Annotated in this window: 49 protein-coding genes and 1 pseudogene; 30 read left to right on the forward strand and 20 right to left on the reverse strand. The window is 36.3% G+C overall.

Annotated features, from left to right (window positions below; genetic code table 11):
- Positions 1-80: 80 nt before the first annotated feature.
- Positions 81-1343 (forward strand): annotated as a pseudogene (locus tag Q4503_RS16110) (cystathionine gamma-synthase family protein); the annotation flags it as partial.
- 401 nt (positions 1344-1744) lie between these two features.
- On the opposite strand, the gene Q4503_RS16115 reads toward Q4503_RS16110, so the two are convergent.
- Positions 1745-2230 carry a PEP-CTERM sorting domain-containing protein gene (locus tag Q4503_RS16115; RefSeq protein WP_303602865.1) on the reverse strand — a complete coding sequence of 162 codons (486 nt, stop codon included), beginning with the start codon at positions 2228-2230 and terminating at the stop codon, positions 1745-1747.
- A gap of 629 nt (positions 2231-2859) precedes the next feature.
- Between Q4503_RS16115 and Q4503_RS16120 the strand changes: the two genes are divergently transcribed.
- From Q4503_RS16120 to rimO, 9 genes are all read left to right on the forward strand, one after another.
- Positions 2860-3075 carry a hypothetical protein gene (locus tag Q4503_RS16120; protein WP_303602866.1) on the forward strand — a complete coding sequence of 72 codons (216 nt, stop codon included), beginning with the start codon at positions 2860-2862 and terminating at the stop codon, positions 3073-3075.
- Positions 3076-3209: 134 nt separating this feature from the next.
- Complete coding sequence (locus tag Q4503_RS16125; RefSeq protein WP_303602867.1) at positions 3210-3497, forward strand: hypothetical protein; 288 nt, start codon at positions 3210-3212, stop codon at positions 3495-3497.
- 157 nt (positions 3498-3654) lie between these two features.
- Positions 3655-5193, forward strand: a complete 1539-nt coding sequence (locus Q4503_RS16130) for a transposase (RefSeq protein ID WP_368506802.1) — start codon at positions 3655-3657, stop codon at positions 5191-5193.
- A gap of 216 nt (positions 5194-5409) precedes the next feature.
- Positions 5410-6207: a hypothetical protein gene (locus tag Q4503_RS16135; protein ID WP_303602869.1), complete on the forward strand. Its 798-nt coding sequence runs from the start codon at positions 5410-5412 to the stop codon at positions 6205-6207.
- A gap of 194 nt (positions 6208-6401) precedes the next feature.
- A complete protein-coding gene (locus Q4503_RS16140) occupies positions 6402-6581 on the forward strand; it encodes a hypothetical protein (protein WP_303602870.1) in 180 nt (59 codons plus the stop codon).
- 79 nt (positions 6582-6660) lie between these two features.
- The gene (locus tag Q4503_RS16145) at positions 6661-7338 is read left to right on the forward strand and encodes a site-specific DNA-methyltransferase (protein ID WP_303602871.1); all 678 of its coding nucleotides are present in this window, start codon (positions 6661-6663) and stop codon (positions 7336-7338) included.
- Positions 7339-7556: 218 nt separating this feature from the next.
- Complete coding sequence (locus Q4503_RS16150) at positions 7557-7847, forward strand: transposase (protein WP_303602872.1); 291 nt, start codon at positions 7557-7559, stop codon at positions 7845-7847.
- Positions 7848-8024: 177 nt separating this feature from the next.
- Positions 8025-8201, forward strand: coding sequence for a hypothetical protein (locus Q4503_RS16155; protein WP_303602873.1), 177 nt, complete (start codon positions 8025-8027; stop codon positions 8199-8201).
- 345 nt (positions 8202-8546) lie between these two features.
- On the forward strand, positions 8547-10013 hold the full coding sequence (gene rimO / locus Q4503_RS16160) for a 30S ribosomal protein S12 methylthiotransferase RimO (RefSeq protein WP_303602874.1): 1467 nt from the start codon (positions 8547-8549) through the stop codon (positions 10011-10013).
- A 131-nt stretch (positions 10014-10144) separates the two neighbouring features.
- Here rimO and Q4503_RS16165 read toward each other — a convergent pair whose 3' ends face one another.
- Both Q4503_RS16165 and Q4503_RS16170 read right to left on the reverse strand, forming a co-directional pair.
- Positions 10145-10543 carry a ribbon-helix-helix domain-containing protein gene (locus Q4503_RS16165; protein ID WP_303602875.1) on the reverse strand — a complete coding sequence of 133 codons (399 nt, stop codon included), beginning with the start codon at positions 10541-10543 and terminating at the stop codon, positions 10145-10147.
- Between the two features lie 71 nt (positions 10544-10614).
- Complete coding sequence (locus Q4503_RS16170) at positions 10615-11172, reverse strand: DJ-1/PfpI family protein (RefSeq protein WP_215973407.1); 558 nt, start codon at positions 11170-11172, stop codon at positions 10615-10617.
- A gap of 382 nt (positions 11173-11554) precedes the next feature.
- Here Q4503_RS16170 and ppiC point away from each other — a divergent pair, with 382 nt between their 5' ends.
- From ppiC to Q4503_RS16190, 4 genes are all read left to right on the forward strand, one after another.
- A complete protein-coding gene (ppiC, locus tag Q4503_RS16175) occupies positions 11555-11833 on the forward strand; it encodes a peptidylprolyl isomerase PpiC (RefSeq protein ID WP_215973406.1) in 279 nt (92 codons plus the stop codon).
- Between the two features lie 326 nt (positions 11834-12159).
- On the forward strand, positions 12160-12540 hold the full coding sequence (locus Q4503_RS16180; RefSeq protein WP_303602876.1) for a sirohydrochlorin chelatase: 381 nt from the start codon (positions 12160-12162) through the stop codon (positions 12538-12540).
- A gap of 143 nt (positions 12541-12683) precedes the next feature.
- A complete protein-coding gene (gene hemH, locus Q4503_RS16185; RefSeq protein WP_303602877.1) occupies positions 12684-13763 on the forward strand; it encodes a ferrochelatase in 1080 nt (359 codons plus the stop codon).
- Between the two features lie 63 nt (positions 13764-13826).
- Positions 13827-14042 carry a TIGR02450 family Trp-rich protein gene (locus Q4503_RS16190; RefSeq protein WP_303602904.1) on the forward strand — a complete coding sequence of 72 codons (216 nt, stop codon included), beginning with the start codon at positions 13827-13829 and terminating at the stop codon, positions 14040-14042.
- A 378-nt stretch (positions 14043-14420) separates the two neighbouring features.
- Here the strand turns inward: Q4503_RS16190 and Q4503_RS16195 are convergent, their stop codons facing one another.
- From Q4503_RS16195 to Q4503_RS16210, 4 genes are all read right to left on the reverse strand, one after another.
- Entirely contained in the window at positions 14421-15701 is a 1281-nt protein-coding gene (locus tag Q4503_RS16195; RefSeq protein WP_303602878.1) for a hypothetical protein, read from the reverse strand.
- Between the two features lie 298 nt (positions 15702-15999).
- The gene (locus tag Q4503_RS16200) at positions 16000-17223 is read right to left on the reverse strand and encodes a DUF819 domain-containing protein (RefSeq protein WP_303602879.1); all 1224 of its coding nucleotides are present in this window, start codon (positions 17221-17223) and stop codon (positions 16000-16002) included.
- Between the two features lie 196 nt (positions 17224-17419).
- Entirely contained in the window at positions 17420-18049 is a 630-nt protein-coding gene (locus tag Q4503_RS16205) for a hypothetical protein (RefSeq protein ID WP_303602880.1), read from the reverse strand.
- A 191-nt stretch (positions 18050-18240) separates the two neighbouring features.
- On the reverse strand, positions 18241-20391 hold the full coding sequence (locus Q4503_RS16210) for a TonB-dependent receptor (RefSeq protein ID WP_303602881.1): 2151 nt from the start codon (positions 20389-20391) through the stop codon (positions 18241-18243).
- A 167-nt stretch (positions 20392-20558) separates the two neighbouring features.
- Here Q4503_RS16210 and Q4503_RS16215 point away from each other — a divergent pair, with 167 nt between their 5' ends.
- From Q4503_RS16215 to Q4503_RS16235, 5 genes are all read left to right on the forward strand, one after another.
- The gene (locus Q4503_RS16215; protein WP_303602882.1) at positions 20559-21740 is read left to right on the forward strand and encodes a DUF2817 domain-containing protein; all 1182 of its coding nucleotides are present in this window, start codon (positions 20559-20561) and stop codon (positions 21738-21740) included.
- The gene (locus Q4503_RS16220) at positions 21733-22713 is read left to right on the forward strand and encodes an ornithine cyclodeaminase family protein (protein WP_303602883.1); all 981 of its coding nucleotides are present in this window, start codon (positions 21733-21735) and stop codon (positions 22711-22713) included. The genes Q4503_RS16215 and Q4503_RS16220 overlap by 8 nt, the downstream gene beginning before the upstream one ends.
- On the forward strand, positions 22710-23699 hold the full coding sequence (locus Q4503_RS16225) for a threonine/serine dehydratase (RefSeq protein WP_303602884.1): 990 nt from the start codon (positions 22710-22712) through the stop codon (positions 23697-23699). Before Q4503_RS16220 ends, Q4503_RS16225 begins: the two co-directional genes overlap by 4 nt.
- A gap of 5 nt (positions 23700-23704) precedes the next feature.
- On the forward strand, positions 23705-25375 hold the full coding sequence (locus tag Q4503_RS16230; RefSeq protein ID WP_303602885.1) for an alpha/beta fold hydrolase: 1671 nt from the start codon (positions 23705-23707) through the stop codon (positions 25373-25375).
- 184 nt (positions 25376-25559) lie between these two features.
- Complete coding sequence (locus Q4503_RS16235) at positions 25560-25775, forward strand: TIGR02450 family Trp-rich protein (protein WP_303602904.1); 216 nt, start codon at positions 25560-25562, stop codon at positions 25773-25775.
- A 114-nt stretch (positions 25776-25889) separates the two neighbouring features.
- On the opposite strand, the gene Q4503_RS16240 is transcribed toward Q4503_RS16235, so the two are convergent.
- The 3 genes from Q4503_RS16240 to Q4503_RS16250 all read right to left on the reverse strand — a co-directional run bounded on the left by Q4503_RS16240 (position 25890) and on the right by Q4503_RS16250 (position 28613).
- On the reverse strand, positions 25890-26315 hold the full coding sequence (locus Q4503_RS16240) for a thiol-disulfide oxidoreductase DCC family protein (RefSeq protein ID WP_303602886.1): 426 nt from the start codon (positions 26313-26315) through the stop codon (positions 25890-25892).
- Between the two features lie 146 nt (positions 26316-26461).
- A complete protein-coding gene (locus tag Q4503_RS16245; RefSeq protein WP_303602887.1) occupies positions 26462-27091 on the reverse strand; it encodes a flavin reductase family protein in 630 nt (209 codons plus the stop codon).
- 196 nt (positions 27092-27287) lie between these two features.
- Positions 27288-28613, reverse strand: a complete 1326-nt coding sequence (locus Q4503_RS16250) for an APC family permease (protein WP_303602888.1) — start codon at positions 28611-28613, stop codon at positions 27288-27290.
- A 415-nt stretch (positions 28614-29028) separates the two neighbouring features.
- Here Q4503_RS16250 and Q4503_RS16255 point away from each other — a divergent pair, with 415 nt between their 5' ends.
- From Q4503_RS16255 to Q4503_RS16270, 4 genes are all read left to right on the forward strand, one after another.
- Positions 29029-29952 carry a hypothetical protein gene (locus Q4503_RS16255; RefSeq protein WP_303602889.1) on the forward strand — a complete coding sequence of 308 codons (924 nt, stop codon included), beginning with the start codon at positions 29029-29031 and terminating at the stop codon, positions 29950-29952.
- A 416-nt stretch (positions 29953-30368) separates the two neighbouring features.
- Positions 30369-32960 (forward strand): TonB-dependent receptor, encoded by a 2592-nt coding sequence (locus Q4503_RS16260; protein WP_303602890.1) that lies wholly within the window; start codon positions 30369-30371, stop codon positions 32958-32960.
- A gap of 368 nt (positions 32961-33328) precedes the next feature.
- On the forward strand, positions 33329-34090 hold the full coding sequence (locus tag Q4503_RS16265) for an alpha/beta hydrolase (protein ID WP_303602891.1): 762 nt from the start codon (positions 33329-33331) through the stop codon (positions 34088-34090).
- Between the two features lie 111 nt (positions 34091-34201).
- Positions 34202-34624 carry a hypothetical protein gene (locus Q4503_RS16270; RefSeq protein ID WP_303602892.1) on the forward strand — a complete coding sequence of 141 codons (423 nt, stop codon included), beginning with the start codon at positions 34202-34204 and terminating at the stop codon, positions 34622-34624.
- Positions 34625-34697: 73 nt separating this feature from the next.
- Here the strand turns inward: Q4503_RS16270 and Q4503_RS16275 are convergent, their stop codons facing one another.
- The 6 genes from Q4503_RS16275 to Q4503_RS16300 all read right to left on the reverse strand — a co-directional run bounded on the left by Q4503_RS16275 (position 34698) and on the right by Q4503_RS16300 (position 43086).
- Positions 34698-35768: a PepSY domain-containing protein gene (locus tag Q4503_RS16275; RefSeq protein WP_303602893.1), complete on the reverse strand. Its 1071-nt coding sequence runs from the start codon at positions 35766-35768 to the stop codon at positions 34698-34700.
- Positions 35769-35847: 79 nt separating this feature from the next.
- A complete protein-coding gene (locus Q4503_RS16280; protein ID WP_303602894.1) occupies positions 35848-37980 on the reverse strand; it encodes a TonB-dependent receptor in 2133 nt (710 codons plus the stop codon).
- Between the two features lie 422 nt (positions 37981-38402).
- The gene (locus Q4503_RS16285) at positions 38403-40295 is read right to left on the reverse strand and encodes a monovalent cation:proton antiporter-2 (CPA2) family protein (protein WP_303602895.1); all 1893 of its coding nucleotides are present in this window, start codon (positions 40293-40295) and stop codon (positions 38403-38405) included.
- A 533-nt stretch (positions 40296-40828) separates the two neighbouring features.
- Positions 40829-41395, reverse strand: coding sequence for an SOS response-associated peptidase (locus Q4503_RS16290; protein ID WP_303602896.1), 567 nt, complete (start codon positions 41393-41395; stop codon positions 40829-40831).
- A 36-nt stretch (positions 41396-41431) separates the two neighbouring features.
- Positions 41432-42685 (reverse strand): Y-family DNA polymerase, encoded by a 1254-nt coding sequence (locus Q4503_RS16295; protein ID WP_303602897.1) that lies wholly within the window; start codon positions 42683-42685, stop codon positions 41432-41434.
- The gene (locus Q4503_RS16300; protein WP_215973391.1) at positions 42673-43086 is read right to left on the reverse strand and encodes a LexA family transcriptional regulator; all 414 of its coding nucleotides are present in this window, start codon (positions 43084-43086) and stop codon (positions 42673-42675) included. Before Q4503_RS16300 ends, Q4503_RS16295 begins: the two co-directional genes overlap by 13 nt.
- A 549-nt stretch (positions 43087-43635) precedes the next feature.
- Between Q4503_RS16300 and Q4503_RS16305 the strand changes: the two genes are divergently transcribed.
- On the forward strand, positions 43636-44589 hold the full coding sequence (locus tag Q4503_RS16305) for a septation protein IspZ (protein ID WP_303602898.1): 954 nt from the start codon (positions 43636-43638) through the stop codon (positions 44587-44589).
- 598 nt (positions 44590-45187) lie between these two features.
- Here the strand turns inward: Q4503_RS16305 and Q4503_RS16310 are convergent.
- Both Q4503_RS16310 and Q4503_RS16315 read right to left on the reverse strand, forming a co-directional pair.
- Positions 45188-45568, reverse strand: coding sequence for a MarR family winged helix-turn-helix transcriptional regulator (locus tag Q4503_RS16310; RefSeq protein ID WP_289847545.1), 381 nt, complete (start codon positions 45566-45568; stop codon positions 45188-45190).
- An 86-nt stretch (positions 45569-45654) separates the two neighbouring features.
- Entirely contained in the window at positions 45655-46137 is a 483-nt protein-coding gene (locus Q4503_RS16315) for a glutathione peroxidase (protein WP_303602899.1), read from the reverse strand.
- Positions 46138-46296: 159 nt separating this feature from the next.
- Here Q4503_RS16315 and Q4503_RS16320 point away from each other — a divergent pair, with 159 nt between their 5' ends.
- The 3 genes from Q4503_RS16320 to Q4503_RS16330 all read left to right on the forward strand — a co-directional run bounded on the left by Q4503_RS16320 (position 46297) and on the right by Q4503_RS16330 (position 47874).
- A complete protein-coding gene (locus tag Q4503_RS16320) occupies positions 46297-46554 on the forward strand; it encodes a DUF2999 family protein (protein WP_215973387.1) in 258 nt (85 codons plus the stop codon).
- A gap of 7 nt (positions 46555-46561) precedes the next feature.
- Positions 46562-46933 (forward strand): HopJ type III effector protein, encoded by a 372-nt coding sequence (locus tag Q4503_RS16325; protein ID WP_303602900.1) that lies wholly within the window; start codon positions 46562-46564, stop codon positions 46931-46933.
- Positions 46934-47001: 68 nt separating this feature from the next.
- Positions 47002-47874, forward strand: coding sequence for an NAD(P)-dependent oxidoreductase (locus Q4503_RS16330; protein WP_215973385.1), 873 nt, complete (start codon positions 47002-47004; stop codon positions 47872-47874).
- A gap of 106 nt (positions 47875-47980) precedes the next feature.
- On the opposite strand, the gene Q4503_RS16335 is transcribed toward Q4503_RS16330, so the two are convergent.
- Positions 47981-49432 carry a DASS family sodium-coupled anion symporter gene (locus Q4503_RS16335; RefSeq protein ID WP_215973384.1) on the reverse strand — a complete coding sequence of 484 codons (1452 nt, stop codon included), beginning with the start codon at positions 49430-49432 and terminating at the stop codon, positions 47981-47983.
- A 537-nt stretch (positions 49433-49969) separates the two neighbouring features.
- Between Q4503_RS16335 and Q4503_RS16340 the strand changes: the two genes are divergently transcribed.
- The 3 genes from Q4503_RS16340 to Q4503_RS16350 all read left to right on the forward strand — a co-directional run bounded on the left by Q4503_RS16340 (position 49970) and on the right by Q4503_RS16350 (position 54323).
- Positions 49970-51025, forward strand: a complete 1056-nt coding sequence (locus Q4503_RS16340; RefSeq protein WP_215973383.1) for a porin — start codon at positions 49970-49972, stop codon at positions 51023-51025.
- Positions 51026-51111: 86 nt separating this feature from the next.
- On the forward strand, positions 51112-52953 hold the full coding sequence (locus Q4503_RS16345; protein ID WP_303602901.1) for an ATP-binding protein: 1842 nt from the start codon (positions 51112-51114) through the stop codon (positions 52951-52953).
- Between the two features lie 8 nt (positions 52954-52961).
- Entirely contained in the window at positions 52962-54323 is a 1362-nt protein-coding gene (locus tag Q4503_RS16350) for a sigma-54 dependent transcriptional regulator (protein WP_303602902.1), read from the forward strand.
- 153 nt (positions 54324-54476) lie between these two features.
- Here the strand turns inward: Q4503_RS16350 and sbcB are convergent, their stop codons facing one another.
- Complete coding sequence (gene sbcB / locus Q4503_RS16355; RefSeq protein WP_303602903.1) at positions 54477-55922, reverse strand: exodeoxyribonuclease I; 1446 nt, start codon at positions 55920-55922, stop codon at positions 54477-54479.
- Positions 55923-56630: the final 708 nt, after the last annotated feature.

The raw sequence follows: 56630 nt of genomic DNA on the forward strand, positions 1-56630 counted from the left end.
TTGGTCGAAAGATCGGATCGTGGAACGGGCACTTAGTTCAATTTAATTAATTCTTATCCCGAGCTGAGGTTAATTACAAAAAAACCGCAATAGGTGAGCATAAACTGCAACCTGAATCGTTAATGATGGGCTATGGATATGATCCAAAGCTATCGGAAGGTGCAATTAAATGTCCTAATTTTCAAACATCAACGTTTGTCTTTGAATCAGCAGAGCAAGGTAAGCATCTATTTGATGTGTCTTCTGGGCGTATCCAACTTGAGGAAGGCGAAAAAGCCGGCTTAGTCTATTCACGATTCAATAATCCAACCGTTGAAATTGCAGAAAATCGTATTGCCATCTGGGATAATGCACAAGACTGTATAGTAACCGGTAGTGGTATGTCAGCTATCTCAACAACGCTGTTAGCGCTTTCTAAACCTGGCGATGTCATTGTTTATTCTGAACCTATTTATGGTGGCACAGATACCTTGATTAACGGTATGTTAACGCAAATGAATATTAAAGCGGTCGGTTTTATATCGAGTGAAGGCACTAAAGGGCTGGAAGAAGCATTAAAGACCGCCAGTGAAATGGGAAACATTTCTGTAGTTATGCTTGAAACCCCTGATAATCCAACAAATAACCTTGTTGATTTAATTAAGTGTCGTCATCTTATTGATGAAATATCTGAAAAACAACTCGTTAGACCGATATTGGCAGTAGATAACACTATGCTAGGACCATTATGGCAACAACCGTTAAATCATGGTGCTGATTTATGTCTCTATTCGTTAACCAAGTATGTTGGCGGTCATTCCGATCTTATTGGTGGTAGTTGTTCAGGTAATAAAGATTTGATCGCCAAAATCAGAAAAATCAGAAATTGCATCGGCACAACCATGGATTCACATACAGCTTGGTTGATATTACGTTCTTTAGAAACATTAAAAATTCGTATGCAAGCATCAGCCATTGGTGCAAAACAAGTGGTTGATTATTTAAATACGCATAAACAAGTAACACGAATTGATTACCCAGGATTATTAACCGAAGGTGATCCACAATATCAAATCTATAAAAAACAATGTACAGGCGCGGGCTCAACTTTTTCTTTTGAAATTAAAGGTGGTGAAAAATCTGCATTTAACGTATTGAATAAACTAAAATTAGTTAAACTTGCGGTTAGTTTAGGAGGAACTGAAAGCTTAGCACAGCATCCTGCTGCGATGACTCATTCAGGTGTACCAAAGGCACGTCGTGAATTAATTGGTGTTACCGATGGGTTAATTAGGATTTCAATAGGAATTGAAGAGCCTGCTGATATTATTGCCGATTTAGCACAGGCAATGAACGAGTTGTAACAGCTTGATATCCGGTGTTAATTCACGTAGTTATTAACATAAAAAAAGGGGTCAGTGATAAATGAATAGTGTTTTCATTCTTGAATATACAGACCTTTTAATCTAACCACCATACGTGACAAAATCAGCACTAAAAATCCTACTAATTTAACGGGGACACTCGCTTATAAAGCATTAGTTGAAATGCCAGTGTTGTTCAAATTTGAGTGACTGTCCCGTGTAATTTGAACCGTTTAAAACGCACGTTACAGAATCACACTCGTCGATTATCGCTGCTTTATGAGCAAAAAAAGCATCAACCTAATTGGAAGATGCTTCTTGATGATTATCGACAACATTCGGTTACAAGGGGGGATTCAGGCATACCTTCATCGATAATCGATGTTGATAAAGAAACTAAATTAAGATTGTCTCTTAAATCGACGTGATGCTAAACCAATCATTCCTAATGCAAAAATAGCAAGTGTCGAAGGTTCTGGAACTTGGGCAGTACCTGAGGAGTAAGAAACATTGGTCTCTAAATCAAGGGCTTGGGCGTACGGAGGGTAACTCTGTTCTGTATCGTAATATTGGGTCTGTATATGTGAATTCTGGCCTGGTGCTAACTGTGCGTATAAATTGTTTTTCAGCGCCCGGATCCATCCTACATGTGAGTTTGTATAGTTAATCACAACATTACTACCACTGAGTGCAAATACATCACTAAAATCCCCTCCGTTACCAATGTATGTGAAGTCGGCTACGTCATACCATTCAGTAATGCCTGCAATTAAGTTATATTGAAAACCCAAAATATTTGAGGACTGAACATCGTTGAAGTCGGTTGTGTTTTCAAACTCGATTGACAACGAATCGTTTAGTGATATCGCCGATGTCGATGACCACATACTTAAGTCATCAAACACAAATGTTTTGATCATTCCGGCTTGACTGCTAACACTTAATGTTAAAAGAGTGCTTAAAACTATGGACTGAAAGACTTTATTTTTCATTTGGTTCTCCGATTAGTATACTTATATTAACATGGGCTGTGTAGGCTTTAGCAACATTACTCACCATCAAACTAAGCAAAAATAAAGCCAATAATATAATGCCCAACAATTTCAATCGAATAAAAATATCACCCAACACTCAGAGTGTCGTAATGTAAAATAAACCGACACAAACCCATCTCCTAGTGACTGATTTGTAATCATTTTTGTTTAATATGTTATCCGCTGGTATTATCTCGAACTCAAGCTATTGCTTTTGTTGACGATAAGCCATATTTTTTGATATTAATGGATTTCGCATAAAACAAGGCAATAACGAATTTAATGAGGACACTCGCTTATAAAGCATTAGTTGAAATGCCAGTGTTGTTCAAATTTGAGTGACTGTCCTGTATGATTATTATCGTGAATTATGGATAATATACTGTTATATGAACCTAGAGGCTGGCATGTATTTATCGTCGAGCAATTATAAAAACGTTCTCCGAATAATTGGTTTTGTATTTATTTGTGTAGGTTTAATCATGGGATATTCTGCAATACAAACCATGTTAGATCCCAATGCTCGTGTTATTTTAAACGGTGTAAGCAGAAATGATGCTGAAGCAAAATTAACAGGGGTATTTGTTCCATGCATAATTACAGTTGTTGGTTTTTGGTTGTGTTTATCCAAAGGAAAATCGTTAACTAATTTACATAAAGCTAGAGAGTCCTTTTGGTCTATCTTCCATAGTAAATAGTTCATATAACAAGCGCCTGAACTCCGACAATGTTTAGTTGTCATGGTTTTGGCAAACAACGCAAAAAGCCACGCCAACACATTGCGTGTTAGGCGGGCGTTAAATAGCAATCAACATTAGGTGCAACATCCAGTATGACGATCCTTTTTATTGTTGGGTTTATTATGGCTTTAGGATATTCATGGATGATAGTTAGAATTTCCAACCCATATTTTATGCTTCTAGCCACGATGGGTTATCTGATTTTCTTCGTTCCTTACGGATTTACTGTCGAGGGACAGGAAAGATCATTTGGCAGCATCGACGGAGGAATGGGTAAGTTGTTGGGTATTATCATCGCGGTATTAGCAAGTGCTGTAGCTTCTATAGCATTATCAGAAATCAGGCAGCGCTATTTAACAAACAAAGCCAGCCGACGCTGAAAAGCAGCGCGGCTGCTTTGGGCGTTGAGGCTGTAGAATTTCTCCCAAAAGAGCATTTTATGCTCTTTTTCAATTAAACTCATTTGTATGAAAAACGTACTTATACGTGACGTTCGTCTGTGATCTAATAGTTATTATTCGCTCAAAGATAAATATGATGGCTAACTACAAACCTGACTTATCTTGCCAAAGTAAATTCATTCCGATTGATTTCTCACAGCAAATTATCCCCGGTACATTTGAATACGCACTTTCCCATATTGTGGACAATCACCTTGATTTATCGGGCTTCGAACAGTGGTATCAAAATGACAATGGCGGCGCAGCCGCCTATTCACCGTCTGTGATGTTAAAAATCATTCTCTTTGGGTGTTCGCGTGGTTTTATCAGTAGTCGCCGCATTGCTAATGCGTGTGAAACTAACATTACCTTTATGAGTTTATCGGGAGATGTGCAACCGCATTACACCTCAATAGCTTCGTTCGTTGCTCGAATGAAAGACCAAATAGCGCCTCTCTTTACGCAAGTTTTAATGATATGTGACAAAGAAGGTTTAATTGGTCGCAATATGTTTGCCATTGATGGCTGTAAGCTAAAATCAAATGCGAGTAAAGAATGGAGCGGCACATTCGACGAGTTAGGTCGTAAAAAAGCAAAGCTAGAGCGCGCGAGTAAACGTATTATCGAACGCCATCAATCTCAAGATGGCCTAAATGAAGCGTTAATAACACAAGACTTAAAACAAAAAGAAAAACTGGATAAAAGTGCAGAGAAAATCACTGAATTTTTAGCCACACATCAAGAAAAAACAGGCAGCAAAGGCAAACCGGTTAAAAGTAATATCACCGACCCAGACAGTGCGAAAATGACTACCTCAAAAGGCACCATTCAAGGCTACAATGGTATCGCGATTAATGACGATAAACACCAAATTATACTGCAAGCACAAGCGTGGGGCTCAGTAGGAGAGCAACAAACCTTACAGCCAGCCGTTGCACAATTAAAACAACAACTTAAGAAACTCAATACCCAAAAACAGACAAACGCGCAGACAATAAAGTTTACAGCAGACAGTGGGTTCAATAGTGAAGTGAATCTTGAATTTATGGCTCAAAGTGGCTTTGATACTTATATTGCAGACAATCAATTTAGAAAAAGAAATCCGCTATTTAAAGAAAGTGAAACATACGAAACAGCGCAAGAAAAGCGCCGACTAAAACGCAGTAAAGGCAAGCCACGGCTATTTACCTCAGACGATTTTCATTATGATGAAGTAACGCAAACATGTCGATGCCCAGCAGGTAACGACATGTGGCGAAGCGGTATAAATGTAAAAAGTCACAATCAACAATACACGCGATTCTGTGGTTACTTAAAAGATTGCAAAAGTTGCACACTGCAACAACAATGTATGAGAAAACCGCCAATAAAAACAGGACGGCAAGTTCAGTTTAAAAATGATGAATCGTGTAAACAGCTAAGCTATATTGACAAAATGAAGGTTAAAATAGACAGCCCAATCGGTCGACGACAATACAGTAAGCGATTAGGTGCTATCGAGCCAGTGTTTGGCAATATTACCGTCAACAAAGGCATGAATAGATTGACCTTACGCGGGAAGGAAAAGGTAAACACCCAATGGCAAATGTATTGCCTTGTTCATAATATTGAAAAGTTAAGAAACAACCTGCATTAAGGGTTAAAAGCCCAACTCCACATCATACAAATCGTTATAACACTGAATTATCAGATGTTAATCCACTATTTCGTTAAGTTAACGAAGTAAAAATAAAATCGTCAAAAACGTAAACGTTTTTGATTGTTTACTTTTAACAATCCGGTTAGAGTATTTTGATTAATAAATAATATAAAAACGAGTTATTCTACAAGCTCGTTATAAGTCTTGAGAGATATGGAACATTTTCTAGAAGATCACAATATTTCCGTAAAAGATGATACTGAAGCATTTGGTTTTAGTATTGCTGCTGGCAGTAAAATCACTTTTACTTCAAAGCAAGGAGATTTTAACGGGCTAAAGATGCGCATCCCGCCTCCAGAGTTTGAGGCATTAATGTTCTTTTCCGCATTTGAGGCTGCTGCAAGATCGGAAGTTATAAAGAAAATGGTAAAGGTAAATAAGTCAGCATTTGACTCAATGTTAGAAGTTGAAAGCTCCGATGACAATCATAAGAATTTCTTTGCAGCGTGCCAGAATTCAATGGCGGCAGTTGCTTTCTCAATAAGCGCCATCGAGTCCTGGGTAAATAAATCTATTGAAGTCTATGGCTTAAAGGATGGGCAACCGAGCGAGTTAATTTTACAACGGCCGGGAAAGTCAGATCGTAAAGTTTTAACGTCAAAGGTAGCTTCAGACTTGGCAATACCTTTGAGGGCAAAGCTATTTCAGCTAGTCCCTCAAGTATTTAATGTTCAGCCATTAAAAGCTCACAGTACATTACGATCAAATGTAAATGATCTGATTGATGAAAGAAATATAGTAATGCATATGCAGTCCAAATTGAGTCTTGAAGATCAAGATTTGGATAGGGTTTCTTACGCAGTTAAACTTTTCAAAACCAATTCCTTTCTAGCCCCAGAGCTTGTATTAAAGTATGTTAAATTTATATATTCAAAATCAGAGATACCAATGGCTTCATGGGTAAATGTAGCCGGTGCTGAAATTGAAGCTATCAAGAAAGGTTTAAAATGACTTATAACAAGGTCGTGCAATCTGACCTCTGGCCACTGTCACTTTTTGTGCAAAAAACGCACAAAAGCCGCCAGCAGCCTCCGGGAGTTGACGACGGCGTTGGCACATAAAGTTATAACTTCCACTATTGTGCACTTGAAACGGTTACCAAAAACCATATATATAATATGGTCATTAATCAAAAGGAGAATGATATGTCATCGTTAGCGCAAGCAAGTTGCCCTTGTAGAGGGTGTAATAAAACCGCAAGTACCGAACAACAAGTTGAAGAGTTATTTGGGCTAAGAAATATGGATGGAACTATTCGCGTGCAATCATATTGCCGAGAGTGCAGGAGTTTACACTGCGAAGCAAGTGATCCTAAATGTAATTAGCTAACTTTAAGGTAGGAGTTATGTTGTACCTACCTTTCTATGTTAAATTACACTTTTTCTTAAGGTTTAAATTAATAAAATGTCTAAAACTTTTAAAATGGATGCTGTTGAATGGTTAAAAACTTTAGATGATTCGAGTGTTGATTTATTCATAACCGATCCCCCTTATGAGTCATTAGAAAAACATCGAAAAATTGGTACCACAACGCGCTTAAAGAATAGTAAAGCTTCAAGCAATCAATGGTTTGATATATTTCCTAATACTAGATTTGAAGATCTCTTTACAGAAATTTATCGTGTATTAAAAAAAGGTTCACACTTTTATTTGTTTTGTGATCAAGAAACAATGTTTGCAGCTAAGCCTTTAGCAGAAAAAGTTGGATTTAAGTTTTGGAAACCAATTGTTTGGGATAAGTGCGCCATCGGAATGGGCTATCATTATCGAGCTCGTTATGAGTTCATTCTTTTTTTCGAGAAAGGAAAAAGAAAAATCAATGATTTAAGTATTCCAGATGTACTTGAATATAAAAGAGTTTGGCGTGGTTATCCGACTGAAAAACCGGTCGATCTTATCGAAGTTCTAATAAGACAAAGTTCAAGTGAAGGTGAAGTAGTTGTGGACTCTTTCTTTGGGTCAGGTTCCTGCTTGGTTGCAGCTGATAATTTATCTAGAAAATATTTAGGTTGTGACGTATCTGATTCAGCTCATGAACATTTCGCAAAGAGAATTCAAGAATCAATCAACGAATGTGCCTAACAAGTTGCTTAAACGGACACAAACAGCTGGCTGTGCTCGTTCCTCGCTATTATAGCCAGCTATTTTTAGCCGCTTAGCAAAGCGTTGAGGCTGTAGAATTTCTCCAAAAAAGGCGTATTTACGTCTTTTTTTATATTTCTTCAATTGTTTGTTTTTTAATCTTGAAGTAAGTTCCTCGCTGTGATCTAATAGATATTATTCACCGATAGCAAAATATCATGGCCAATTATAAACCTGATTTATCCTGTCAAAGTAAGTTCATCCCCATCAATTTCTCACAACAAATAGTCCCCGGAACGTTTGAATATGCGCTTGAACATATTGTTGATAATCACCTTGATTTATCGGGCTTCGAACAGTGGTATCAAAACGACAATGGCGGCGCAGCTGCCTATTCACCGTCTGTGATGTTAAAAATAATTCTCTTTGGTTATTCTCGTGGTTTTATCACTAGTCGCCGCATTGCTAATGCGTGGGATTTAACGGGGACACTCGCTTATAAAGCATGAGTTGAAATGCCTGTGTTGTTTTTTGTGTTTTAGTTTGGTGTTATTATCTATACAAGAGAATGAACAGTGATTAACTTTAGTTTGTCATTTTTAGTTGCAAAAGACGTAATAAAATTGCCAAACTAGTCATACATTATTCAGGTGTTAGTAGTATTAGTTCTATATGGGATATGTATTATGGATAGAAATCAAAAAAATAAAATTAAAGATCCAAGTCTGTTTGAGCAAGTGTTACCGACTGAAATGGGGTTAATGAAATCATTAGGTGAATCTAAAACGTTAATTATAATGTTGGTGGTATTTTTAACTTTATTTGGCGGGTTAGGTTTGTTTTTATTAAAAATGTCGACATGAGGTTAGTGGTATAAACTGCATACAAGTCATTTCAAAGGACAAAATACAGTTTTTTTTGCTCCTGCTTCGCGATTTTACCCAACCGTTTTTTTTCGCTTAGCAAGTGTCACTAACACCAAATTTACTATCTAGAGCTAGCCAAATACAACTCAAAAAACATTTATTCATCCTCAGCTCACATTCCTGTATAATCCCACGCATTAAAAAACTGCCTAATCGCTTATTCCAAGTAAAGCCAGAATTTGCACTAAAGACAGTTAAACCACCATTTATGACGCTGTAATACCTTATTAAACGATAAGTTAATGCATCGACAACGCTATACAGTTCAAGTTGAGAGAGCACATGACCGTAGAACAATTCGACCCAAGCACAAGTAACTCAAATAAAAGCCAAACAACCACGTTAGATATTCCATCTAAAATGATTGAAGAGCAAAGTAAAGCGACTGTCGCTTCAAATAATGAAACAGCACTTGTTTCGGGAGTCGCTGCAAAGGTAGGCTTCGTAAGTCTCGGTTGTCCTAAAAACTTAGTTGATAGTGAGCGTATTCTTACTCAATTGCGTACTGAAGGTTACGATGTAACTAATAGTTATGACGATGCTGAATTAGTGATTGTGAATACTTGTGGTTTTATTGATTCAGCAGTTCAAGAGTCTTTAGATACTATCGGTGAAGCGCTAGCGGCTAATGGTAAAGTGTTAGTTACCGGTTGTTTAGGTGTTAAAAAAGACGAAATCATAGAACTTCATCCTAATGTGCTTGGTGTTACGGGGCCGCATGCCTACGATGAAGTATTAACACAAGTACATAAACATGTTGCGAAACCGGTGCATAATCCGTTTATCGATTTAGTTCCGCCACAGGGTGTTAAATTAACGCCGAAACATTACGCTTATTTAAAAATATCAGAAGGGTGTAATCACCGTTGTACGTTCTGTATTATTCCATCAATGCGAGGTGATTTAGACTCTCGTCCAGTAGGTGATGTGTTAGGTGAAGCAAAACGCTTGGTTGACTCTGGTGTTAAGGAATTATTAGTTATTTCACAAGATACTTCTGCTTACGGTGTTGATGTTAAACACAAAACAGATTTCTGGGAAGGTATGCCAGTTAAAACACACATGCAGCAGTTGTGTGAAGAGCTAGCAAAGCAGGGTGTTTGGATCCGTCTACATTATGTTTATCCTTATCCACATGTTGATAAAATTATTCCGTTAATGGCTGAAGGTAAAATTCTGCCTTATTTAGATATTCCGTTCCAACATGCCAACAAGCGCATTCTTAAGCTAATGAAACGTCCTGGTAGCTCAGACCGCGTATTAGAGCGTATTGCTAAGTGGCGCGAGATTTGTCCTGAGTTAGTGATTCGTTCTACTTTTATTGTTGGTTTCCCGGGTGAAACTGAAGAAGAATTTGAAGAGCTACTTAACTTTTTAGAAGAAGCACAATTAGATCGTGTAGGTTGTTTTAAATACTCACCAGTTGAAGGCGCAACCGCTAATGCATTACCTGATCATGTATCAGATGAAATAATGGAAGATCGCTTACAGCGTTTTATGGCTGTGCAAGCGCGAATAAGTGCTGAAAAATTACAAGCACGTATTGGTCAAGAGTATTTAATCTTAGTTGATGAAATTAATGATCTTGGTATTGTTGGCCGTTCATACATGGATGCACCAGAGGTTGATGGTAAGGTTTATTTGTCTGATGATTACGATGCTAAGCCAGGTGATCAAATTTGGGTGCAAATTATCCATGCTGATGAGCATGATGCTTGGGGCGTTCGCGTAGAAGATGAAGAAGGTTAATGCCTTAGGTTAGCGCCTTCGATTAATTTGACCTTGTAACGATATCGCTATAATTACATACTTTGAACCAAGAATTTCTTTAAAGTATGTAATTAATGTTAGAAGTGACATTATATAAAAACGAGTGTTTACTAATTTATTGAATGTTTGTTAATAGCATGGTTGAAGCGCACTTTGCGTTCACGTCTGCGAATAGACTCTTGGCCTAATATATCTTGAGTATTTACATCACTTAAGGAAGTATCACTTTTTCTAGTGAGATCGCCATCGGCTATTAATGATAAGTAGCGCGAAGCACAAACTCTTAAGAAAGAAGTAAAGTTGCTAATGTCATAATCAGCATCAAGAGACTCATGATACAACTTAGTAATCATTTGATTTACCGTCATTTGATCACGAAACGATAACTCTTCTAATATTTCCCAAAAAAAGGTCTCTAAACGAATTGATGTAACAACTCCGTCTATACGAAGTGATTTAGTTTTATAGGCCCATAATTGATTATCGGCATTAATGAAAAGTTGACACATGGTGACTCTCTAAATATTAATTATGCCCACGCCACTTAAAGCTTCATGTGGCGTGGGCATATATAGTTATGTTAAAGCAAGGCAACAAATTGCTTTAACATAGCTGGATGAGCAGGCCATGCAGGAGCTGTTACCAGCTTACCGTCAGTAATTGCTCCATCCATCGGTAACTCTATATATTCTGCACCAGCCATTTTAATTTCTGGTTGACAAGCTGGGTAAGCAGATACTTTTTTGCCTGTAAGCACACCAGCAGCAGTGAGTAACTGAGGACCATGACAAATTGATGCGACCGGTTTATCGCTAGTGAAAAAATACTGAATTATTTCCAGAACTTTTGCATTTAAGCGTAGATACTCAGGGGCTCTGCCACCTGGTAGGTATAACGCATCGTAATCTTCGACAGTAATATCGGCAAAAGAGGCATTAAGCTCAAAGTTATGACCACGTTTTTCTGTGTAAGTTTGGTCACCTTCAAAATCATGTATTGAAGTAGCAATCATATCTCCAGATTTTTTATCAGGGCATACGGCATCTACTTCATGCCCCATTGCTAATAAAGCTTGAAAGGGGACCATGTTCTCATAGTCTTCAACAAAATCTCCCGTGATCATAAGTACTTTAGCCATTTGTAAATCCTTAATATAGTTATAATAGAATAACATTCGTTAAATGAGTTAAGGTTCCTCTAATGAATGCATTTTGCAACATTCATTAAATCATCATAACTAAAACACAGGTAATATAGGAATACTACATTTGTATTTTTTATTAATGAACGGGCTATCAATAGAATTTACCATTTTAAAAAGTCAGGAAAAATTGAAATATTTACGTGAATATAAGTAGTTCATGCCAAAGACCATGAAAATGGTTTAAACGGAAAGAGTTTTTTACGTTTGAATTAGGGATAAAATAGAAGATTAATTTTTTTTAATAGGCTTAGCTCTTTATGTTGAGCCTTACAGTAACGTATAATATGACAAAATCAAAGTCTTTAAAGAGAGTAATATGTCATCAGCAAGTGCAGTTCATATATTGGTAAAATCGGAAAAACTTGCAAGAGAGATTATAAAGCTTCTTGCTAAAGGAGAACCTTTTGCCAAGTTAGCAAAGAAACACTCGATATGTACCTCTGGTAAAAAAGGAGGCGATTTAGGTGAGTTTAAAAGAGGACAAATGGTTAAAGGCTTTGATGAAGTTGTCTTTAAAAGACCAATACTGAAAGTTCATGGGCCAGTAAAAACAAGATTTGGATATCATATTATTAAAACGCTTTACCGAACTTAGCTGAAATTAGCCTAACCTAGCGATTGGTATATCAGTATTCTGCTTCACGGGTGTTTTATATAAAAACATTGAATACGAAGCAGGTAAACCTAAAAACCCGACTATAAATCGGGTTTTTTTGTGGCTAATGGTTTATTAGGTTATGTATTTGCGGGTAATGCTTGTTGCGGTTAGTAAAAGCGATGGTCGATTTTTTTAAATAAGCGTTAAATTAATGGACTCGGCATTGAACTAAAATAGCGTATCAATCGTATAAGTAGTAATACATTATTAAAACTAATTCAAAGATAAGTTTAAAGACGAATTCAGGTTTATTAGGACGTTTTATGAAAGCATTATTACTCGTGGCTCATGGCAGCCGAAGAAAACAATCTAATGAAGAAGTTGCTATATTAGCTGAAAAATTAAAAAGCCAATGTTCAGCGCAATACACTATTATTCATGCCGCTTTTTTAGAATTGTCAGCACCTTTAATACCTGATGGTATAAAGGTATGTGTTGATGATGGCGCAACATCAATTATTGTACTGCCTTATTTTTTAAATTCTGGGCGTCATGTTATTGAAGATATTCCAAGTATGATTAATGAAACAAGGGCGTTATACCCAGATATTGAAATAAATGTTGCGCCGCATATAGGGGCTTCACCACTTATTATGGATTTGTTAATTGCCTCTGCAAATACTACTGTAACTAACATGGCTTAATTAAAATAACATATACATACGTTATCTATGCATATGTTACTTTAACTAATACTTATTTTTATCTAGCGTTAATGAGTCATGCAAGTAATGTTAAAGTCTCATTATCGTTAATTTATTATTTTCAAATCATACTGAGTAAACAAATGAAATATCAAGGAAATTCCAGCTTCACCCATAAACAACAAGATAAGATTGGAATACTGATTACTAATTTAGGCACACCTGACGCGCCTAAAAAAACTGAGTTAAAAAGATATTTACGAGAATTCTTGTCAGATCCACGTGTTGTTGAGACTCCGCGTTTGCTGTGGTGGATGATCCTTAACTTGGTTATTTTAAATATTCGTCCAAAACGTTCTGCTAAAGCGTATAGTACTGTTTGGACAGAGCGTGGCTCACCGTTATTATTTCATACTCAAGATCAAAGTGATGGGTTGAATAAAGTACTAAAGCAAAAATATGGCGAGAATATAGTTGTTGAATTTGCCATGCGTTATGGCTCACCTTCCATCGATTCAGTGATTGATAACATGCTAAATCAAGGCGTACGTAAATTATTAGTGTTACCGCTTTATCCGCAATATTGTGCTTCTACCACAGCATCTACTTTTGATGCCGTAGCAGCAAGTTTAGCTAAAAAACGTTTAATACCAGAATTACGCTTTATTAACCATTATCATGATTTTCCTGAGTATATTGAAGCTGTAGCAGACAAAATTCGTCAACATTGGGAAAGTAATGGCCGAGCAGACAAGTTGATTTTCACTTACCACGGTATTCCAAAACGTTATCTGCTTAATGGTGACCCGTATCATTGTGAGTGTTATAAAACGTCTCGATTACTCGCAGAAAACTTAGGCTTGAATGAAGATGAGTACCTAGTTAGTTTTCAATCACGCTTTGGCCGTGAAGAATGGTTGCAACCCTACACAGACAAAACATTGATAGAGTTAGCGCAACAAGGCGTTAAATCAGTGCAATTAGTTTGCCCAGGTTTTTCAGCAGACTGTTTAGAAACCATTGAAGAAATCGGTATCGAAAATCGTGACTACTTTATGGACGCAGGCGGTGAAAGGTACGAGTATATTCCTGCACTAAATGCAGAATCAACGCATATTGATATGATGGCGAAACTAGTAGAGCAACATTTACAAGGTTGGTCTGTTAATAGTGACACAGCTCAGCGTTTTGAATTAGCGACAACGTTAGGTGCAAAGGACTAATTTTAACCAGCTAAATTGTAATAACACCAAACGTATGGGCACAAGTATATGAACACAGAGCACATAAATAAGATTAATCCCAAAGCACTGATACACAGTAAGTGGACTAAGGTTGAGGTGACAAAAAAAGAAAAGCATTTTGTTATCACAATAGTTAAGTTTGATGAACAGCAAAACGTGATTGAATGCGTGATAGAAGCCGTAATGACCAAGAATGAATATAGTATTGACTGGCGTGAGCTAAAATTGCGTGATAAGTGGCTTATGGGTTGGCAGTAGTTTGTTTAACATCATTTCAGGATAAAATAGATATGATTATGGTTTGATTTCTTATAATTCGACTCTAGCGTTGTTGTTTTCTCAAACCATCATCAAGTAGTAGTTTTGCTATTGAGGAATAAAATTTTAAAAAGCATCGGTATAGCAGCATAAATTAACCAACTTATTGATACCTGTTCCTTGTGTGATTAAATTGTTTCTGATTGAAAGGTACGCTCACGGAACAGGCATTTAGTTCAATTTATTATCTCGAACTGGGTTACTTATAAACTGAGTAGGTTCAATAAAGTTAATATAATATTTACCATAAGTGGTACACCACAAAAAAGAGTTATTAACTATGCTGCATCATAATACGAGTTATTAAGCTACGCCTATTTAGAAGCTGACTCTAACTCCAGGTAATACATTTTCTAAATATTGTAAATCTGATATTTTAGATTTTAAATGCAAATCAAACCATTTCACCAAGGCTAAGTTAGTTACATGATGAACTTTTTGAGCATATCCTCTAGGCTTTATATTATGAGGGAATTCCAGCACATTCAAATCTAAAAAAGGAGATAAAAAAGCAATATCTGTAAACCCTTGATGGCGAACACCAGGGATTAAAACTTGGCTATGTGGAGCATGCCAGCGCTGCATAAGATAAGGTCTATCTAAACGGTTAATTTCACTTTTAGTACTCGCGATCCATAACATAGGTACATCTTGCACTTGCTGCCATTTTGTCCCCCAAGTTGTCCCGTCTATGTTTGCCATTGCCATACAATGTTGGTATAAACGACAAAATTCAGTTGCTGTAGGTCCACCAAATGACATACCTAACGCTGCCAATTTATCAAAATTCATTGCTTGAACTAAAGAAGATTCTTTCTGCTCTGGCATTTGTAAAAACTCAATAACTGAAAACAAATCATCCACTCTAATAGGGAGGTCTCTACTGAACCCTTGTGGAGTGTCAATAATATTTTGAAAAGCTTCTGCGAATTTTTCTTGCTCGGTATCAAAGCTTCCATTATCAACAATTTGATGAATTACCTGATAATTATGAGTAAGTATTTTTTCAAACTGTAATGTGTCTTCAAGCGAACTAGATTGAGCACTACTTAAGGTTACGTCAGTTCGTATTAATTCTGTACCATCTGGCAGCACTGAATGCGGCATTTCGTAAGAATGATTAACGCCAATAACAATGTAACCATGGCTAGCCAAGTCTTGTAATGTGGTATTTGAATAATCAATATGCGCACGATGACCATGAGAAAACAGCAGAACGGGATACTTTTCTTTATGCTTTGACACCGAAGTACCAGCATAAGCATGTAATTTTGCCTCTTCCAAAGATTTCGTTAACGGTTGTTTTAAAAAACCTATAGGTCCAAATTGACTAATCCTTTTGGCATGAACCTCGGCCATATTGGTAGAAGTATAGTTAGCTAATTGAGGTTTAGGTTTATAATTGCCTTTATCTAGTGTTTGCCAGTTATCTGTGGGATACCAAATTTTGATATGCAATTGACGTTTATCATTAGCTTGTAAGGTATATACCTCATCTCTATTAGTCTTAATTTGCCATTCACTTACCGCGACAGTATATGGACCCGTTGGTTTTGGTAGTACGGGAGGAAATGTTGCCCAGTTAATAAAAATAGCCATGAGCACGGTATATCCTACGAGGCAATATAAAATCCAGCCAGATATACGAACGGCCCAAAAACGCTTTCTATTAGATAAAATATTAGGGCTAGATATTAGCAATCTTAACCCGATTACTAGCATAAAAAATATAAATGATAACGCAAAATAGATAAAACTTGACATAATAATCTTCCAGATCAATAGAACGTTTTTAATATATAAAAGCTATTATGGAGGCTGTAGTAAATACAATACTTTCAATTCCATCATCAATAACCTAATCCAATACGAAACTGGATAAAATTGTACTTTCTTATCAACCTGCAATATTGGCTAATTGAGAAAATACAGCTGCAAGTGCAAATGGAATATAGACTCCAATAATTTGAGTTACAACAGCCATTAATAATGCTATTGGTACTAAATTTCTATTATAATAACTTGCCACTAAGGGGCTAGTTACAATACCACCTACATTAGCAATGCTGCCGATAGCCAAATAGGCTATAGGAAGTTTAAATAATCGACCTAAGATAATAACAACTATTGCATGTACTAATAACCAAAGTAGGCCTGATTTTACAAATACCCAAACACTAGACAATACCGAAAAATCTAATTGTGTTCCTAAACTTGCTAGCATAATGTATAAGAGTAAATAGCCTAGATTTGATGCCTCGTTTTCTGCTATTACAATTCTTTTACTTGCTGATGCTATTACACCAAATGCAGCAATTAACAAAATTATCCAGGTTGCGTTTGAAATTATAATAGGGTTTCCCAATTCAGGCAGTATGCTAGAAATCCCCACAGCTAATATTAATACGCTAATACCTAAAGCAACTAAGCCACTGAATTGAGATAAAGATAATCCATTTGATGATGTTTCATTTTGGTTATCGTCATTTTTTGATGTTTTATTTTTTGGTATTTCACTTTCATTCACGCCTAACCAATGATTAATTTTATTTTGATAATTGCCTAGGGATAAAATCAATAAAAGCCATAAAAATCCCACAAGGGTTTGCATCAATAATAATGGAGCAATGGTATCAGCTGGTGCTTGTAATCCCTGTTGCACAGCAACACCATTAGCCGTTCCTCCTATCCACCCTGCAGCTATAATTGCAAATCCTTGCCATAAACTCTCATCACCATCGGGGATAAATACAAGTCCAACGACAAGGCCACCTATCACAATACCTAAAACTCCAATGATAAGGGCGAGTCCCGCTTTGCGACCTATATCGCTTAAACCTCGTAATCGGCAACTAGCAATAAGATAAAATAGGGATAATGGTAAACACAAATGAGCTAGTTGCTCATAGATCGATAACTGTCTTGGGAACACATTAAAACCTGTTAGTGCGGCGGGTACGAGTACCAACCAAATAACTAAAGGTAACGTTCGAAATAAAGGTCGAAATATAGGCTGTTCACTTAACCAGCTTAAACCACATACTATAAGTAACAATAAGGGAATAATTTGAAATGGTGTCGTTATAAACGCTATTTCAGTACCTGTAATCCCTGTATCCATAAACACCTCAATATTACTGTTGCAGCTAAAATTTTATTTTACATGTTAAAGTAACCCTAGTTGAATGTATCTATTATATTTAAATAATTTATTTGTTCAAACAAATTATTTAAATATAGCTATTTAAATAAGCCATATTTTAGAATACTGTTCAAGTTTAATTATTCAAGCTATCGATTAACTATGAGGATAGAACCTAGTCAGTTATCTCCATTAATGCTAAGCGCCATAAGCTGGTCATAATTTTAAGCTTCTTTTCGGTTATTCTTGAGCGAGTAAAATTACGTCGAAAATGTAATCCAGTAAAAAAGGTTTCTACCAAAAGTAATACATCCATTAAAGATTGCTGAGGTGCATCAGGATAAAGTGTTCTTGCTGTAGATATGACAAGCTCGGCTGTAGCAGAGGTTAAATTAGTAATTATTTCACGGCTTTCTAATGTTGCTGCCTCGTCGTGTAAACATGCTATAGCGATTTCATGATTAAGAATTGCACTACTGGTATTTGCTGATTGCCAAAGAAAAAAAATCAAATTTTGCAAATCATTATGATTATAATCATCTCTCAGTAGTTCTTTTTCGCAAAGAGATAAAAACTGTACAGATGCGTACCTAATTGACTCTACAAACAAAAATTCTTTACTGCCAAATAAATGTTGTGCAGATCCCCATGCAGTGCCTACTTCAAGACATATTTTTTTAGACGTTACCATATGCATTGGATTTTTTTTAGCAAGTTCTAATACAGCTTTAATGAAGCGTTTTCTGGTTTCTTGACTCCGAACTTGTACTGCACGTTTAACTACAGAAGGGGAGGACATACTCATATTCACGGTTCCTTTTTTGAGAAGCATTGTACCTTAGACTTCCTATTGGAGAAATAGGTTTTAATTTCAAAGCGGTCAATAAATAAAAAGCCTCATGAAGGAAAGCATGGATTATGCTTATCTTCACAAGGCCACTAACACATTCTCCTTTTAATAGACATTTAGCTCATGTTTTTTCGATAGAGTTCATATTAAAATGTCATTTCAATTCCGGCGCCTACCTGGCGAGATTCTCGTAGTCGACCAAATTGTAGGTCACCTTCATAAGTAAGACGAGTAAGGGCTACCTTATCGAATAAGTTTTTAACAAAGATAAATGCACGATAATTATTCATCTCGTATGACATATTTAAATTAACCAAGGTGTAACCAGGCAATTCTAGTGTATTTTCATTATCTTCCCACGATTTCCCTGTATAGCTTAGATTAGCTGAAAAATATATGCCGTTGTTAAAACTGTATGCACCACCGGCAGAAGCCGTTAAGTTAGGGCTTCTTGCGAATTCATTACCACTATAGTCACTTTCATTACTAATAAACTTATCAAATTTAGTTTTAGAATAACCAATGCTAGAGTACAGGTCGAAAGCGTCTAATTGAGTACTTAGCTCTAGTTCAAAACCTTGTACACTCGAAGAACCTGCATTAGTAATAGTTGTATCATCTAAACTTGAACCAAATGAGCCGTATACACTGACTTGTTGCTCTTGCCAATCTATATAGTAAGCATTGACATTTGCTGTAACAGTACGATTGAACCATTGTGAACGAAAACTAAACTCATAGTTATCAGTATATTCTGCGTCATAATTAAAAAACTCTGGTGAGCCTGTTCGTAAAACCTCAATTATATTTACCCCTGAACCGCCTGGACGGTAACCTCGACTATAAATCAAACCTAATGATAAGTCTTTATTGACGCTATATACTGCTCCTAGCTTAGGTAGTAGCTCACTCCCACTTGCGCTAGAATTTGATTCCGGCAGTGGTGGGATAATACTTAAGTCTATATCTTCTACTCTAACTCCAGTTGTAGAACGGAAGAAATTATTTTCTTCATAATCAACGCGTAAACCTGCTTGTAGTTCTAACTGTTCTGTGGGTTGATAGCTGATATCAATGAATGTTGCGTAGTTGATTATTTCTTCTTTTAATGGAGCGCTCGAACTCGCATCAAGCCCCAATAACTGCGTATTTAAAATCCCAGCTTCAAAAACCCCGCCTCTATCTTGCTCGTTTTCAACGTGAGAATAATATAAACCTGTTAATGTTGACCAATTATCACCTCGATAAGTGAGTAAAAACTCTTGTGTTAAAAGTTGATCATTGAAGCTACCAAAAATAACCCTTTGTTCATTTTGACTGTCTGATTCTTGAAATGGACCAATGTTGGTAACATCTGAATTCTGATAAGCAGTTACTGATTTAAGATCTAAAGAGTCGCTTAATTCATAATCCATATTTAAAGATATCATACTAATCCCATCTGCTTTAGCTATCGTAGGGGAAGCTGCTATAGCAATACGAGATTCAAAATCAGGTCCAATAACCTCTACTTGGCCGTCAGTTTTATCGGCGGTGATCTTGCTAAATGCTAAAGTTGCACTTAGATTATTAAAATCTTCTGGTTCAAATAATAACTTACCGCGTATTGTTGTTGCATCTGATTGACCATATTTTTTATCTTGCAGAGTAGAATTAATTATTTCTCCATCGCTGCTACTATGATCTACTGAAAAACGAACCGCTAATTTATCATCAAGTAGTGGTCCTGTGACTGCTACTGATGTTTGCAGGCTATTATTCTGTCCGTAACTTAAACGTGCTTTTCCACCCCAATAGTATTCTGGGTCATTAGTGTTTAGCAATACAGCACCTGCTAATGAGTTACGTCCTTGTACCGTTGTAACTGGGCCACGTAAAACTTCAACTTGTCCAACGTCCCAATTAGATAGCGCAAAACGTTGAGCTTGTTCACTTAATGCCACACCATCAATGTAATACCCGAGTACGGTGCGATTAGTAGGAATACCGCCCGTAGGGCCTTGCTTGCCAATACCGCGAATCGACAAATCTCCTTTAGTATTTAAATCTACATTACCTACTCGAAGTAATGCTTCTTCTAAGTCTAATACAGACTGTTTCTCTAATATATCACCTCGTAAAACGACAACGCTGGCTTGGGTTTCTTGAAGTGTCTTACCAAGTTTTTCAGCGGTCACTATAATTTTCTCTAGTTCATCTTCTTGAGCTTGCAACGGAAGGCTTATTAGACTGCTAATTGTTGTCGCAGCTATTAAACATACAGATCTGCTTGTGGATTTATTTTTTATTTTCATCATTTAACCTATTTTCCTTATTTTATTAGTCGATTCGTTGTTGTTGGTCGTATATTTTCTAAACACTATATTAACTAAAAAATTTATTTGTTCAAGCAAATAAATTCATTGCATAGTTCATACATAATTAGCTATAGTAAGAAAAAGCTTAAATAAGGAATAAGTTCAATATGAGCACAGCTAAGTTTTTTAGTGAAAATTATCAAGAAGCAAGACTTCGATTTGTTGAAGCAGCTTCATTACTAAAAGCAAATTTGAAAAGTTTTACTCTTCCGAAAATACTAGCTCCTGACGGCAGTGAGCTTTGCATTGACACTGCATGGGTTGGTCGCGCTGATGCTAAAGTGATTTTACTATGTATTAGTGGTACACATGGTCCAGAAGGCTTCTGCGGATCAGCGGCACAATTACAAACACTAACAGATGGCAGCATTGATAATCTACCAGAAGATGTAGCAGTGTTATTTATTCATGCTCTAAACCCTTATGGGTTTGCTTATATGAGTCGCTACAATGAAAATAATGTCGATTTAAACCGTAATTGGATTAACTTTGATGACATACCGAAAACATCTGCTTTATGTCAGGAATTAAATAGCCTCTTGCCTCCAATTGATAAGTTTAACGAGCAACATTTTAATAAGGCCTTACAAAGCCTGGCAAAATTACTTGAGAAACATGGTGGTTTAGCCGTTGAAAATGCACTTGGGGCAGGCCAGTACAGTATACCAGAGGGACTTGGATATGGGGGTAAAGAGCGCGAATGGTCAAGCGTTATATTGGCCGAAATTCTATCATCGTTAAACCCTAGAACACAGAAAATTGCTTATTTAGATTGGCATTCACTAGTGCGTAGTGGCACCGACGACATGGTTTATTTATGTTTTAATAAAACAGATGACCCTCTTTTTAAACGCTGTGCTAGTTGGTGGGGGGATCATAATATTCGTACTGAAGCCGTAGCTGAAAAGTGGAACAAAGGCTTAGGCCGTGAAGGAGGGCGACCTGAACGACATGGCTTGGTTATGTGGGGCGTTCAAGATGCAACACAAGCATGCCAAGAAGTTGCTGGAGGTGTCGTCGAATTTACTGATCAACCTTTAGAGCCGCTTTTACAAAAACTGGAAAATATGCGAGCAATGTTACTTTCAAGATACTTTGCTCACAATCGAGATCTTTCTTCGGAGTATAACCAATCACTGTATTTGCAAAGTCGTGAACTGTGGGCACCTAGTGACCAATCTTGGCGTGAGTTACAACTACAACACGCCCAGCGTATCTTTAACGCAACCTTAAATGGCGCTGCCATTTGGGCCAACGAAACTAGCGATGTGGAGACTAATAATGAGTAAAGATTCATATGATAATATTCGAATCATTGACGAGCTCGGCGTCAGTAATATATTGACTATTGAACGTGCAGCTAATGCGGTAGAAAATGTATTTGCGAATATGTACACAGGCAGTGCTAGAAACTTTCCAACTATACGAGAACAGTTACTTTATGCCGATGCAATATATGGCTTCAAGTCAGGATTTTATCAAGGCCCTAACGGTGGTCCAATATTAGGTTTAAAGTCTGGCGGATATTGGCCTAATAACCAACAGAACCAACTAGCAAATCATCAATCTACTGTTATTCTCTTTAACCCTGACAGCGGGCAGCTTCAAGCGCTCGTTGCCGGCAACTATTTAACAGCACTGCGTACAGCGGCTGCCAGTGCTGTTTCGATCAAATATTTAGCTAGAGAAGATGTAAAAACGTTAAGTATTATTGGTGCAGGCGGTCAAGCAGAGCATCAATTACGAGCTGCATGTAAACAACGTTCGTTCAATCGCTTATTAATTGCCAATCGTAATCAAGAAAAAGCGATTCAATTGGGCAATAAACTCAGTGACCTCAATTTAGATATTGAAATCGTAAACTTCCAAACAGCCTGTGAGCAAGCTGATGTGCTGATTACTATTTGTTCAAGTTGGGAAGCAATTGTTCAGCACCAATGGATACAACCTGGGACCCACATTGCTTGTATGGGCACTGATACAAAGGGTAAACAAGAGGTTGATATCAACACTTTAATCCATGCTCAAATATTCTGTGATGAACTAGAACAAGCGATAAGCATAGGTGAATGTCAGCATGCATTTGCAAGTAATAAACTTAAACGTGACGAAATAAACAGTTTGGGTGCGGTGATCGTTGGTGAACATCCAGGTCGTCTTGACCAAAACAGCATTACCCTTTTTGACAGTACAGGCGTGAGCTTACAAGATTTAGCTTGCGCACAATTAGTTTTAGACCTTAAAAGTGAGTTAACAATATGACCATTGCCATCAAATTTGAGAATATTACCGCTGCAGCACAACGTTTAGAAGGTGCCGCAGTACATACACCATTACTTGAAAATGCCAAGCTAAATAAAGTAGTAGGTTGCCGAGTACTCATTAAACCAGAAATTCTTCAACATGCAGGTTCATTTAAGTTTCGTGGCGCCTATAATCGTTTAAGTCAGCTAAATGTCGATGAAAAAAAACGAGGCGTTGTCGCTTGGTCATCAGGTAATCATGCTCAAGGTATTGCCGCAGCTGCCCAATTATTAAATGTAAATGCGACTATTGTTATGCCTAAAGATGCGCCTCAAATTAAAGTGCAAAATACTTTATCCTATGGGGCTAATATCCATTTTTATGATCGTTACACAGAAAGCCGTGAGGAAATTGGCCGAGCATTGACCGAAGAAAAAGGAGCAACTCTTGTTCCCTCTTATGATGATCCAGATGTCATTGCCGGACAAGGTACAGTAGGTTTAGAGTTGGCTCAACAAGCTCAAGCGTTAAATGCTATACCTAAAAAGGTTTTGATCCCTTGTGGTGGTGGTGGTTTATGTGCTGGTAGTGCAATGGCTATTAGTCAAATTTTACCCAATAGTGAAGTTTGGGCCGTAGAACCACAGGATTTTAATGATACCCAACGTTCACTGGCATCTAAAGAATACCAATCTAATTCCCAAGAAAGTCGATCAATTTGTGACGCACTATTAGCACCAACGCCAGGTAGCTTAACTTTCCCTATTAACCAACAATATTTGGCAGGCGCGTTAGCAGTAACTGATGAACAAGTACAAGAAGCGGTCCATTTTGCTTGGAAACATCTTAAATTAGTTGTTGAGCCTGGTGGAGCAGTTGCATTAGCAGCCTTACTTAGTGGAAAAATAGACGTAACAGACAGCTCTGAATGCATAGGGGTAGTACTAAGTGGTGGTAATGTGGATCCTGAGCTGTTTCAGCAATGCATACAAAATAGGGAGTAAACATTATGAGAATCAGCAACAGGCGTCCATTAAGTAATGCCTTGGTTATGCTTCGTGCTTTTTTTATATTATGCTTTTTTACGTCAACGAGCAGTTGGGCTGAATTAGTTTACCGTAACGCTAATATCACTATTGGTGCCAATCAATATCAAGGTAAATTAGGGTATCTGGTTGCGCCAGAAAACCGTAATAACCCTGATAGTCGTTCTATTAAAGTTGCATTTTTACAAATTCAGAGTCAAAAACCATCTGTGAAACAAGCCGTATTTCGTTTTCATGGTGGTCCAGATAATGATGCTCAGTTAGGTGAGAAACTACCGTTAGATTTCTTAAGCCAATTGGATTTTTCGCAAACCTCAACTATCGATATTGATTTTGATATCAGTAAACGAGCTTATGCGCAATTTTTGAATTTTTCTGATTTAGTGCTAATTGACGGCAGAGGAATGGGGTTGTCTCAACCACATTTAGCTTGTCCAACATCTCCCGAACCCGTTGAATTAATGAAGCCCTTTGCTGAACGTCAACTAATTATGAAAAATTTGTTGCTTCAATGTAAAGATTGGTTAATTAGTACAGGTGCTGATTTAAAAGGTTACAACTTAGTAGAAATCACGGAGGATATTGAGGCAATCCGCAGTGATCTAGGTTACCCTAAAATATCGATTTACGGTGGTAGTTTTGGTACGCAAACCGCATTCGCATACCTAAAAAAATATTCTCATCGAGTGAAAGCAGCGGCTTTAGTTGGCATTGAAGGTTTAGCTCATAGTTATGACCGTCCAGCCCAAGTTCAAGCTGCTAGCTTAAAACTAATTGATATGATGAACCAAGACGAAGCACTGACGGATATATTGCCGGAAGGCGATATGGCTTACACCCTAAACAGTATTTTCAAAGAGTTACAAGACAACCCTCGCTCTTATAAGATTAAATCACCCGAAGGGAATACACTAGAAATTCCTTTTAATGCTGATACCGCTAGAATTTTACTTTCTGCCAATGGAATGTTGCTCAAACGAGGTGACACCAAAGAAAGTCGCGGCGGAGGTGCAGCGGCCATTCCACCCATAGCGTTAGCGCTTTATCATAAAGTTTATGATGGTATTGCCAAAGACATCGAAAAAAATTATGTGAAATTTCGAAATAATAGTGTATTTAACGCGGCGGTTAACTTAGTTGATTGTGCTTCTTCCGGCAGCAACGAACGGTTAGAGGAAATAAAGCAAGATGTAGCAAGTATTCCTAACTTCTATGTTGATTCTTTGTCTTATGGTGGACTACAAGGTGCGTATCCCGATCTTTATTGTCAATATTGGGGCGACATAAAACTTCCTAACAGCTTTCGAGATAAGTTCAGTAGTCCTACTCCTATAATATTAATCAATGGACGTTTTGATGGCGCAACTCCCCTTGATAACTCAAAAGAGATCCATCAACAAATGCCAAACAGCCATTTGATTTTAGTGGCAAATGCAGCTCATACGAGTGATGAAATTTTTTACTATCAACCAGATTTATTACAGCAAACCTCTGAATTTTTGCAAACGGGAAGTATTCCAAAAAATTTACCCTCTGAAGTCTCCTTACCCCCTGTTAAATTTAAAACTCTACCTAGTTGGGTAGTCTTTTTATTTAATATCGGGTTAGGAAACCAACTAATGGCTTTACAATAATAGTAATTAATAAAGTATAGATAACCTGAAAATTACTAACAATAGAGCTCAACGTTTTGAATTAGCGACAACGTTAGGTGCGAAGGACTAATTTTAACAAGCTAAATTGTAATAACAGCAAACTTACGGGCACAAGTGTATGAACGCTGAGCATATAAATACAAAGTATATAAAGACAAAGCACATAAATAAGATTAATCCCAAAGCACTGATACACAGTAAGTGGACTAAGGTTGAGGTGACAAAAAAAGAAAAGCATTTTGTTATCACAATAGTTAAGTTTGATGAACAGCAAAACGTGATTGAATGCGTGATAGAAGCCGTAATGACCAAGAATGAATATAGTATTGACTGGCGTGAGCTAAAATTGCGTGATAAGTGGCTTATGGGTTGGCAGTAGTTTGTTTAACATCATTTCAGGATGGGATACTTTTTAAAGCACTAAAGCACTAAAGCACTAAAGCACTAAAGCACTAAAGCACTAAAGCACTAAAGTAGTTGAGTTTATACTACTTTAGTGCTTTTTATTATGATTATTTAACGTTTTTGCGTTACAAGTACCCGTACCGCAATCAATGGTTTTCATATTAAATGTTTTAGCTAAAAATGATGAAATTTGATGTCTATATTTAGCTAAGCCTAAATAGACCCAATGACTCACTGTTTTAATCACTGGCCAATTAAGTGGCGCAACCCAAAAACCTTTTCCAACCAGAGTCCATGCTCTGTGGGTAACTTCTAATCCTAATAAAACTTGCCCGTTATAATGTCCGTGGAGTATTTTCATTGCATCAGAAAATTGTACATTAAGGTATAGAGCTTCAAAGTCTGGTTGGTGTATATCAACTAAGGTAATTAAATTATCGGTATCAAAATTTTTAAGATGACTCATTTCTGCGGCGCATAAGGGGCAGTTACCATCATAAAAAATGTTAAGCATGTTTATCTCCAAACAAGGTCATCAAATAGCTAAATTAATATTATTTAAATCAAATACTAAGTGCAGTTATGTATCTAGTATATACATCGAAAATAACGATCCGGTAATGCAATTTATTGTTAATATTTCATTACCCAACTCTATATTTATTGTTTACTTAATCTATCACCGTCGATAGAAAGCTCTTCTGGTAACTTGTCTTTTTTTGCATAACTTAATCGAGATAGCCGCTCAGTTACGTGGTAGCTATCTAACCCGGAAATACTAACCGTTTCTAACGATTCAATATCAATGTAACCGTCTTTTCGAATCGCGTGTGGCTCACAAATAATATTTGTTACTTTACCTATGACTAATTGGGTGTTGTTTGCAGCAACCGGTATTATTTCTTCAAGTGTTAACGCATACTTTAACAGGCTTTCTTTAACAAAAGGGGCGTTAACTTCATCAATAAACATAGGTGTTAGCCCTGTGTGTTTAAACTCGCATTGATCTGCATCGTAACGTGCTGATGTTTGATGAGCTGAACGCCAAATATTTTTATTTACTTGATTAATTGTATATTGCTTGGTTTGCAGAATGTTTTCTAAAGTATGTCGGGTAACTATGTGTGGTCTGGTAATAAAACCGATGAGTGCAGGGGAGGCACCAAGATGAACAACAGAGCTAAACATTGCTAAGTTAGTTTGGCCTTGTTTATTGACGGTGCCAATAAGGTTAGCACTTTTAAAACCAGATAAACTGTTTATCAGTTTAGCTCTATAGCTGTCTGCCATATTCACTAATTCGAGGTAATTTAAATGTCGCAATTTATTTTATACTCAACGTTTAGTTTCATAATAAAACCTATACGTACGAAAGCTAATTTAAGATCAAATAAATAGTGATAATTACTTATATTATTGAAGAACAATATAAGTAATTATAAACGTTAGTATTAATTGCTTTATTACTTTGTATTATGAGTGCTTTTTATTTTTCATCTGTGGATACTATCTGTTTTTGTATAACCCTATTTGTATACAAACGCATGATTACTTCGAACATAAACGCGATAAAGAAAATTGAAAGAATATAATAAACAATATTCGGCATTGATTGAGATGAATAGGCAATTGCAAAAAGTGCGGCACCAAAAGACCCAACAACGGCAGCGATAACGCAGAATATTTTGGCGTTAGTTTCTTTGATTTTAAATAAATGACCTGTATGCGTAAATCCTTGTATCAGTAATACCGAGATAGCCGCTATGCTGGCAATTTGACTTAAGTCGAACAATAAAATCATTGGGACTATAAGTAATGCAGAAATTAACAACCCTTCTGTGTTATTAAAAATATGGTATTCATATACTTCAGGTAAGTTACCTTCTTTTGCTAACGTGTAGCCAATTTGCGTTACCGCATACAGGGTAGCATTAATCGCTGATGCGGTAGCAAGTAACGCTGTGATGGCTATAATTTTGAATCCCCATTCACCTAGTGCAGGGCGAACCGCTTCAGCTAAAGCATAATCTTTATCTTCTATAATAGTTGCTAAAGAAAGGTTACCAAAAACGGCGAGAGCAACGGCTATATACAAAACAGTAACAAGAGCAATGGCAATAATCATCGCCTTAAGCATCGTTTTTTCAGGGCTCTCCATATCTTCAACGCTGTTAGTAATAACGCTAAATCCTTGGAAGGCAAAAAATGTTAATCCTAAGGCATAAAAAACATGTAAAGTCGCTGGCGCATTGGCTAATGTTAGGCGCGCAGGTTGAATATAAAATAATGCTATTACAGTAAAAATAATTAACGCAAGTAGTTTAATAATCACAATTATATTTTCAGCTTTAGCGACAATTGAGGCGCCAATAAAGTTAATAATGACAAAAAAAGATAGTATAGAAACAGCGAATATATTGAGGATTAAGTTACTATCACTATTTGGAAAGTAAGTAGCAGCATAAGTGCCAAACGACTTACACACTGCTGCTATGGCGACTAATTGAGCAAAGTAAAATAGTACACCAAGCGCGCCCGAAAATACGCCTTCGCCGTAACCATGTATAAGATATTCTACAATACCTCCTCGGCTTGGGTAACGAACAGCAAGTTTACTTAATGAGTAACCACAAAATAATGCGATAACTGCGGCAATAGCAAAAGAGAAAGTAACTAGATTTCCGGCAATTACACCGGCTTCTCCAATAACAATAAAAATTCCCGCACCAACCATGGAGCCTATACCTAAAAATACCGCACTCCATAAACCAAATGCTTTTTTTTCTATGATCGATTCTGTTTTTAAATTCATCGTAACTGCTTTTTTATGTAGTATTTATTAATAAAGGAACTTTATTACAAAGAATATTTGTTATCTCTATGAAATAAAGTAACTATTGTATGGTTATTATCTACCTAATTTGCATAATGTCATTACTTTTTGAACTGTTTTTTAGAGAATTCTTTAGTAAGATTTAACGGTGAATAATTGAAGAAACTCTGACATTTAGCGATGCTACTTATTATTACTTAGTCATTACTAAATGCTTGTTAAATAATGCAGTAAATAACATTTACTTTGGCCAATAATATGACAAAGCAGTTATTGCTACCCCTAATTTTATTGCTTTATTGTTTGATATTTAAACAGGTAAAATAAGCGTTGAAGGTGTTATTCACAACGTATTAAACTCAAGTTTTAAGAAAGCTAAACATTAGGAATACTATTGAAAATATTCATTATTATTGTTTTGATGAGTCTCATTGGCTGCACTTTGCAACCAAGCCATGATTATCAACAAAAAAGCAGGTTAGAGAACACAACAAAGAATAGTCATCCACACAACGTAAAAAAAATTGTTCCCATTGGCACTTGGGAAGGAATTAGCCGTTCAGGAGCAGAATTTAAAGTATTGAAAATTATGTCTAACAACCAGCATAGTTTAATTTCATATAATATTGCATCAGGTATGCAAATTAAAAAAAGTGTTTCATTCACAAATGAAGATATAGAATGTGATGAGTTTAACTGTCACATTTATACTCACACAGCAGATGAGAAGCTGCCATTAAAAATTATTCTTACAAAATTTTTAGATCAGGACTATCTAGTGACAGAAGCCGTTAAGCTAGGATCAGGAGAAATATACAGCTTAAACTACGGACTAAAAATAATTAATGTTGAAACAACACCTGAGCGATTTATTGCGCAAGAAACAGAAAAGTTAACCACGATAAGCTCAACACATAAAAATGAACGGTTTGGCTACTGGAGTGGAATACTCGAAATTTCAAATGAAGATCAATTAAAGTTTGCTACATTGGACTATCAACCTGGGCAACTAGCAACTTTTACGGTTTATACACCTGGGCTACCATACCCAGCAAGAATGAATTTTAACCCCGATTGGTTACAGCAAAATGATGGTGAATTAAGCACTAAACTGCAAGGGGCTATTTTTGCTAGCGAAATAACCTTAAGATATCCTCTAAATGATTTGATTCAAGGCGACTTTGAACAACGATTTGAACGTTATCCTGAACGGCTTATTAGTAATGGAAACTTCACTCTTTCGCGTGTTAAGCCATTAAAGGATTATAAACTATCAAAGTCGTTAACTAATCTGCTGAAAGCATTAGAATTACACTAAATAGATGAATGATAGTTTTGGATCTTCAGCGGGCAGTGGAAGTTTAGTCTGGCATTATTGTTTAGTTACAAGACTAAGGCCAAATCGCTTATTTCAAATACTCTGACCCCATTGATTATAATAATCGTAATAAAGTGATGATATCGAGCTGTGCTGAATTATTCAATATTTGCCTTAATGAGTTTGCTCCAACCTCAGTTTTTTACTGTTTAACTCAGCATTTTTGATAAAAGAAATAGTTAAACGTCGTCCCTATATTCGTTAAGTTTATTCGCATCAAACTACCTTTATTCAGATTAAAGTGCTAATAAAATCACAAAAAATCGCAATTGCTAACACTTAAGTTACATGATATTAATGTACTTGTTGTGAATTTTAAACAACAATATTAATAACATATCAACAAGGATTTAAGGATGAAACAATCAACTGTATTTACACCCAATATTATTGCGGGTGCAACACTCGCATTATCAGCTGGCTTTACAACAATTTCATATGCTGCAGATGAAGTAAAGAATGTAGAACGTATTGAAGTAACAGGCTCACGTATCAAGCGATCAGATATAGAAGGCCCCTCTCCGGTGCAATCTATAGGTCGAGCTGATATTGAAAATATGGGTTACGACAATTTACAGCAACTTCTTGAAAGAATGCCTGTAGCAGGTAGCGGTACATTTTCAACTCGTGGGAATAATCAAGATTCAACTGCTAACGGCTCAGCTGCGGTAAGCTTACGAGGCCTAGGGGCCGATGCAACACTGGTGCTGATCAATGGTCGCCGTGTATCAATTAGTGCTTTTGCTGAGGGTATCACTAACTCATTTGTAGATATTAACAGTATTCCTGTTTCTGCTATTGAGCGTATCGATATACTAAAAGATGGCGCTTCAGCTATCTATGGCTCAGATGCAGTAGCGGGTGTAGTTAACGTTATCTTAAAGAAAGATATTGATGGTGTTGATATTAATCTAGGCTATGGCGGTACAGATGGTCCAAATTATGAAGAAACAACAGCAAGTCTAGTTTGGGGGACTGCAAACGAAAAAAGTAGCGCGTCAGTTATTGTCGATTACTTTAAAAACACATCTCTTTCTTCTGATGAAATGGGGCGTTTAGGCACTGCAAATCAAGCTCCATATGGTGGTGAAGATTTCCGTTCATCTCGTGGTTTCCCCGGGTATTTTTATGTAGACGGTGTTAAAACGATTGATCCGGCTTGTCCTGCTGAAAATGCAACTTCAAGCGGTAGTTGTTTATTTGATTACGGCCCATATGGTTATATTACACCTGCATCTGAGCGTGTAGGTGCTATTTCTCAATTTGAATATAACTTTGATAATGGCATTACTGGCTTTTTAGAAATGGCAGTACAGCACAATACGTCTGTTGCGGCTGGAGCCCCTACACCACTAGATGAAGATGCAGGCTTAACTGTTCCAGCTAGCCACCCTAATAATCCATTTGGTGAAGACATTCAAATTGGTCGTTACCGTACAGTTGATGCAGGCGCACGCCAATGGGATATTGAGTCAGACACCTTACGTTTTGTTGCAGGATTAAAAGGCGAAATCAATGATTGGAGTTGGGAAACAGCGGTGCAAAAAGGTCGTAGTAAATCGCTGCAAACTGGCGATAGAACCCAAGGTTGGGTTCGCACTGACTTTTTACAACAAGAAATTGATGCTGGAAATTACAACCCGTTTGGCGGCACTTATAACGATGCGGCAGTTATCGATAGAATAACAACCAGTTTAGTACGACGCGGCGAATCACACATGACATCATTTGATGCAAATATTACCGGTGAAGCATTTAGTTTTGGTGATGATGTGATTATGATGGCGGCAGGTATCGAATATCGAGAAGAAGATGTAAACGATATTCCAGATGATCAATTTCAACGAGGCTTAATTTTTGGTACTGAATCTGTATCGGCTTCAGCAAGTCGTGAACAATACGCAGCATATGTTGAATTTTCAATCCCGCTTGCTGAAAACCTCGAACTGCAATTAGCAGGTCGTTACGATGATTATAGCGACTTTGGTACAACAACAAATCCCAAAGTGGCTCTGCGTTGGGCACCAACTGACGAAATAACTGTTCGTGGTTCTTGGGCGCAAGGTTTTAGAGCACCTTCGTTAGCGCAAATAGGCTTAGGTCCATCACAAAAGAGTCAATTTTTTGTTGATTCAGAACGCTGTGAACAAACAGGATTAGATTGCCAAGCACTTGATTACAATATTGAGTTCTCTGGTAACCCTGATTTACAAGCAGAAGAGTCAGAATCATGGAACGTGGGTGTTATTTGGGCTCCGATAGCTGAATTTGGTTTAAGTGTTGATGTATGGAGTATTACTCAAGATAACAAAATCGATGAAGAAGAGTTCGGCCCTATTTATGCTGCAGAATGTAGTAATCAAAATAGTACTGTGTGCGTTCGTTTAGACCCTACTGGTGGTGCAAGCTTAGGTACAATACAAAAAATACACAGCACATTTAAAAACTTATCATCGCAAGAAGTATCTGGTGTTGATATTTCAGCAAACTATAGTCACTCTCTTGATGACTTAGGTTTACTTAAATTTAATCTAGAGTGGGCATATCAAAATAAGTTTGAAAAAGATGGCCGTGATTACACAGGGGAATATGGTTACCCAGAGCATCGCTTTATTTTTTCAACTAACTGGGAAATTGGCGAGTTTAACACCAATGTAAATATCAGTTATGTAGGCGAATTTGAAGATACTCCTGATATTGACTTTGATGGCAATTTAGATTTTGATAGCAATACATCACGTATGATTGACTCACAAATACTAGTTGATTTACAAACGTCTTACCGAGTTACTGAATCTATTAAATTATCGTTAGGTGTTAATAACTTATTTGATGAAGAGCCACCATTTGCAATTGGTGATGGCGATGGTGATTTATACGGTTATGCATCAGCTGTACATAATCCTCGTGGTCGTTATTTGTATACTAAAGTAAGATTTTCTTTCTAAATAAAAGACATAAAAAACCGCCAGTTGGCGGTTTTTTTATTTAAAATTAAGGACTAAATTATAGCTCGCCTTCGTTTTTAGTTAAGAACTTAGCAACGTTTCAGAGCTTGCAATTAACCAATTAACCAATTAACAAGGACATATATTGACGCTCTCCATAAATCAAGTCGAACTTAAGTACTTTCACTTTATTGTTTTGCTCTGATATATTCTATAAGCGAGTGTGCTAGTTAACTTGTGCTTCGCTATTTTGGCCAACAATTTTAGCTTTTATTTGAGACGTTAGGTTTATTCAAGGTAATCAAGTGTATCGAACCTTTTTAATATGTAGCCTTCTCATTTGTGCCTACTTTTCTATAGGAGCATATTTGCTGTACGAGCAGATGCCACGCTATTTATTTCCAAATATTATTTTAACTTCTACAACAGAAGAGCTACACACATTGAAGTTTTACGATTCATTCAACAATGAATTACTTGTTCGTGAGTACGGGCAATCTGAAGATCAATGTATTGTATTTTTTCCTGGACGTCACGGAGGGATAAAAAAATACGAAGAAACACTTTTTAGAGCTTTCCAAAATAATAACTTCAAGGTGTTCTCTATTTCGTATTCGGGACAAGATGGAGCTATAGGTCGAGTAGATAATATTGCATCTTTAATAAGGTTAATTACTGATGCAATGACAACTATTTCGTTAAATTGTCCTCCCGAAAAAACAATTGTTTATGGCCGCTCTTTAGGAGCAACTGTTGCAGCACACTCTATAGAAGAAAATAAAGTATCAGGACTCATTATAGAAGCTGTTGCTCCGTCATTATCGGTTGCAGTTAATAACTACTTAAATTCAAAGTGGTATTTAAGCCCACTGAGAATTTTGCCAATAGAGCACTTGCTTTCAAAAGACTATGACTTAAGCGAACCTCTTTCTTTATTAAAAGCAATTCCTGTTAGTATTTTTCAAGGTACTAAGGACTCACAAACACCTTTAAGTCAATTACAACAAAATTGGAGTTATGGTGGCAATGTCTCGCTACATATAGTTAATAACGGTGGTCATTCAAATACATATATACAAGCAACAAACGAAATTGTTAAAGTAGCAAACAGTATGTTGGTGCACCCATAAATCTAATAAGGCACTCAAAAAGACAAAAAACAGTTATTTTGCTGTTTCGTTGCTTATTTTAGCCAACATTTTTGCCTATTATTTTAAGTGTTTGTTGTTCATGGAGAGTTGATGAGTTCTACGATTAAGAAAGTCCTATTTAATTTTGGTGGCTATTCCTTTTGGATATTATTAGTTCTTTGGGCTGTTTTTTCATTTTTTCTCAAAGGTTGTGAATCTACTTGCTATCATGAAGTAGTAAAATCTGTAACTTCTCCTGACGGAAAACAAGTAGCTGAAATATCGATTGGCGATTGTGGCGGAGCCACAACAGATTTCTTTGGTGGTGTTGATGTAAAAAGCGATAACCCCGAATTAACCGCAGAAAATCTATTTACCTTTGATGGTCGTCCCGAAGAAACGGGACTTGAAGTACGCTGGGTTAGTAATACAGAATTAATTATTAGTATTTCTGATCTTTATAAAGCTCGCTACATTAACCCCAATGGTAGGAAAAGCGCCGGTTTAAAAGTAAAATATGAGTATCGTAAATAGTACAGTGAGTTTCTAGCTATAGTCCCAGACATTACCAAGGTTGATGTGTGCATTTGTTAGAATAATTTAGCGATTATTTGCTCCGGTATAAATAATTTAATCCGCCGCTGATATTTAGCCATAATAAATACCACCCCGAAAACAATACCAATAATACATAGAGCCAATGCATGCCATAGCCGCTGTGCAATGGATATGATTGATTTATTAATCGGTATTGCCATGGTAGGGTGTCTGAACGCTGTGACATTATCATTTTATTTTGTTGTGGATATACATTAACAGAGGTACGGCCATTAGGGTGCCATTCGTTATTTAGCTGAAATCTGAATCGATAAAAACTATGTTCATTGACTTTATCTAAGTCAGGTATCCGTAAAAATGTCGGCCAACCATCAGGTACCTGTATCAATGCTAAAGCTAACGCCTTGCTTGGTGTATTAAGGTTCGTGTGATCAGATATTTCAATACTTGGTAGTACTTGTAATGGAGGCAATATAGGACTAATTTGTTTTTGCCACATCATTACAGCCCCAGTAAATACAATGATAAATAACGTTGGAGTAAAAACTATCCCACTGTGTCGATGAAATTGCAGTAAGGTCGCTGCTTTACGGCCTGTCCATGGAGTAACTTTAACAAAGCGCCAGCGAAACCCTTTACGGCCAGGCCACCAGAGATATATTCCTGATAAGGTTAAGACTACAGCAATAATGGAACTGAAAAATAGTAGCCACTTACCAATATCTCCTGTTAGTAATTCAACATGTATTTTATGAAAAAAATGTAAAGTGTCCATCAACCACAAATTATTGTTGAAAGGGGCTAATGTCTCAATATTAAGTAAAGTATGATGATCATTAATTTCGGTTATAGTCCAATAAGGTTGATCAATATTTGGCGCTTTAATACGTTTGATAGCATATTTTTGGGTTATGCTTACTACTTGATCAAATTGCTTCACAATCATTCCAACTTGATAATCTTTGGGCAACTCTCCCTGCTGGCTAACAAATAGCTCTATTAGTTTGTTTTTATATGTTAATCCGATGCCAGTAACTGCTGATAGTATTAAGGGCAGCATGGCTATGATTCCTAACCATCTATGCCAGAATTTAAGTTTTAAACCAGTTGCTAGTTTCATGATTTCTCTAAAATAAAGGAATCAAGGCTCCAACTAAGAAGCCTTGTTTATACAAATAATATATTAACGATTTTAGTGATTAAAAGCTTATTTGATATGCTGCCGAAAATGAACGTCCGATCCCTTTAAAATTACGTAAATCATTAGGGTTAGATTGAGAGTAGTAAGAGTAATAATCTGTATTCGTTAAGTTTTGAATAGCGAGTGTTACTTGTCCCGAAAATATAGCAATATTAGCACTGAAATCTACAGTGGTGTAACCGTCAAATTCATTCACAATGTCATTATCACTATTTCGTTGTTTTCGATCTAATAAATGGTTCACTTGCAAACGTGTTGTCAAAATATCATTCCAGTCGCTATCCCAACTAATATTAATACGATCAGGCGAAATATCTGAGCCCCCTAGGTCGCTGTCTACACTACCATTTTCATCAGAATCATAACGACCATCAGAGTTTGCATAACGTAAGCCTAAACTATCTGTTAATGAAAATGCCCAATCAGCACTAAACTCAAAACCATCTACTTCTGTCATCTCTCGTTTAACAGAGTAAATACCATCTTCATCAGGCTCTAAACGTTGACCAAAATCGCTTTCTGAAGTGTAATAAGTTAATTGCGCTTGTACGTCATTACCTCTATATTCAAGACCTAGTTCTGTATTCTCAGTAAGAATAGGCTTTAAATCTAAAAAGAACTCGACACTTTGGTTAGGTATATTAATGCCACGTAATACACGACCTACATCGGGCATTGAAAACGCTTCAGCATAATTAGCAAATACACGCCAGTTATCATTTAATTTGTAGGTACCTCCTAAATTGATTAACGTTTCAGAGAATTCTGGTGAACCGCCCTCAACAAATTGGCTGCCGTAAGAAGCTAAAGTAGTAAAGTCATCAACATCTAGTTTAGCTACCTCATGACGCACACCAGCAGTGATATTCAATGCTGTTATACCTGAGTATTCTACTTGAGCATACGGAGCATAATTAATGTATTGTGTCTCGGGTACCCAAGTTCGGCCTGTTTGCACTAATGCTTGCCATGTTTGATCTTGTAGTATGTCAAAACCATACACTAAACTTATTGGTAACTGCATTAGTTCATCATTGACAAAAGTAACTTTCATTCCCGTCTTTTCAGAATTATTTTGAGACTGATCAATTAAGTTTTCTCCATATTCAGCGTCTTGAAAAGTTGCAATTGGAGTTACTTGGGCACCGTAAGTAGCAGCAAAGTCTTGATGAAATACCTTAATAGATAAACTTTGACCTAAAAAGTCTTGTTTTGAATAATTGATACTTACAGTTGTCGCTTTATTTTTAGCTGGATCACCTATTATGTCACCTTTGACAGCTGTACTGGGTATATCAGCATCTACATCGCCAGCAACAGATACCCAACTGTTGTTACCTTTAATTTGATATTGATTAACCATCAATTCAACACGACTATCTTCCCACTCATAACCAGCTTTAATAAAGCCATCAAAGGTAGAGGTATCCATAGTGTCACCTTGGGTATTATCTACGCCAACCACTTCACCATCTGCATCATAAGCCATGCCTGTATCACGTAATGTAAATGCCATTAGTAAATCAGAATTTTTCCACCGATTGGCTAAACTATAGCTTACCCCGAAGCTTGCACTTTCCCCTATATCTTCCGGTTGAAATTGAGTATCAATCTTTATCTTTTGCTCAAATTCTTTAGTGGGTCTACGGGTAATTAAATTAATAATACCACCAGCAGCACCTAACCCATGAATAGCATTAGCTCCGTGCAACACCTCAATTCTTTCTAATAAAAATGGATCTATGGTATGTCCATCTCGACCACCATCTCGTAATGGATTAGATTGCGGTACACCATCAATTAGATATAGTGGACTACGGCCTCGCATAGTTTCACCTGAACCGCTCATCTTTTGTCTGCTTGGAGAGAAGCTTGGGACTAAATTTCCTAATACCGTTGAAATATCATGCTGAATAGACAACTGCTGCTCTAACTCTTCAGTATCAATAACAGTTATAGTGTTTGGAATTTGGCTAAGTGGTTTCTCTACACGAGATGCGGTAATGACGAAGACTTCATCAACACTTCTTGAAGTTGGCGATGCATCTTTGATGTCGTCGGCTAGAGCATAGCTTGAAAAATTAAAGCAAGAAATAATGGCGCAACTAACGAGTGATAATTGTAATTTCATAGGGTATCCATCAAAATTAAGTAGAATATTATAAAGAAATATTTAGTTTAAAAATAAACAAGAAAGGAATGTAAATGACAATCGTTCTCATTACAATTTATTTATTAAAAATAGAATATTATTAAATAAGTCACCTTATAAATTATCTCAGTAGATGAGTGATACTTGAGATAAGTTGTATGAGGATTTTTTAATATAAAATTAATGATTTTACTAGACTCTAAATGGCCTCAGAAAATAAAAAGTTAATGTCAGCTTTTGTCTAGCAGTTATTGTAAGTCGCAGAGTTTTACAAAGACTGCTTCGTCAGAGCAGGGTCTTTAAAAACGTAATAGTGAACGTCTATTTATTACTTGGTTTCATCTGAAGTTAATACAGGTAACTTTTAAATACACCTAAAGCTTACCTGTATTTTTACGTACTTAATTAGAGGTATTCACCGGCGTTGTTGAAGTACTTTCTTCTGTGTCATCACAAGTGCTGCCGTTACTTTTACGGCAAGTATTTAACCTATCTTGTTCTGATTTATCGTTGTTTAATACTTGTTGTAAGTCTTCAGTGCGTTGCTTTACTGCGACCCCATAACTATGGTCATCGCCCCATAAATCAGCGAGTGCAGTTAATGATTCATTGTCATGTTTAGCAAATATTTCACCTGCTCGCTTGGCATCGGCCTGATCATTACCTAAGAGGGTGAGGGCTTCAACACCTAAGTTAAGCGCTGAATCAAAAGTTTCACGCTTAAATGTCTCAATGCCAAGATGCATTAATTGATAAGCATGGCGGCGATCAATTGCTCGTGCGACAATTTTTAGGTGAGGATAGTATTTTTTGGCCATTGTTGCTATTTGAAGTACTTTGTCAGCATCATCAATGGCGATAACCAATAATTGTGCTTCATTTGCACCAGAAGCGGTTAGTAAGTCTAAACGTGCAGCATCACCATAAAAGACTTTATTACCAAAGCGCCTTAATAATTCTATTTGGCTAGGACTATGGTCAAGAATGGATAAGTGATATCCCTGTGCTGTTAATAAACGACCAATAACTTGACCAAAACGGCCGTAGCCGGCAATGATGACATTTTTAGTCGCTTCTATTTGTTCAGGCTTATCGAACGATTTTTGTGAGTTATCTTCGCGGTTGATAACTTTGTCATAAAACATCAATAACAAGGGAGCCATTAGCATTGATATAGCGACAACCAACGTGGTGAGTTTTGTTTGTTCTACGCTAAGAATTTGTAGTGTGCTGGTTAGTGATAACAATACAAAGGCAAATTCACCTCCTTGTGCTAACGCTAGAGTAAACAGTAATTGTTGTTTGCTTTTCATTTTAAATACGTAAGCAAGGATATATAAAACGAGCGCTTTAATGGCAATTAGCCCAACGACAAAGAGCATAACATTACTAAACTGTGCTATTAATAACGGGAAATCAATTGATGCACCCACGGTAATAAAAAATAAGCCAAGTAATAGCCCTTTAAAAGGCTCGATATCAACTTCTAATTCGTGTCTAAATTCACTTTCTGCTAAGACAACACCGGCTAAAAATGTGCCTAAAGCAGAAGACAAACCAATTTTTTTCATAATGACAGCAATAACAATCACTAAAAACAAAGCGAAAAGGGTAAATAGCTCGCGTAAACGTGTCTCTGCTATGTAACGAAATAGTGGTGTCGAAATGTACTTGCCTGCAAATACTATTGCAGCAATGGTCGCTAGTGATATTAATACTTGTGCGTAAACAGGAAAGTGCTCTATTAAGTTTCCATGGCTTGAGGCAACGTCAACGTTACCTATTTGGGTAAAAGCGAGCAGTGGCAATAAAGCTAGAATTGGAATAACCGCTATATCTTGAAATAACAGTACAGAGAAAGCGTTTTGGCCGGCTTCTTGTTTTATCCAACCTTTTTCGTTTAAGGTTTGTAATACAATAGCAGTAGATGATAATGCCAGCATAAGCCCTATGGCTAATGAAGTTTCCCAGCGTAAATTTAATATAAAATAACCAATAGCAAAAAACAGTGCGCTAGTCAGTAAAACTTGTAATCCACCTAAGCCCATAATGGAGTGTCTTAATTTCCATAGTCTTGAAGGTTGTAGCTCTAAACCGACTAAAAATAACATCATAACTACACCAAATTCTGCAAAATGCATCACGTCAGTTTGGTCGCCAACAAGTCCAAAAGCAAAAGGGCCAATAATAATGCCAGCAATGAGATAGCCAAGCACGGAGCCTAAGCCTAAACGTTTGGCAATGGGGACAGCGACTATGGCTGCGGCTAAATAGATGACTGCCATTTCTAACATAGGTTTCTCTTCTTATTGTTTTAACAAAAATTACGTATCAGTATTTTTATGATGATGTAATACCCCTGGCAAGCTCTGAGTGGGAACTAACTTAATGGACTTGGTATATACCTTCTCATAAAATAATGTGGTCACTTGTTATATGAAACGGGTATTATCTAGATATTTTTATTTTTACTATAAAGCATTAATTAAATAAACTTAGTGTTATAAAAAGTACACGAAATCATCACAGTAAAAAATGCGCTCTTGCATATTTTCATGAATGTAGAAGAAATTAATGTCATGTAAACTTTTATATAGTGTTTTAGGGACTACTTCAATTTGTATTAGGTTAGCTTTAGGATCTTAATGACCCAAATAACGCAAAGGTTTATGACTGGATATCTGAAAAAATCATTATACTCCGTAAAGTTGTTAACTGTAAAATTTGTAGCCTAATCTGTACCCGATAAAATCGAAGGCTCTATACTTATTTAGAAGAGAAGAGGGTAGGTGAAACTATGCCAATTAACAATAATTATGCTCTAGTTTTAATCCGTTCGTTGAATACTAATAACCCTATCTTCCACATGTTGTAATAATGGTTCAAGCTCATGAACTGGAGAATTGAACCAATAATCTTTATCTTTTGATAGTACTAAAACAGGCATACGTTTATGGTATTGACCACATTGAGTATTGGGCTGAGTGGTTAACGTGACTAGCTCAGTATGCTCACGTTGAAATAATATACCAGCCATATATAAGGGCATTTTATTCGCGTGTTCAAATAAATATTTAACCTTTTTGCCATCTTCTGTTCTCCATTCAAACCAACCGTTGCAAGGCACTAAACACCTCTGGTTTTGGAATGCTTCCTTAAAAGTTGGCTTGATCGCTACCGTTTCAGATTGAGCATTAATAATTAATTTTTTTGACCAGTTAGGCTGAATACCCCATAAGGCATTTACTTGTTGATAGCTTGATCCACTATGAACTATTGTGGCTACCGATTGGCTTGGACGCAAATCAGCATTCGTTTCTACGCTGTAATGCGTATTAAATAGCTCGCTCACTATTGGTGTTAAATTGTTGTTTACACTAAACCGACCACACATACTGACCTCAACATTCTTATTTTAACCAAAACGCTATTAACATAGTATTTTAGGGATATCTGACCATTTACTGGTGTAACTGGGTGAGAGAAAGTTACGTTTCATTGCCCATTTATCATTTTTCTCCGCAACAGCTACTTCAACGGTTCCTCGACCATAACGATGATTTACTTGGTCATAGCACTTCATTAATGGTGGATTATTTATACCTAGCGCAAATAAATCTTGTTGCTGAAACTGGCTGTTTTCTAATGCAATACCACCTACGCCACAGCGATAAAACGCTACGCCTTGTGTATAAATATTATCAAATACGAAAGAAATAGCACCCACGACTTTTAAAGTGTTGTCCGTAGTGACAGGAAACTCATAAACAAAGGACTTCTTATAATAGTTATCGTCATGTGGCGAGCTTGATGCAAAGATAACTAACCGTTTAATTAAAGACCCTTGCCTTCTTACTTTTGTTGCGACAATACTCGCATGACTTGCTAGTGCAGCTTTAAGTACATGCTCATCAGTAACTCGCTGCCCAAAGCTGCGGGTAGAAAATATCTCTTGTTTATCTTGCCCTATTTCATCCCATTGTAAACACGGCATGCCATTTAATTCATTTACGGTGCGTTCAACTGCTACACTAAATTGGCTACGCATTACTTTAGCTGATTGATTGGCTAAATCCCAACCAGTTTTAAGCCCTAATAAACTTAACCGCCTACCAAGCTTGTTACCAATACCCCATACATCCGTGAGTGACATACGAGAGAGTATATCTTTACGAGAGTTAGCATCGTCAATAACAGCAACACCATCAAAGCCCGATAATTTTTTTGACGCATGGTTAGCCGCTTTAGCTAGTGTTAGCGTTGATCCAAAGCCAACACCAACAGGTAAGCGTGTCTCCCGCCAAACAGCCTTACGTATTACATGGCCGTATTGGTGCCAATCATCGATACAGCTAAAATTTTTGAAATGTAAAAAAGACTCATCGATAGAATAAATGTAGTGATTATCAGAAAATCGAGCGATAACGTTCATCATTCGCTCACTTAAATCCGCATAAAGTTCATAGTTTGAAGAGCGAACAACAACGTTATGCTTTTCTAAAAAATCTTTAATTTTAAAATAAGGTATGAACTTAGGTACACCAAGCTGCCGTGCCAAAGGACAAACGGCACAGATACAGCCATCGTTATTAGTTAAGACGACAACAGGTTTATGTCTGATGCTCGGATCAAATACTTTTTCCGCACGAGCATAGAATGAAACGGCATCAACTAAGCCAAACATGATAATAATGTGGGTAATTTCTTATGCAATCTAAAAGATACTGTTACTACACCTTCTATCTGAAAATCATCTGATGCTGTTATTTTAATGGCTTTATGTTCATCGGATGCAGATAATAAAAGTGCCTTATCCGTATCAATAATTTTGCATACAAAGCATCCGTTAAAGTTAGCAACAATAACAGCGCCATTACTTATATGTTCAGCTCTATCAACAACAAGAACATCGCCATTAAATATTCCCCTTCCTTCCATTGATCTACCATTAGCCAAGCCAAAAAATGTCGCATTAGGGTGTTGAAGTAATAACTCCTCTAAAGATAAATTTAATTCTTTATATTCTGCAGCAGGAGACTCAAAACTTGATACACCTGCTTCAATATAAATAGGTATTATTTTCATAAATAAATCACTATACTGTGTTTTTGTACAGTATATCGATTTATTTAAATATATAAAGGTAAATATATCAATTATAACTCGCCTAAAGTGCATAGTTATCTGGTAATCAGTCTCTCACCATATGGTTTAGATTCTACTATTATTGAATCTTACAAAATAAGTAGTTGAAAAGTCTGTTTATTTAAATTTTAGCGACTGAGACTATTAATTCTTATATAAAAAGAATAGAAACGTTAACAACAGCAAACCAAGATAAGAGCAAGTATCATTGAATTTCATAATGGATATTACTGGTACTTTTCAGTAATATCCAAGGTATCGCAATAACTTTAAATATATGTTTCCTAACAGTTTGTAATTATGGGATATTAATAGCAATTAAAGAAAGCTTTCTGTCGAAAATGGAGGTCTAATTTATAAAGAATTAAAAAGATCGCTAAGTATATAGAAGAGCTTATTTCTTTCTGTCAAAATTTTGGTCGAATATATATTTGAATGACGTTAGCGAAGTTATAAATTTAGAAAATATTAAAAATAGGAATAATCAGGATGACTATGCGTTTATGGACTTTTAAAAGACCTTTTCACTATGACGGTAACAATTATGAAGTGAGATACTCTTTTTCACTTAAAACTTATACGTCAGAGCTTTTTTATAATGGAACACTCGTAGACAAATGCTCTCATTTATTTGATGGTGATTTCAAAGTGGTTGTGCATAAGTTTCAACCTACCAACCAAGCCAATAATCAAACCAATAATCAAGCTAAAGAATTACAGGTTTCAGTTGGCTACTTTAGTTGGTTGAATGTTGGTATCGAAGTTAGGGAAGGTAGCAACTTAATTTACGAAAGTCATCCTGGTAGAGACATTCACTTTGCAACTAAAAAACTTAAAAATTTAGGTGTTTCTCACAATTCACTAGAGGTAAATGATCAAAGAAAGCTTCAAAGTGAAAAATGGCAAAAAAACAAACCTTCTATTTTCGCTGATATAGGCACTGGCGCGGCATTTTTTATAGTAGCAAAAGTCACAGGAGACTTAACTATAGCAGCATTTACGGGCGTTGTTTTAGGGTTAGCACTCGTGGTTGCCCAACGCTTTGTTAAAGTCGACTTACTTGGTGGATTCGCAGTATTTGGAACGATAATGCTTTTAATATCCGCAATATTCTCTATTGCCTTTCAAAGTGAGTATTTAGTTCAACTAAAGGGTACGTTTATGGGATTACTCAGTGCATCAGCCCTTATAATAGACGGAGTGTTTAATAAAGGTGGTTACTTTGGAGCCCGTTTTGAAAGATACTTAAATTCCCCTATTCAACATAGGTACTTTGTTCTCGGCTTAGCATTGATCGGTCTATGTATGGCTGGGTTGAATTATAGCGTAGCAAGTCAATTAAGCGAAGATCAGTGGCTCACCTATGACACGTTTGTTGAAACACCAATTTATCTCGTGATGTTTTTTATTCTCGTTTGGCGTGCAGGAAAAAAGCTAGCCTAGGACGCGAAAATGAAATAAACGAACGTTAAACGTCGATATTTGTGTGGTATTTATTACCTCTTAATTTATATTTGGAAATTTCATACAAATAAATATGGGTAACCAAGCTATCGTATCTATTAAATGGATAATACTATTACCTCCAATTTAACTAACCCTAGCATTATCACTCAACATGAAATGACTATGGATATGATCACTTTAGTAATACAAAATAAAGTATTGAAATTCGGGTTTCATTAGAGAATAACATTTTAAATATTAAGGAAAATATCATGATAAACTCAATGAAAGCTCTGACTAAGTATTTAACCTGAACTCGGTTTAAGATGTTTTTAATCCATTGAAATAGTTATTAATAAAATTTAACGATGAAGCAAGTAAAAGTAGCTGTTAGAGAAGAATATATTAAGCCGATCTCTGGTTATTTAGCAATATCAGCTTCTGCCATAAATAATTCATAGGTTACGGCAATAAATCCGATTTAACTCTTTTCAACTTGAAGCTTTAATATCATCTACTTTTGTAGAGCTTAATGCAGCCATAAACGATAATTATTTCCTACAACCACGTTAAGAAGTTAATATGGTTGTAGGAATTATTTGGTATTCATATTCGCTAATAAATTATCGAGTTGTTTATTCATTGCTTGTAACGCTTGTACCGACATTCCTGTTACAGAAAACATTTGCGTAGGAATGTTTTTAGCTTGCATTTTTAATTCACAGCCAATGTTAGTCAGCTTTATTTCAACACTGCGTTCATCTGCTTTATTACGAACGCGTGTCACTAGATTTTGCTTCTCTAAGCGTTTTAATAATGGTGACAAGGTACCAGAGTCTAAATCAAGTTTTTCACCTAACTGCTTAACTGAAGTGGTTGCTTTAGTATTATTAGTTTCCCATAAAACTAACATCACTAAATACTGCGAGTATGTTAGTCCTAGCTTTTTTAATACTGGACTATAATGGCGGTTCATTAGTTTGCTCAGGCTATAAAGCCGAAAGCAAAATTGATTTTCTAGTTTTAAACTTTCATCTTCATTCATAGATACCTACCTAGGGTTTATAGAAGCTTTTCAATGTCAGATTCTATTGCTGCAGGTTGAGTTGTTGGTGCATAACGTTTAATTACTTTGCCTTCTTTATTAACTAAAAACTTAGTGAAATTCCATTTGATACGCTTAGAGCCTAGTACGCCTGGTGCTTCAGATTTTAAAAAGTTAAATAGTGGGTGAGTATTATCGCCATTCACATCAATTTTGCTAAATAAAGGAAATTTAATATTAAAACGTAAATCACAAAACTGCTTTATTGCTTCATTATCGCCTTTTTCTTGCTGCTTAAATTGGTTACAAGGAAAGGCAAGTACTTCTAAACCTTGGCTTTGGTGCTTTTGATAAAGATTTTGTAAGCCTTCATATTGTGGGGTAAACCCACAGTCACTCGCGGTATTCACAATTAACATGACTTTGTTTTTATAAGTTGATAATTGAATTTCTTCACCAGCATTATTGTTAGCCGAAAATTGGTATATGTCGTTATTCATGCTTATTCCTTAGGCTTATTTTATGGTTAGTTTGTTTATTTTAAATTAAATTGTGCACAATTTAATTTTGCATACTCTATATTGTTTTTATTTTAATTGCAAAAAAGGGTAAACTTCAGCCATAAAAATTAATTACCTTACAAAAGTCGGAAAATAAAAATGAATCCAATTATTCAAATGTTAAAAGAAGAAAATGTTAGTGAACAAAAAATCAATGAGCTTTTTGAAGCGTTAACAGAAAACCCTTTAATGGCTATGGGGATTATTCAACAATTAGGTATTCCACCTGAAAAACTACAAGCTATTATGGGGGTTGTGATGACTCAACCAAGCTTGATTCAGGAGGCTGTAGAAGAGCTAGGTTTAGACTTTTCAAAAGTTGAAGCAGCAAAAGCTAAACTGAAAGAAGGTTTGTAGGATCATTATGCAAGAAAATAATACTAATAGTTTGTCAGCATTACTAACGCAAATTAAACAACAATCAGCCACTGTTGAATTTGAGCAAGTAATGCAAGTTATTAAAGACAGTTATAATTATCAACCAACGTCTTTCACTAATGGTGAGCTTGTTAATCAAGCGGGCGCCAATGAAGGTTCATGTAAAATATTTTATTTTGCGCAATTAAATGAGCTAAATCAGCAACAAACATTAGCGTGTTTTGGTCGTTATTATCGTGAAGATGTGTTGGAAAACCCACTGGGTGATGATCACGGTAATATTAGAAATTTTATAAAAACAGGTTGGCAGGGTATTAAATTTGACGCTATTGCTTTAGCGCTTCTACCGTCAGCTTAAAAGTCGTGTTAAATATTTTATAGTTTTTTGATAAATCCGTTTTGTTAAATCAGAACAACGCAATGAGGATGAGTATAATGAAAGTAGCATTTATTGGCTTAGGTGTAATGGGATACCCAATGGCAGGGCATTTACAAAAAGCGGGTTATGATGTTTGTGTGTATAACCGAACAACAGAAAAAGCTAAAAAATGGCAGGCAGAATTTTCAGGCTCTTTCGCACAAACACCGGCTGAAGCTGCTAACGATTGTGAGATTGTTTTTTGTTGTGTTGGTAATGATGATGACTTAAAACAAGTTGTTCTTGGTGAGCAAGGGATATTCGCTGGTATGCCTACTGGTAGTATTTTAGTTGATCATACAACGGCATCAGCAGAAATTGCGGTAGAGCTTGCTACTATTGCTGAACAAAATGGGCAATACTTTTTAGATGCGCCTGTTTCTGGTGGGCAAGCTGGCGCTGAAAATGGCGTATTAACGGTGATGGTTGGTGGTGACGAAACCGTCTTTGCTAAAGTTGAACCCGTTATGGGCGCATTTGCCCGTTTTAGTCAATTAATGGGTTCCGTTGGCTCAGGCCAGTTAGCAAAAATGGTGAATCAAATTTGTTTTGTTAATACAGTTCAAGGCTTAGCTGAAGGCTTGAACTTTGCGAAAAAAGCAGGCTTAGATACAGATAAGTTACTTGATACTATTGGCAAAGGTGCGGCTGGCTCTTGGCAAATGGATAATCGGGGGAAAACGATGTGTGCTGGAGAGTTTGATTTTGGTTTTGCTGTCGATTGGGTAAGAAAAGATCTTGCTATCGCCTTTAATGAAGCTGAAAAGTTAGGAGCTGATTTAACCGCCACTAAACAAATTGATGGTTATTATCAAGAAATTCAAAACGCGGGTGGTAACCGTTGGGACACCTCAAGTCTTATTTCTCGTTTCAAAAAGTAGCAGTTTAGAAAGTAATGTTATAAAAAGGTAACACCGCTTGAATAGTTTTTAAATCAGCGCCAGACTAATTATCTGGCGCTGATACAAAGCGTGTATAGTGGCTAGGTTATAGATTAAACACTAAAGGTACAGCCGTTAACATTAATAGTACTATCATAAATATAGCGGCGATATTAAGCCAAAACCCTGCTCGGGCCATATCGGCAATGCGTAATTCACCAGAGCTAAATACAATTGCATTTGGTGGGGTTGCTACTGGCATCATAAACGCACAACTAGCAGCTAAAGCAGCCGGAATAACTAGCATCATAGGTCCATCAGTTAAGGTAACTGATATTGGCCCTAATAAAGGTAAAAAGCTAGCAGCAGTTGCGGTATTACTCGTTATCTCAGTTAGGAATAATATCGTAACGGTAACAACCAAAATAGCAGCAATAAGGGGAATGTTTGATGTTGCTTGAAGTTGAATCGCGATAAAGTCTGCAAGCCCTGATTGTTTAATTAGACTTGCTAAGGCTAAGCCACCACCAAAAAGTAACAGTACGCCCCAAGGTAATTTCTTGGTGTCTTCCCAAGCTAAAATGCGTATATCTTTTTTTCGGTCAACGGGGACAACAAAAAGCAGTAAAGCTACAAACATAGCAATACCGGTATCTGATATAGCAAGCCCAGTAATACTGGCGATTAAAGGCCTTAAGATCCAACTGATAGCTGCAAACGCAAAGAAAAATAGTACTAACTTTTCGCCTTTACTCATTGTACCTAATTCTTTCAATTTACTTTTAAACATATCATGTGTATCAATATGTTCACCTTCGTTAACTTGGTAACATATTTTTGTGAGAATTAACCAGCATAGTAATAATAATACTGCTGTTAATGGTACGCCTACAATCATCCACTGCGCAAAACCGATCTCAATGTTATAGCTATCAGCTAAATATGCAGCCATAAGCGCATTAGGTGGTGTACCAATTAATGTAGCTAAACCACCAATGCTGGCAGAAAAAGCAATAGCTAAAAGCATTGCTTTTGAGAAGTTTTCTTGTTTTTCACCACTTTGTTTTTGCTTTACCATTTCAATAATGGATAGTGCTATAGGTAACATCATTACTGCCGTTGCTGTATTTGACATCCACATAGATAAAAAAGCAGTAACTAACATTAAGCCACCAATTTGGTGACTGGGTTTAGTACTCGCTAGAGACATTGCCTTTAAGGCTATTCGTCTATGTAAATTCCAACGTTCCATCGCAATGGAGATAAAGAAACCACCAAGAAAAAGAAATATTAGCGGATGAGCATAAGAAGAGGTTGTTAACTTAATTGGGGCTATACCTACAATAGGTGCAACAATTAAAGGTAAAAATGCGGTAACAGAAACAGGGGTTGCTTCAGAGATCCACCATATTGCCATCCATAGGGTTAGTCCTAGAGTATGCCATGCTACAGCAGACATACCATCAAAAGGAGAAGGGGTTAATAAAGTGATCAGCATTATTGCTGGTCCTAGTAAAAGCATTCGTAATGGTGTTTCTTTGTCTTTAATCTCTGTCATAAATTCACTCCCGATAGTGTTTTTTATAATAATTCTAATTTATACATAGCAAAGACGTTGCCATGTTTTTATCTTATTGTTAAATATGTATTTTATTTATATTTACTCTGTTTTTAATTATTATATGTATTGAAATCCCCCCATGATTTAATAGCTATGTGTGGAAAACCGCCCTTGAATACATAGCAAGAAAATTTATAAGAGTAGTAAGAAATAGTTTAGGTGATATGGCTATTAGGGAGGTGTTGGCTATGCTGTGCATCGTTAATTTTATCTTTTGATGAAAATACGGTTATGGGGGGAATTCTATATACAAAATCAATCGTCAAGGGTGATATTCCACCCATATTAATTTGCACTGTATAAATAAATAACCTCTAACTTATTGTTATTCATTTATTTTAATTGTTTTTTCTTTTATTTTTAATTGGTCTGAATATTGCCATAAGAGGGGGCTGATAAATATTTAGTTTTTTTGTTGGCTCTTATAAAAATATAAAAACTTCTTAAAGTTAATTTAAGATCAAGGGGAAATACATGAAATCCGATTTAGTAAACAAAAAGCATAGTACTTGGTGTTTAAATACATTGATACTTGGTTGCTCTCTTTTAAGTTTAAATACCTATGCAGCCGAGGTGAACAGTGAGTTTTATGGCTCATTGCGTTTAGGCGCTGACTATATTGATAGTGGCACAGCTGATGATGCTGCAAATGGTCGAGATTATTTAAGTAGAGTTGGTGTAAATGCTAATACTCAGTTAACAAATGATTTAACGGGTATTGCTAAAGTTGAATACGGTTTACGTGGTGATGACGGTGTTAACTTTAATCAAAATCAAAGTGCTGGTTTACGTCTTGCCTATGTAGGTATAAAAAGTAAATTTGGTACTGTTACTTACGGCTCTCAAACTATTATATGGCATCAATATGTTCGTAGTGCTTACTTTTCTGATGCATTAGATTCATTACGCCAAGGCGCTATTCGCGATGACGATATGTTGCAATGGCAAAAGTCATTCGATGCTTGGAAATTTGGCGCTGCAATACAAACCGAAGGTGAAGATGGTGATTCGATTGATCAATACCAAGTAGCAGCACAATATCACCATGAAAAATTAAAACTCCAAGCCGCGTTGATCGCAGATCAGCAAGGTGATAATACTGGGAACTTATATGGTGTTCGAGCTTGGTATGATATAAATGACACTATCACCGTGTCTGCATTTTATCAATTAGCAGAAGAAGATTTCGACATATATAGTGGAAATTCTTCTGGTAATGTTAAATTAGTATCAAGAAAAAACACTGATAATGTTGGCGGAGTGACGGCATGTATAGATGAAGAACGTTCAACTGCGGGTCTATATGCTAAATGGCGCCAAGGTGATAATCAAGTTCATGCACGTTATGCGATAAATGCGTGTGAAATTAAGGGCGATGTTAGATCAATTAAAGTAGAATATATCCGTTATCTTTCGAAGAATTTTAGTTTATGGACTTCTTTTGAACAATTAGATAACGACACTACGCGTTTACCTTCAACAGGTGAAAACATGTCGGAGCTACAAGTTGCGGCTAGATTTGATTTTTAATCGCTTAAATGTCAAATGTTCCACAACAAGTAATCTGTTAATTTTGTGTTGGTAAAGTAAATTGAGTTTTTAACAAGGTAATTTTTTTGAGCTATCAAGGTAAATTAAAACGTAAAAACTATATTACTTCCTTCTTGGTTGTTGTGGGATTATTGTCGGTTATTGAGATAACACAGCTGATAGGCATGCGTAATGCTTATCAGCAAATACATCAAGAATCTAGCCAACAACTCGATAACTTAGTGAGCTATATAGAGAATATTCTGAGTCGTTTTGATACAGTCCCCGAAGTACTATCTAAACAAGCTCTAATAACAGAAGTATTACTATCCCCTAGCGATCCTTCAAAGGTTAAAAGGCTAAATAAGTTACTAGCAGATATACGTCACATGACCCAAGCTTCTGATATTTACCTTATCGATAAATCTGGTATTACAGTCGCAGCTAGTAATTGGCTTTCATCAACTACATTTATTGGTATGAATTTTAAATTCAGACCTTATTTTAAAGATGCATTAAAAGGTCAGCTATCACATTATTATGCCGTAGGGTTAAGCGGTGGTAAACGCGGTTTTTATTACGCTTATCCAGTAATGGATAACAACACGGTTATTGGGGTTGTGGCATTAAAAGTTAGTATTGCCGATATTGAAGATCATTATAAAAAAACGGTATTGCATGACAGTTTTAATTTTTTAATTGTTGCACCAGATGATGTGATATTTATTTCAGACAGGCCTGAATGGCGTCTTAAAACCATTGGTGATTTATCTGAGAGTAAGCAGCGTAGTATTATTACGGGTAAACGATATGCAAATAAAGAAATTAAACCACTTAACGTTACAAAAGTGTCAAGTCACTATTTTCCACTAAAAGTGGACAGTAAATTATTAGCAATAAAAACAAATAAGCATAACGAGCAGGTGTATGCTTTACAAAAATTAATGAAAAACGTGAATTGGCAAGTGCATTTATGGCGTTCAACAAAACCAATAAATAAACAACGAGAGTTATTAATCATACAAAGTACAAGTGCTTATTTATTGTTGGTACTTTTAATTCTTTTTTCAAACGAGCGTTATAAAAACGCCCGAAGGCTTAAAGAATCTCAACAATTACTTGAAAAGAAGGTTGAGGTACGAACGGCGGATTTAAGTGCAAGTAATGTTAAACTTCATGAGGAAATAGCGCAGCGACAACAAGTGCAAATTCAAATGAATAAAATGCAAGAAGAGCTTATTCAATCAGAAAAATTAGCTGTTATTGGGAGTATGTCAGCCAGTATTAATCATGAAATTAACCAACCTTTAACAGCATTGCGTAGCTATTCTGAAAATGCATTAGCGTATCAAGAACGTGGAATGACAGATAAAGTAAAGAATAATCTTACGCTTATTATTGGGTTAGTTGATAGGTTAAGCGATATTGTTAGCCAGTTTAATAGTTTTTCTAAAAAAAGCACTGGTGTAGCAACCACAGTTAATGTTCATACCAGTATAATGGCAGCCATGAGTATAGTGAAGCATCAAGCTAAAGTGGGGAAAGTTGAACTCACCTGTGAACCGAGTGCAACATCTTCATTTGTGTTTGGTGATACTATTCGTTTTGAACAAGTGCTAGTTAATTTATTAAGTAATGCAATGCAGGCATTGAGTGAGCAAGAAGATAAGCGAATAAGAGTTTCTGTTTCTAACACTGAATCACGGGTTATTATTGAAATACAAGATAATGGTCCTGGAATTTTAGTGGATAATATTAATCGTGTTTTTGAAGCCTTTTTTACGACTAAAGATAATTTTGGGTTAGGTTTAGGCTTATCTATCTCACACCGCATTATTGAATCAATGCAAGGCCAAATTAACGTTAGTAATCATCCTGATGGTGGGGCAATTTTTACCATTAATTTACCCCGAAAGCAGGTTGATTAAGGATTTATATGGAAAGTGAACGTTTAAAAACAGTATTTGTGATTGATGATGAAGAGCATATAAGAAGTGCTATTGAACAATTATTTGAATTACAAGGATTTGAAGTAACAGCTTTTTCAGAAGCAAGCCAATTACTTGAACAGTTAAGTGATACCTGGGCAGGTATTGTTATAAGTGATATTAATATGCCGAAAGTTGATGGTCACCAACTTATGGAGAAAATTAAAGTTATCGACTTAGCTATTCCAACTATATTACTGACGGGGTTTGGTGATATATCCATGGCTGTACAAGCAATGCGTAACGGTGCTTATGACTTTATTGAAAAACCTTTTAATAATGATGACCTTGTCGATACAGTAAATCGAGCGTTAGAGAATCGCTCTTTAGTATTAGAAAACAGAAAATTAAAAAAAGAAATTGAAGCTCATTGTTTACCAGGCCCTCGAATTCTAGGGAACTCAGCTAATATCGTTCAAATGCGAAATATACTGAATCAAGTGATGGATGCTCCCGCTGACATTCTGATTGATGGTGAAACCGGAACTGGAAAAGAATTAGTTGCACGTTATTTACATGATCACAGCGTTCGCCGTGAAAGTAACTTTGTCGCACTCAATTGTGGTGCGATTCCTGAACATATTATAGAAAGTGAGTTATTTGGCGCTGAGCAGGGCGCATATACTGGCGCGGATAAAAAACGTATTGGAAAATTTGAATATGCAAATGGAGGTACTTTATTTTTAGATGAAATAGAAAGTACACCAATGGCATTGCAAATTAAGTTATTAAGAGTGTTAGAAGAGCGTAAAATTGTGCGCTTAGGTGGTAATGAAGGGATAGAGCTCGATGTTAGAGTTATCGCTGCTACCAAGGTCGACTTATTAGAGTTGTGTGAAGAAGGTCTGTTTCGCAAAGATTTATATTATCGTTTAAACTTAGTTAAAGTAGATATTCCGCCTTTAAGAGAGCGTATTGAAGATGTTCCACTACTATTCTTACATTTTGCTAGGATAGCTTCAGCTCGTTATAAAAAAGAGTTAATACCACTTTCGCAAGAACATAAAGCACAGCTATTAAGTTATGAATGGCCAGGCAATGTTAGGGAATTACGTAATTTAGCTGAGCGTTACATCTTATTAGGTGAATCTGCGGCATTTAACTTTAAAGAAAATACCCGCGCTAGTTTGATGAATAATGGTATGGGATTAACAAAACGAGTTGAATTTTTTGAAAAGTTTCTGATCGAAGAAGCGTTAGCTAATAATGAAGGCTGTATTAAAGATACGATGGAAGAGCTTAAACTAGCTCGTAAAACCTTGTACGATAAAATGAAAAAATATGAGCTAGAACGAACAACATATCAATAGTGATTAATGTACAGCCAGACTTATGAATATTTGCAATTGGCAGGTAACTTTCATTACTCTGCCAATTGCAATGTTGTACATTAATCAAAGTGATAGCGCAAAATAATGAAAGTAAAACACTCGATTAAAAATGAAGAATACCGTTACCGTTTGTCATCCTTGTAAAAATTCATATAAGGATTTGAGCACAGACATTTTAGCTTTATCTTCTTCATGCTCATGAGCAAGGTTTTCAATTTTAATCATAAACTCATCAAGTGATAAAATACCTTTACCACCATATTGCAGTTTGGTTTGGCAATATTGCTGCCATTTTTGTTGCTCTTCAGTAGATAAAGTATACGGGTAGTTTCTTGCTCTATAACGAAAAAGCAATACACTTAAACGTTCATCTTGAAACTGAAATGGATGATTCGCTAATTGCTCAGGTGTTAAACCACGTAAAATGTCCATTTGCGCTTTATCACCATGGCTAAAGAAACTGCCACCATATAATGCTTGTTCTGCATCGACATCTGTATTGTCAAAATCTGACGTCGCAAACACATCACTTAATTTATCTCGTAATTCAGCATGTTTTTTTAACGTTGCTAAATTTTCTAAACAAAAATCACGAGGAATTTTTAAACGTTGTGCATTCTCAGGTAACAAGGTTTTAGCTGGAGCAACAATAGGGCATTTATTAATGTGAATTAACTTAACAGGGATAGGTTTTTCATCAGGAGCTAAATCATCATAACGTGTATATAGGCGTGCTTTTATTTCTTCACTGGTTAATAACAGTAATGGTTCGATATCTTGCGCTAAATCGACACAGATCACAGCATTTTTATTTACAGGGTGATAACTAATAGGCGCAAACCAACTAGTACAACCGTGTGCCGATGATATTTTAGATGAGGTATGAACAACTGGCGTCATCTCAGCCACATTCAGTAGCTCAGCCACTTGCTTTTTATTTTTTAAGTTAAAAATAAAATCATAAAGCTTAGGTTGTTTATTTTTAATTAACTTCGCCATAGCAATAGTGGCATAAACATCACTCATTGCATCATGTGCTGACTCATGATTAATCCCATTGGCTTTTGTTAACAATTCAAGACGAAAACTTACAAATTCTTCACCATCACGTTCAACCGTTGGCCAGTTGATACCTTCGGGGCGTAAAGCATAACAAGCTCGCACCATGTCAATAATATCCCAACGGCTATTACCATTTTGCCATTCACGGGCATAAGGGTCGTAGAAATTGCGATAAAATAAATAGCGGCTTACTTCGTCATCAAAGCGAATATTGTTATAACCGGCCACACAGGTATTAGGTGTACTAAATAAATGATGAATACGACTCGCAAATTCAGCCTCAGTTAAACCAGCTTGTTGTGCTTTTTGTGGTGTAATACCGGTAACTAAGCACGCTTCAGGATGGGGTAAATAATCTACAGGAGGCTGACAATAGAACATTTCAGGCTCGCCAATAATGTTTAAATCAAGATCAGTGCGAATACCAGCAAACTGAGAAGGTTTATCAAACGCAGGTGAAATTCCCCATGTCTCGTAATCGTGCCACAAAATTGTAGGTTGTTTGTTAGCGTCCATTTGGTGTTATTACTCCATGCTTTAATATTTTATTATGCATTAATACTCAGTATTACTTTTTGTAGTTGATAATTTAATTATCGCTTTAGCTGACATGGTAAGCAACAATGAATTGAAAATGTTCACGAACAGCTATTTCTTTATTAGTGTGTTAATTAGACATGGGAGAGTATGTAGTGACTAAATCTAAGCTATTACAAACTAAGACAGTGAGGTTAAATATAGATTATTTTTATCACTTTAATCCGATATACATCGTTTTGTTTGCTTTGTGAACAGTTGTTGGGTTAATAATAAACGTATGATGTTATTTTTCAATTTAAATGAATAAAAATGAAAATAACGCTTGATCAAATATAATAAATCTCTACAATGCGCTCCAGTTCCAAGGGGTTCAGGCAAAACGAATCATCAACGGACTGTTTTAATAAGTTATCTACTTTCATTTAATGCTAAATAGTTAACTTAACGTTCACTTTTGATTTAAGTAATGAAGTGTTTAAGAGTTTGCAAAAACTTTTAAAAATATCAAAATAAAATGTTGACATTAAAACTCGGGAGCGTATGATACGCATCCTGCTTCGGGGCAACAGCAACGAGCAACGCAGATTAAGTTAGACTTAATCTGCTCAGGTGAAGAGCGAATGCGACTCTCATCTATATCGACTAACCTAGTTACTCGATATCTTCTTTAACAATTAGTTATCA

The sequence above is a fragment of the Colwellia sp. 6_MG-2023 genome (assembly GCF_030547765.1).
GTDB lineage: Bacteria > Pseudomonadota > Gammaproteobacteria > Enterobacterales > Alteromonadaceae > Colwellia.

Coding starts and splice junctions, on each gene's coding strand:
- Q4503_RS16115 (WP_303602865.1), bottom strand. CDS start 2,230: ATGTGGTCATCGACATCGGCGATATCACTAAACGATTCGTTGTCAATC.
- Q4503_RS16120 (WP_303602866.1), top strand. CDS start 2,860: ATGGGATATTCTGCAATACAAACCATGTTAGATCCCAATGCTCGTGTT.
- Q4503_RS16125 (WP_303602867.1), top strand. CDS start 3,210: ATGACGATCCTTTTTATTGTTGGGTTTATTATGGCTTTAGGATATTCA.
- Q4503_RS16130 (WP_368506802.1), top strand. CDS start 3,655: ATGGCTAACTACAAACCTGACTTATCTTGCCAAAGTAAATTCATTCCG.
- Q4503_RS16135 (WP_303602869.1), top strand. CDS start 5,410: ATGGAACATTTTCTAGAAGATCACAATATTTCCGTAAAAGATGATACT.
- Q4503_RS16140 (WP_303602870.1), top strand. CDS start 6,402: ATGTCATCGTTAGCGCAAGCAAGTTGCCCTTGTAGAGGGTGTAATAAA.
- Q4503_RS16145 (WP_303602871.1), top strand. CDS start 6,661: ATGTCTAAAACTTTTAAAATGGATGCTGTTGAATGGTTAAAAACTTTA.
- Q4503_RS16150 (WP_303602872.1), top strand. CDS start 7,557: ATGGCCAATTATAAACCTGATTTATCCTGTCAAAGTAAGTTCATCCCC.
- Q4503_RS16155 (WP_303602873.1), top strand. CDS start 8,025: ATGGATAGAAATCAAAAAAATAAAATTAAAGATCCAAGTCTGTTTGAG.
- rimO (WP_303602874.1), top strand. CDS start 8,547: ATGACCGTAGAACAATTCGACCCAAGCACAAGTAACTCAAATAAAAGC.
- Q4503_RS16165 (WP_303602875.1), bottom strand. CDS start 10,543: ATGTGTCAACTTTTCATTAATGCCGATAATCAATTATGGGCCTATAAA.
- Q4503_RS16170 (WP_215973407.1), bottom strand. CDS start 11,172: ATGGCTAAAGTACTTATGATCACGGGAGATTTTGTTGAAGACTATGAG.
- ppiC (WP_215973406.1), top strand. CDS start 11,555: ATGTCATCAGCAAGTGCAGTTCATATATTGGTAAAATCGGAAAAACTT.
- Q4503_RS16180 (WP_303602876.1), top strand. CDS start 12,160: ATGAAAGCATTATTACTCGTGGCTCATGGCAGCCGAAGAAAACAATCT.
- hemH (WP_303602877.1), top strand. CDS start 12,684: ATGAAATATCAAGGAAATTCCAGCTTCACCCATAAACAACAAGATAAG.
- Q4503_RS16195 (WP_303602878.1), bottom strand. CDS start 15,701: ATGGCTATTTTTATTAACTGGGCAACATTTCCTCCCGTACTACCAAAA.
- Q4503_RS16200 (WP_303602879.1), bottom strand. CDS start 17,223: ATGGATACAGGGATTACAGGTACTGAAATAGCGTTTATAACGACACCA.
- Q4503_RS16205 (WP_303602880.1), bottom strand. CDS start 18,049: ATGAGTATGTCCTCCCCTTCTGTAGTTAAACGTGCAGTACAAGTTCGG.
- Q4503_RS16210 (WP_303602881.1), bottom strand. CDS start 20,391: ATGATGAAAATAAAAAATAAATCCACAAGCAGATCTGTATGTTTAATA.
- Q4503_RS16215 (WP_303602882.1), top strand. CDS start 20,559: ATGAGCACAGCTAAGTTTTTTAGTGAAAATTATCAAGAAGCAAGACTT.
- Q4503_RS16220 (WP_303602883.1), top strand. CDS start 21,733: ATGAGTAAAGATTCATATGATAATATTCGAATCATTGACGAGCTCGGC.
- Q4503_RS16225 (WP_303602884.1), top strand. CDS start 22,710: ATGACCATTGCCATCAAATTTGAGAATATTACCGCTGCAGCACAACGT.
- Q4503_RS16230 (WP_303602885.1), top strand. CDS start 23,705: ATGAGAATCAGCAACAGGCGTCCATTAAGTAATGCCTTGGTTATGCTT.
- Q4503_RS16240 (WP_303602886.1), bottom strand. CDS start 26,315: ATGCTTAACATTTTTTATGATGGTAACTGCCCCTTATGCGCCGCAGAA.
- Q4503_RS16245 (WP_303602887.1), bottom strand. CDS start 27,091: ATGGCAGACAGCTATAGAGCTAAACTGATAAACAGTTTATCTGGTTTT.
- Q4503_RS16250 (WP_303602888.1), bottom strand. CDS start 28,613: ATGAATTTAAAAACAGAATCGATCATAGAAAAAAAAGCATTTGGTTTA.
- Q4503_RS16260 (WP_303602890.1), top strand. CDS start 30,369: ATGAAACAATCAACTGTATTTACACCCAATATTATTGCGGGTGCAACA.
- Q4503_RS16270 (WP_303602892.1), top strand. CDS start 34,202: ATGAGTTCTACGATTAAGAAAGTCCTATTTAATTTTGGTGGCTATTCC.
- Q4503_RS16275 (WP_303602893.1), bottom strand. CDS start 35,768: ATGAAACTAGCAACTGGTTTAAAACTTAAATTCTGGCATAGATGGTTA.
- Q4503_RS16280 (WP_303602894.1), bottom strand. CDS start 37,980: ATGAAATTACAATTATCACTCGTTAGTTGCGCCATTATTTCTTGCTTT.
- Q4503_RS16285 (WP_303602895.1), bottom strand. CDS start 40,295: ATGTTAGAAATGGCAGTCATCTATTTAGCCGCAGCCATAGTCGCTGTC.
- Q4503_RS16290 (WP_303602896.1), bottom strand. CDS start 41,395: ATGTGTGGTCGGTTTAGTGTAAACAACAATTTAACACCAATAGTGAGC.
- Q4503_RS16295 (WP_303602897.1), bottom strand. CDS start 42,685: ATGTTTGGCTTAGTTGATGCCGTTTCATTCTATGCTCGTGCGGAAAAA.
- Q4503_RS16300 (WP_215973391.1), bottom strand. CDS start 43,086: ATGAAAATAATACCTATTTATATTGAAGCAGGTGTATCAAGTTTTGAG.
- Q4503_RS16305 (WP_303602898.1), top strand. CDS start 43,636: ATGACTATGCGTTTATGGACTTTTAAAAGACCTTTTCACTATGACGGT.
- Q4503_RS16310 (WP_289847545.1), bottom strand. CDS start 45,568: ATGAACCGCCATTATAGTCCAGTATTAAAAAAGCTAGGACTAACATAC.
- Q4503_RS16315 (WP_303602899.1), bottom strand. CDS start 46,137: ATGAATAACGACATATACCAATTTTCGGCTAACAATAATGCTGGTGAA.
- Q4503_RS16320 (WP_215973387.1), top strand. CDS start 46,297: ATGAATCCAATTATTCAAATGTTAAAAGAAGAAAATGTTAGTGAACAA.
- Q4503_RS16325 (WP_303602900.1), top strand. CDS start 46,562: ATGCAAGAAAATAATACTAATAGTTTGTCAGCATTACTAACGCAAATT.
- Q4503_RS16330 (WP_215973385.1), top strand. CDS start 47,002: ATGAGTATAATGAAAGTAGCATTTATTGGCTTAGGTGTAATGGGATAC.
- Q4503_RS16335 (WP_215973384.1), bottom strand. CDS start 49,432: ATGACAGAGATTAAAGACAAAGAAACACCATTACGAATGCTTTTACTA.
- Q4503_RS16340 (WP_215973383.1), top strand. CDS start 49,970: ATGAAATCCGATTTAGTAAACAAAAAGCATAGTACTTGGTGTTTAAAT.
- Q4503_RS16350 (WP_303602902.1), top strand. CDS start 52,962: ATGGAAAGTGAACGTTTAAAAACAGTATTTGTGATTGATGATGAAGAG.
- sbcB (WP_303602903.1), bottom strand. CDS start 55,922: ATGGACGCTAACAAACAACCTACAATTTTGTGGCACGATTACGAGACA.